Genomic DNA, 53,722 nt, shown 5'->3' with positions numbered 1-53,722 from the left:
TTGTTTAAATGGGCAAGTAAGGCATTTTCTAACAACACAATAGAATCAACATCAGGCGAAACCTGAGTTAATAAAGTAAAGTAATCTTTGCCTGCAGCTACCTTTTCGCTAGTAAGCTCTGCTAAATATTCAATGTCTGCAATCGACTGAGGAATATGCGCACTTAAACGCTCTCTAAAGTCGACCTCTTTCCAAATAGATAAGGTATCTGCAGCTGAGAGCTTAGCACCCTGTTCAAGCGCATGTTCTATCAAAGTAAAAAAACGTTTACTAAAAAACAGACTGATTAATGAAAGCGGCGTTTCAATATTATTTTGTGCCGATACACTTGCGTATTTTTCAAGTCGCTGACACAACATTAAAACAATATTTTCTATACTGTAATCATTGGCAAAATAATGCTCTTTAAGTGCAGCAATATAGACTTGTGCATCTTCATCATATTCACAGATATGCTGAAAATAACATTCTTCAAACGGCTCTAGGGGGGTTAACCAGGTTAAATAATAAATTGGGGGCAAAACCGTAGTACAAACACCATCATCTTCTTCAGTAGAGCGACAGGCAGGCCAAGCTTCTAAAGCATCTAAAATGAAGGCACCGTTTTGTTCAACCAGCCCTTTGACCAATAACGGGTATTCCTTTGGCCAAATTAGTACATTTTCCATTAAAACAACACAACTCCAGTGTAGCTCGGGTGAGTGGTCAGTTATAACTGTTTTTAGCTGACACCACGCTTAATCAAAGAAGTCGATATTCTAACACAGCTTGGTAGTCAAGCTAGCGTAAACTCATGCAATATAGACCAAAATACAAAAGCAGCTAACGACATGCGCCATCAGCTGCTTTTACGGTTGGAGCTTTTAATTGCAAAGGAACTAGCTTTGCTGCAGTTCAGCTGTGACTTGGTCTAATCCCACATCAGAAATTCGTTGAATGATCTCTTTTTGCTTAGCACTGAGTAACGAAATTCCCTCAGCAACAATATCGTATACTTTCCATTGCTGATCATTCCCCAAACGCAGTTTAAAGTGCAGATCTATGGTGGGTTTATTAGTTTCAATAATTTGCGTTTTAACAGTGGCAAATTTAGAGTCGCTTGCAGTGGCGTCTTGCTCAAATATTACATCTTGCCCTGTATACTTCATTAGTGCACTCGCATAAGTACCCGTTAAGTAATGCTCCACCGCACCAATAAACGCAACGCCCTGCTCGCGGTTGATACCTTTAATATGTTTACCTAATAATTTAAACGACACAAACTTAATATCAATATGTGGCATCAAACGCTGCTCAACAATTAAAGACATCGCTTCTTTGCTGGCATTACCTTGCGCATTTACCTGCCCAATATCGTTAAATAATGATTCGGCTACAGTTTGCAATAATTGTTTAGGTGACGGCTGAGTTTGTGCATACAAAGCACTACTGAAAAAAACAGCAACAACCACTAAAAGCTTTATAAGTTTCATAATAAATGGATAGTTTAAATAATTAAGTTTAGCGTAATTTACGCAAATAACAGGCAACAAAAAAGGCATAAATAAGCACCTTATTAATGCCCAATTAGCACCAATATAATTAGTTAAATAAATTCAATCAGTTAAAGTGTTCAGTTAACAAGCCATCTACAAGCGGATTTTTGTCCTCATTGAAAACAGTAATTCACCGCCCTTATCATTTAATTACTAATTTAATTTCCCCCGTAGTTGGCCATTATGAAAACCTCATATAATATGATTTCTATTATTGTTTTTTGTTTATTTTTACTGACAACTCATGCAGCCTATGCATCCCCAAACCATGGCTACGCTGTAGACTTATTAAAAGGCGAAGGCAATGTAACTGGAGTAAAGCTTGCGTATCAGTATTATCCAGAGGGTGCGCAAAACTTTGTGGGTGATGCCCGCTTTTACCTTGAAAGCAGCATTAACCTGTGGCATTACCGCCATGATCAACAGTCACAATCAAACCTGGTGTTAGCTGTTTCGCCAGTAGTGCAGTTCCCAGCATTTAGCCTATACAATACGCCATTTTATGTAGAGGCTGGTATTGGCTTTTCCTTACTTGATGAACGCTATTTTGCCGATAAAAACCTAAGTACTCACTACCAGTTTGAAGACAGAATAGGTCTAGTGGCGGATTTTGGTGAAACCAATGTAGCGCTGCGAATTATTCACTATTCAAACGCCGGATTTAAATCGCCGAACCCAGGGATTAACTTTTTAACCTTGTCGGTGGCACAACGTTTCTAATTGCTTATTTACAGCCCTAGAGAGCATTGCAGCTTTTATTTAATGTGGTCATAATAACCGCTTAATAAAATATAAGAGCATCGTAATGCAAATTTGGCAAATCGTACTCGTTATCTCGATTGTACTGGCTATTGTTATCGGCAATTTAGCACTGCTGCGCTTAAGTGCAAAAAGCGAGTTTAAACACTCAGAATCAAGTTCATCTAGGCAAAAAAGAGAAACAAAAAAGCCCTGAATAATCAGGGCTTTTTTCGTTTAAATCATTACTTAGCCAACTAACCAGTGCGCCATTAAGGCAATAACTGGCAAGGTTACTAAAGTTCTGAGAATAAAAATAACAAATAACTCAAAAATATTAACCGGTATTTTACTACCTAATAAAAGTGCGCCCACTTCAGACATATAAATAAGTTGCGTTACACTCATTGCCGCAATAATAAAACGTGTTACATCGCTTTCAATTGAGCCTGCGGCTAAAATAGACGGAATAAACATATCTGCAAATCCCACCATAATCGTTTGCGCCGCCATTTCGGCTTCAGGTATTTGTAGTAATTCTAAAAATGGAATAAACGGCATACCTAAATATTGAAATATTGGCGTGTACTCAGCAATAATTAAAGCAAATGTACCCACAGCCATTACCACAGGTAATACTGCAAACACCATATCAAATGCGTTGTGTAAGCCCTCTTCAATTGTGCCTTTTAAGCCTGGTGCTTTTTCTGCTTTAGTTAATGCAACATCAAGTGAATGCTTAAATAATGTTTTGCCTTCAGGAACTAGCTCGGCGTTGCCATCAGGTTGTTCACCATCAATAAGCACGTCCTTTTTAAAACGCAGTGGTGGTAAACGCGGAACAATTATTGCAGCCACTACACCCGCTAAACACACGGTTAGGTAAAAAGGTGCAAATAAATATTCAAGCTTTACTTGGCCAATAACAACCAAACAAAAGGTAATTGATACAGCAGAGAAAGTGGTACCAATAATCGCAGCTTCACGTTGAGTGTAGTATTTATCTTCATACTGGCGTGCAGTCATCAAAATACCGACACTGCCATCACCTAACCACGAAGCAACACAGTTAACTGCACTGCGCCCTGGTACGCCAAACAATGGACGCATTACTTTAGTAAGTAAGGTACCCACCAGTTCAAGTAAGCCAAAATTAAGTAATAACGGCAGTAATAAGCCCGCTAAAATAAACACCGAAAACAACACCGGTAATAAATCTTTCAATACCAGCAAGCCGGTATTTTCTGAGGTAATAGCATGCGGCCCAACTTGAAAATAAGTTAAAAGCACAAACGCCATACCAAACAACCGTGTTACTAACCAAATCCAACTCACATTAAATAAATGATTTAACAAGCGAAATTTGGTTAAGCTTTTCGGTTTAAACACACTAAATACCAACGACATTACGCCAGTAATACAAATAATTGTCGCTATTAACCCAAGCGCTATCTCACTAAATAAAGCTTGAATTGCTTTTGCCATTACCGCAATAGGAATCGTCATTATTTCGCCAGACGGTACTGGCGTCATAAACAAAAACACACCGATTAATGAAGGAATTAAAAAAACCAACCACACTTTCAAATCATAACTTTTTTGGACTGGTGCTGGGCCTGATGAATCTAACGGAGACATATTTTCAACCTGTAAAAACCACAAAAAGAGCAAACAGCTCTTTTTGTGGGAAGTATTTATAATTATTAAATTTTAATACCGCGCTTAATTAGCGCCGCTTCTAATGCTTGCTGTAACCCATTCATTGTACCTGGTTCAAGCGTTTCGCCTTTGTCATCCATCCACGTTAGACTGGTGCCACCTTGTTTGGTTTTGCTAACCAAAATTTGGTATTGACCTTCATCAATTGGAAGCTCTGTTGGTTCATCACCCCAAATTGAATCCCATACACTGCTTTCTACTTTCGTGTAATCTGCTGTAATTAAACCTGTCTCTTGGTTTACTTCAACAATTGTGAACGACAAACGCTCTAAAAATCCAGAAAAGCGATCGAATACGGTGTCATACGTTTGCTCAGTAACAAGTGCTGCATTGCCTTTGTTATCAAATCCAAGTTCTAATGAAATTATTCCTTGGCGCTTACGCATATCAACTTCAAGTTGACGATAGCGATAATCAAATTCACTCACCACTTGATTAAGGGCGCGCACTTCTAGCTGTTGTTTTAATAAATCAGTCAGAGGTTTATCACCTTTGAAATCAATAAGCTCAGCCGTTAATGATGCTGTGCGTTGATGCTCTTTTTCTTCAATAGTAAATTTAAAACGTTCTAAATCAACACTTTCATCATCGCCCCATAACCAGCTTTCTTCTGGCTTAACAATGGCGTACCAATCTGTTTCCAGTGTTCCTTGCATTTTGTTTTGTTGTGTCGCGCTAATGTTGTTATCAGCAAGCACTGCTTGAATCGAATCCCAAATGAATACATCTAAATCATCAATGCCATCATTTTTATCAAAATAAATACGTGCTTGTTTATCTGCTTCCTCAACCCAACTGCCTTTAGCAATGGTTAACACTTGCGCCGGCGGACGATAGTTTGTTGCCTCCGGATTATTATCATATTGACCCACATCCATCTTATAAACAGGATCTTGAGCGGGTTGTGATAACGAAGCAGGTGTTTTAACCGGCTCATGAGCGCGGTAATTACGCTCATTATGGGCATCACTCGTAAATACACTACACCCTGACAAACTTACCAATACACTTACTGCTAGTGCTTTTGGGATCCAATACTGCACAGATAATTCTCCTTAGCATACCCTTAATTGTTTTAACAAATATATGAGTGGGTAATACCGATTTGGTTCAGTGTAAAATCAATATTAACTTTACATTTATAATTTGCTTATCTAACTGCATTAAGCCAACAAGATGACCAACAGACTAGGCTACAAATAGACACATTTTTGCTATGGTACTTTCACAAGCTTGTAAAAACAAGAAACACTGCACTATTAACCGCCTAAAATTAACCGTCGCTGTAGTTTAACGCGGGTTTTGTGTTAAACTTTGCCGCCGTGCAACGCTACGTGTTTATTTTTTGTTGCCAAGTCGGTTGTTATCATCCAAGTAACTTAGGTACTTTAAAACCCATGACTGCATTTTCAAATCATCAAATTGTTTTAACCGCAATTGGCGAAGATAGATCGGGCATCGTTAGTGAGCTTACGCAACTCGTCAGTGATTGCCACTGTAATATAATAGATAGTCGCATTGCTATTTTAGGCAACGAACTTACTTTTATTATGCTACTGAGCGGTGATATGTCGGCCATTAGCCGTATTGAGCATACACTCCCTACCAAAGGTATGGAGCTTGGCCTGCTTACTATGATGAAACGCACTTCAAGCCATAATCAAAGCGAGTTTTGTGCAGGCTACACCCTAGAATACACTGGCATAGACACCCCTGGCACATTAAGTAAAGTAACGCGTTTTTTTGCAGATAATAATATTAATATTTGCTCATTAAAGTCAGACACCTACGAAGAGGAAACTGAACTTAAAATGCGCTGTGAACTTGAATTTAATATTCCCGTTGACGTTGATATTGACCAATTTAAAATTAGTTTTGAAAACCTTTCGCACGTTTTAAACGTAGATTACATCTTTCGACGTATTCGCTAAGGAGTTTAGCATGAACAAAATTACCCCATTACAAAGTGGCGACACAGCACCGGCTTTTAGCTTACAAAACCAAAATGACGAAACCGTCGTGCTCAGCGAGTTATTAAAAGAAAAACAAGTACTGGTATACTTTTATCCTAAGGCGTCAACGCCTGGCTGTACAGTACAAGCCGAAAACCTGCGTGACCAACAAGCCGAGCTTGCTAAATTTAACACCCATGTTGTTGGCATAAGCCCAGATCCGATTAAGCGTCTTAAAAACTTTGAAACAAAAAAAGAGCTTAACTTTGACCTACTCTCAGATGAAGATCATGCCATTGCTGACGCATTTGGGGTGTGGGGCTATAAAAAGTTTATGGGCAAAGAGTACGACGGTATCCACCGCCTCACTTTCTTAGTAGGCCAAGACGGTAAAATTAAACACTTGTTTGATAAATTCAAAACCAAAGATCACCACCAAGTGGTATTAGATTATTTAGCAGCTGAATAAAAGCTAAAGGCTAAAGGCTAAAGGCTAAAGGCTAAAGGCTAAACAAGATAAAAATAAAAGCGTTGCTCAAGAGCAACGCTTTTTTATATTTGCTTATTTATAATTTAGCTAATAACGGTGATTGTGGAATACCTATTCGAGGAAGTAGAGCCGGTGTTACCGCAAAGGCTGCTGGTAAACGTCCTTTCAATTCAGCCATTTTTATTTGATTATTTTGCTGATCGTAAATGTAGTATTTTAAAACATCACCATAAGCACTTCCCTCTAAATTACCTTGTTGCAGTGTATCTAATGCATTGTCGTAATCTGCTGCATAAATATAAGCTAATGCTGTTTTTTAGCCCTCGTAATAGTCCTTCATTTTTTAGCCAGCCCCCTTCTTTATTATTAGGTGGCGTGCTTGGCCCTGTTTACGTGGTTATTTTAACAATTGCAACGCCAAACATCGGCATAGCCATGACAATGATCGGCATACTCGCAGGGCAAATTTTCAAAAGCTTAATTATTGACCATTACGGTTTGTTTGGCACCACTGAACGCAAAATCGATGTTAAACGCATTATTGCTTTGGCGTTTATTATTATCTCTCTGGTTTTTATGGCACAAGGATAAACTCACTATGACTATTATTATGATTTTTCTAGCTGTAATTGGTGGCGCAACATTAAGCATTCAAGCAGCCTTAAACGGACGACTAGGCGGTAACGTCGGTGTTTTTAAAAGTGCTTTTTTAACCTTTTCTGTTGGTGCACTAGTTACCGCACTGCTCATATTTTATTTTGAACCAAATCATGCTGTAACCTTAATGGATGTACCAAAATGGCAGCTACTTGGTGCCATGTGTGGCGTACCATACATTGTTATTATGGTGCTTACGGTGCAAAAAATAGGTACAGCGGTGGCAACCGTCGCGGTTATTTTTGGTCAACTAACCATGAGTGTATTAATTGATAATTTTGGCTGGCTTGGTAATGAGGCTATTGCATTGTCACCCAGTCGACTAGCGGCGTTAGTGTGTTTAGCCATTGCATTATTTTTTATTTATTCAAGCGGTAAAGTTGAAAACAAAAAATCGTAGTATAAACCTAAAAAACGTTGCTCAAAGGCAACGTTTTTTATTGCTTTAGCACTTTAAACTTTGGCATCGCGGCCGATAACAACATTAATAAACATACTATTATGGATAATAAACCGTGATACAGCTAAATAAACACTCAGCCTTTGACGTTAAAATTACAGCCGAAAAAACAAATATTGCACAACAAACAAAAGACACAACAAAAAATCAGGACAACACTGATTATCAATTATCAGACAAAGAACGCAATAAACTCTCAGGAAAAGAGGCTGAGCAAAACGCTGAAAAAGCAACAAATTCAGAAATGCCTGAATATATCGCAAAAATGATAGAGCAACTTAAAGAGCTCAAACAGCAGCTTGAAGAACAAAAAGAACAACTCACTCAATTACAAGCTCAATTCGATCCGGAAGACGAGGTCATACAAGCACAAATTGAAGCACAGGCAAATATTGTTTCATCAACCCAATCTCAAGTAGTCGCGCTGGTACAAATGATTAGCCAAGCCATGAAAGACGCAGGTATTACTGACGCAGGTGCACTTGTTAGTGCCATTGTTTGAATTTTCAGAGCCAAGTATTCAGCGTTATACTAATCTACCTTACAAAGGCGGCTTTATTTTTATCATCGGCTTATTATTTCAATGATAAATAGCCTACCCTAGCGGTTAAAAAACTACGCTGTGCTTGCGTTCTCACTTTTCACCCAACAGTGCTTGCTGATAAATTTTATTAAACTGTTCAGCAGGTAAGTCAGCCGCAAAGTGGTATATAAGCGCTTTGTATTCATCGCTTTGAATTAATTTTGAGAGTGTATTATTAAAGTCCTGCATAAATTTTATATTTTCTTCACTGCGCTCACACATTAAATGCCCAACAGTAAACGATGTTTTTAATTTCAAATCAAAGATATTATTTTAAAAGTTGGTAAAGGCGGCTTACCACCTACAACAAAAGAAGATCTAGATTCACTTGTACTAATTTACATGGAACGTGCTTTGGTTGATATTTTTTCAGGTAGGACAGATACTACCCCATTGATTATTCATAAAATTATTAGATTATTTGATTTTATAGGCAGAGAAAAAGAGAGCGGTAATGATCTTATTGCAGATTCATTAATTGACTCTGTTGAATTTGGTTTTAGAGAAGAGGTTCTTGAGTCTTTTTCTCATATAAAGAATATAAAAGAGCATCATGTATTTACTTTAATGAATAGAAGCTAGGTATAACAAGTTGTTAAAACTTTATATGTTTTTCAAAAAACGGAGTTTTAAAATGAGAAAAGAGTTCGAATTCACGGTTAAGGGTCATAAAATTAAAATTTTTAACTCATGGTTTGGTGGTGCAAAACTATATGTTGATGGCGATTTTCGTGATCAAGACTCTACCTTTATTGCTAATGGCAAAACGGCACTTCTTTCAGCAAAACTTGCTGACCTTGGTGTTTTAGAGGTTTTCCCCATATCTGCTTTAATATTTGTAGAAATGGATGCATTTTTAATTACGGACGATGAAAGGTTGCAAGTATACAGCTCACATAAGCGTTTAAACTTAACACAGCAGCGATTAGCAAAATAAACACATAGGTAAAATATGAAACTATTAATGGCTCCTTTATTACTCATTATTGCTGGGTGCAGTAGTGTTGCGCAAAAAGATAGAAAATACTCTCCGTGCTCTGAAGCATGGTTTAATCATGTTGAACAGCAAATAAATACCGGTGACGGTTATGGACATGGGCCAGACATTGGCTCTTTAGAATGGCGCTCTGTGATCATGTTTAAACTCGGTATTAGAGATAAGCCAAACGTACCAGAATTAAATACACAGCTGTGGTGCCAGTTTATTGATGAAAATTATATTTAAAGCCTGCTTGGCTTTATGAGTTTAAATTTGTTGAGTTAGGTTGGGGTTTACTCACCCAACCTACGTAATATAACTTAACGCCAAGCAGTTTAACGCTTACAGCTAAGCACTTATAACTGCGCTTTCTGTTTAACTAATACCCAAATACTTATGTACTTGAATTGATAAGCGCCAGTTTTTGGCGATACAAGTATCAATGGCTAATTTAGTTGCCGACGTTTTTTGGCTGATTGGCTGTAAATATACCAGTTTTGGGTTAACACCCGTGGCGACAAATAACTCTTCCAGTTCTTCTACGTGTTTTTGCATAGCAACCGGATGTTTAATTTCATCGGCGCGTTGCATAGCACTGCTCAATACTTTGTAACCACCACGCATATTAATTTTTGGTGATACCGTAACCCACGTTTGGGCAGGGGCGAGAATTTCAAAGGTGCCACTGGTTTCTATTTGCGTGCTAAAGCCATGATCATGCAATAAATTACATACTGGATTTAAATCGTACATGCAAGGTTCACCACCGGTGATCACAACATGCTTGGCGGTATAGCCACGGGACTTAAATAACTCCAGGACCTGCGCGGCATTGGCCTCAGCCCAATGATCCGAGTCGGCTTTTTTTTCAACCGTGTCATCTAGTGATACTTTATATACATTATCAACATCCCAAGTTTGTTTAGTGTCACACCACGAACATCCCACAGGACAACCTTGCAGGCGTAAAAATATAGACGGCGTACCGGTAAAGCTCGCTTCACCTTGAATGGTTTCAAACACTTCATTAATTTTGTACAAAAGAAATCTCACTTACAACCTGATGGCAAAATTGTTACTATTAAAAATCGCAAAGCACGGTGCAAAAATTGTCATTTATGCCTTGGCCGTGTAGTATATCGCGCCCTGATATAAACCTCTATCAAAACTAAAGAGCAAACCACGTATGACGCAAAAAGTAGTTGTTATTTATTCCGGCGGTATGGACTCATTTACTGTATTAAATAAAGCCTTGCAGCAAGGCCATGATGTTTATGCCCTCTCGTTTGATTATGGTCAGCGTCATGTTAAAGAACTTAAAGTTGCCGCCAACGTATGTGAAAAGCTAAATGTCCCGCACAAAATTGTTGATATATCAGCAATTAATCAGCTTATTGGTGGTTCGTCGTTAACAGACGATATTGATGTGCCAGAAGGCCATTACGAAGAAGAAAGCATGAAAAGCACCATTGTGCCTAATCGCAACATGATTTTACTTTCTTTAGCGGTAGGTTATGCGGTGTCGCTTAAAGCAAGCAAAGTGTATTACGGTGCGCATTCGGGCGATCATGCTATTTACCCAGATTGCCGCCCTGAGTTTGTTAAAAAGATGGATGATGTGTGTCGTATTGCTAATTACGATGCGGTAGAAATTTTTAGCCCGTATTTAAATAATACTAAAATCGATATTTTAACCGATGGTATTAAAATGGGATTAGACTACAGCCAAACATGGACCTGTTATAACGGTCGTGATAAGGCCTGTGGCAAATGTGGCGCTTGCCAAGAACGTTTAGAAGCCTTTGAGCTGAACAACGTAACCGACCCGCTTGAATACGAGTAAAGTTTAAAATAAGCACACTATAAGGCTACCAAGGGTAGCCTTTTTTAGTATGAAAAAACATTAAAGCCAGCGTTTTACCCGCGATTTGTAATCCTCAAATTGCTCACCAAATAACTGATGTAACGCCCGCTCTTCGGGAATGATTTGAAACAGCGTTAAATAACCAACGTAGCCCACAATACCTAAAAAAGCCCAAATAGAGCTTAGCCACACGCCCCACCCCGCCAGTATAAAAGCAAAGCCTAAATACATAGGGTTACGTGAGAGTTTATATACCCCTGAGGTAACTAAGCTTGTTGCTTGCTCAGGTTTATTTGGTAGTACCGTGGTTTTGGCTAAACGAAAACTGACGACCCCAGCAATACAAAAGAAACAACCTATAGCGACTAATCCTAATGCTAGGTAAGTTATGAAGGCGGTAAAGTCTATTACTGTGTAATGCGCAATCAGTGCCATAACAGCAGCGAAAAATACCACAACGACAACCGGTGGAATTTTATTATTTAACATACCTATTCCTTGTATCGATTAAAAAAAACTGCATGGTTACTATATGGTGGCGGCACAAATAATAACAATGACTTTATAAATACAAATAAAGTTACAATTAATTAGCTTTATCGGCGCTTAATTATGGTTATAATTTAAACTTAAAATAAAATTAAAGGAAGTAATTATGTCTGGCACAACAATGATAGTTCTCATTGTACTTATTTCTGTAGGTTCGGGGGTTATTTACGATATGTATAAAAAGCACCTTGAGTTTAAACATAAAGTTCAAGACAACAATCAAGATGCTCATAAGCAACTAGCAGAAGTAACCGCGCAAGTGACTGAACTCAAACAGCGAGTACAAACACTTGAAGCCATTGTTACCGACTCAAGCTATAGCGTAAAACAAGAAATAAACAAACTATAGCCGTCCCTTAGTTATAAATAATTAGGGTATAAATGTGCATTTTCTGGCTGCTCTATACCATGGGCAGCTAAAAACCCGCCAATGGCTTGTCCACACCCTTGGGGTGCCCTGCCGCTGTCTATTTCAAAGTTTAACTGATTCGCCTCTTGCTTACCCATAGAACATAAACTAACTGAACTTGGTGAACGCATGGCAATGCTTAGCTCCCCTACCTGCTCTGCGTGTACATGTTTACTAAAGCGCGCAAAGCCTTGGTATTTAAAATGCTCACTCACATACTCGTTACTTACAGCAACCAGTGCGGCAATAAAGCTATGTAAAAAGCTGTTGGTTGTTGCATCAGGTGCTAAAAATGACAAAGTTTTATTATTAAATTCGCTTAGCTGACAACTATCGCAATGAAGTTTAACCGTATACACCTGCTCGCCGGTGATTATGGCTTGGCAGTTAATTAGCGCAATTTTATTATCCGCAAACACCAGGCGCTCTATCAGGTCGTTCAATGGAATATTTTTAAACGATGTGCTTTTAACAAGCTCAGGGTTTTGCGCCATAACAGGTAAATCATGATGATTATTAAACGGCGTGCTGGTTGCGCCTTGATGCTGCAGCTGAAAAAGCTCTCTTACTTCATGCTCGCGTGCCACTTTCAATGCTAAAAATGCTGTTTGAATAAGCTCTGAGGTTGGCAAATTTTGCTCTACTGGCCAGCGACGACCAAACAGTAACTTTTTTGCTTTGTTCTCAGCACGGTAATTATCTGGACTAAGTACCGCCACTTGCAGATAAATATCACTGTTTTTTTCTGCAGCTAACACACTAAAGTGAGTAGAAAAACTAATGTCGTTAAGCACTTCATTAACACTGGCCAGCGTATGTTTGTAACGTAAAAAATGCTGGGGAACAATCCAATTATTATTGGCCAATTGCACTAACGGTGCATACGAAATCGGTTGCTCGTAACTGTGTTGCCACTTTTGCCCATCGCCTAATAATGGCTCAATTTTTATATTTTTATCTGACATATATAAACCAAATAAATCTGCCTGATGGCAGGATATTAACTATGAAGCACTTTACGTGGTTAATCACAAAAATCGATCACACTGACAGGAGTATTTAGCATTCAAATACGCGTTGATACTCTGTTATAACTTTTTGATAGTAAAGTCTATCTTTATTGAGCATTCGAGTATAATGGTCAAGCAATTGTTGCTGATATAGATGATGTTGTGGATTGTGTTTATCCCACATTTGACCACCGGTTTGAGTGAGTGTTTGGCTGGCATTTACACTAACGTGTAATACTTCGTAAAAACGTTTGTTTTCAACAATAATTTGCTCGTTTTCGAGCTTTAAATTACAGGCTTTTAAACCTTCGCGCACTTTGTAAAGATGCTGAATGGGGCAAATAATAAAACTGAGTTGGTGCAAGCTTTGCGGGTTGTTGGCAATAATTTGTTCAATAAGCTTTAAACATAAATCGCCCCCCACACCAGCAATAACCACCACTTGCTTTGCAGCTGTTGGCAATTTAATTTGCGCAACATCTTCGCAGCGCACTTGCCATGAAGGCAAAGACTTTCCTTGCTCAAATTGTTGTAGCGACTGCTCAAGCGCTTCCATTAACTCTGGAATAATATCAACAAAGTTTATTTGTTTGGCTATGCCGCGCTCAAGTAATGCCATACCTAAAAAGCCATGATCGCAACAACAATCCCAAACAATATCGTAAGACTGTGTAATTAACGAATTGATGGCGTTTAAACGTTTACTCAGTTTCATTTAACTCACTATGTTTTTGTTTTGTACACCAATGCTTTTAAGCTTTTATCGCTATCAATTTCAATAAAGCGATCAGTCGGTTCTAGGCGTTTAACAAACTCAATAGCACCTTGAGTATGCTCTTCAATAAGTGCTTTAAAATCGTTTTCTGTAAGCTCTGGGCTATTAGCGCATAGCAATAACTGTGTAGTATCGTTTAAAAGCTCAGGAAGTCTGCGCAGCACTTTTTGATAGTCTTTGGTTAAAATAAAACTGCCTTTTTGAAAACTGGGCGGATCAACAATAATCAAATCAAACGGTGCGGCTTTTTTTAGCTTACCAAACGACTTTAAAATATCATGCGGTAAAAAACTGACGCCCCTATCAACATTGTTTAATTGATGGTTTTGCTTACCGACTTTTAACACGCCTTTGCTCATATCCATGTTCATCACATGATCGGCACCGCCGTGCATAGCCGCTACCGAAAAACCACAAGTATAAGAAAACAGGTTAAGTACTTTGGCATGTTTACTATTGTCCATGACAAACTCACGGCCTTTTCGCATATCTGGAAAAATACCGGTGTTTTGCTTACTCATTAAATCAACCAAAAAACGCACACCATTTTCGGCTACGGTATGGCGCGCGGGCAATTGCCCGTGAACAAGGGTGTTATGGCTTTGCAGCCCCGCTCGCTGCTGATACACCAATGCAGTAATTAGCTCTGGATGATGTTGTTGTGCCCACTGCCATAACGTATCGGTGAGCGTAGTGAGTGTTACCTCATCAATTTCACTGTATGACACCAAAAACAAACTCGGTGGATAAAAGTCTAAGTTAATATGGCTTAGCGCTTCTACGCTGTGGCCGCGACCATGAAATACGCGGCATAATTCGTTATCTGCAAAAGGCGTGTCTGCTAATGCATTAATAAGAGGAGTAAAATCGATTGTCATTTAATTAATCAACTGTTGTTGTAGTTCATGTATTTCGTCGCGTACAGAGGCGGCTTTTTCAAATTCTAAATCACTGGCATACGCATGCATTTTGGTTTCAAGCTGCTTAATTTGCGTGGCAATCTCTTTAGCACTGAGGATTTTTTTAGAGTCTTTACGAATAAGCTGTAAGTTATCTTGCGGTGAAGCATCTTCACCTACATCCATTACATCGAGTATCTTTTTAACCAAGGCACTGGGCTCAATACCGTGCTTAACATTATAAGCATGCTGTATATCGCGGCGTCGCTGGGTTTCATCAATGGCTTTGGCCATCGACTTAGTGATTCTATCACCGTATAAAATAGCGCGACCATTAAGGTGGCGCGCAGCACGGCCTATTGTTTGAATAAGTGAGCGAGCTGAGCGTAAAAAGCCTTCTTTATCGGCATCTAAAATAGCCACTAGTGCAACTTCTGGCATATCTAAACCTTCACGTAGTAAGTTAATGCCTACTAACACGTCAAACACACCGGCACGTAAATCACGAATAATTTCGACCCGCTCTACGGTGTCTATGTCAGAGTGTAAGTAGCGTACTTTTACATTATGTTCGCTTAAATAATCAGTTAAATCCTCAGCCATGCGTTTGGTCAGTGTTGTTACTAACACGCGCTCGCCTTTTTCAACACTTTTATAAATTTCTGAGAGTAAGTCATCAACCTGATCGCCAACCGGACGCACTTCTATTAATGGATCAAGTAAGCCGGTTGGACGAATAACTTGTTCAGCAACCTCGCCATTGCTGCGCTCTAATTCAAAATCACCCGGTGTGGCCGACACATAAATAGTTTGCGGTGCAATGGCTTCAAATTCTTCAAAACGCAGTGGACGGTTATCCATGGCCGAGGGCATTCTAAAACCGTATTCAACGAGGTTTTCTTTACGGCTTCTGTCGCCTTTATACATAGCGCCAATTTGCGAGACAGTTACGTGCGATTCATCAATAATCATTAATGCATCGTCGGGTAAATAATCGAGTAATGTTGGCGGTGGATCGCCAGGTGTGCGCCCCGATAAGTAACGGCTGTAGTTTTCAATGCCTGAGCAATAACCAAGTTCGGTCATCATTTCTATGTCGTATTGGGTACGCTGCGCAATACGTTGCTCTTCAACTAATTTATTAGCGCTGAGTAATTGTGCCCTGCGCTCTTTAAGCTCAACTTTTATTTTTTCGATGGCTTCGAGTATTTTTTCTCGTGGCGTTACATAGTGAGTTTTAGGGTAAATAGTAGCGCGCACTATGTGTTTTTCTACCGCACCGGTTAATGGATCAAAAATACTCAAGCGTTCAACTTCATCATCAAACATTTCTACACGTACTGCAAAGGTATCTGATTCAGCTGGAAATATATCCACCACTTCGCCGCGAACACGATATGTACCTCGACTAAAATCAATATCGTTACGGGTATATTGCAGCTCTGCAAGGCGGCGCAGCATATCGCGCTGGTCGACTTTTTCGCCCACTTTTAAAAGCAGCATCATTTTCATGTATGAATCAGGATCGCCCAAACCATAAATCGCCGATACCGACGCAACGATTATGGTATCGCGACGCTCTAATAGCGCTTTAGTGGCGCTGAGCCGCATTTGCTCAATGTGTTCATTGATGGATGCATCTTTTTCAATAAAGGTGTCGCTGGCTACCACGTAGGCTTCTGGTTGGTAGTAATCGTAGTAAGATACAAAGTACTCAACCGCATTATGCGGGAAAAATTCTTTCATCTCGCCGTATAATTGCGCCGCTAAGGTTTTATTGTGCGCCATAATAATAGTGGGGCGATTTAAATCACTAATGATGTTAGCCATCGTGAAGGTTTTTCCCGTCCCTGTTGCGCCCAATAAGGTTTGATGAGCAAGCCCTGCTTCTAAACCTTCGCACAACTGAGCGATAGCGGTAGGCTGATCCCCAGCGGGTTTAAATTTTGATTTTAACTGAAAATGATCGCTCAATGACTACACTCCTGTAATGCTTGACTGCTTAACGCTTCAATTTCTTTCATAAACCACTTATAGGCTACAAGGGCTGTGAATAAATTACCAATGGCCGCGCCAATAAACAAGCCGATTAAACCTGCCAGTTCATTCCCGATATACGCAAAGGGAACATAAAAAATAAATAACCGAATGACGCTCAAAACTAAGGCGTTCATGGGTTTGTGTAAAGCGTTAAACGAGGAGTTGGATAAAATGATCACTCCTTGCAAGCCATAACTTAATGGGATGGTATAAATAAACAGTTTTATGACATCAACAACGGCTTGCTCCTTACCAAATATTTCACTTATGACGCCTGAGAACATAATTAATAAAATATAAATAACAAACTGCCATAACATCACAAATTTTAAGGTTCCTAGGTAGGCATCCTTTACGCGAGAAAAATGACTGGCTCCAAAATTTTGACTAATAAAAGGTGGCAAAGTCATCGATAATGCTAATACCACCAAACTCGCTATTGATTCTATTCGACTCCCTACTCCAAAAGCAGCCACAGCCTCTGGACCATGATGTGCAACCAATGCCGTCATTACTGCCATAGCAACCGGTGTTAGCATGTTAGCACCTGCTGCGGGTAAGCCTATTTTTAATATTTTACGAATAGCTCCAATAACCGTTTGCGACCCTGCTTTTAAACTCAACAAGCGCTTTTTAGCAATTAATAAGTATAAAATAATTGCCACAGCAACTGCCCATGCTATAACACTGGCGATGGCGGCTCCTTTAATGCCAAACGCAGGAATGGGGCCAAAACCAAAAATAAGTACAGGATCGAGTACCGCATTGATAAGCCCCGCTCCACCCATAATAATACTCGGTGTTTTAGTATCGCCACTGGCACGCAGTACAGAATTACCAATCATCGGGGTAATTAAAAATACACTGCCTAAAAACCAAATACTGATATATTCATGAATGAGCGGTAATACTTGCTCCCCAGCTCCGAGTAAAGTAAAAATAGGATCAATTAATAAATAGCCACACGTAGATAAAACCAACACTAATACCACCGCAATCAACAACGATATACTGGCATCAAAACGCGCTTCTTCAATATTGTTACTGCCTAATGCTTTTGCTATTACCGCTGAGGTACCTATGCCTAAACCAATCGCTAAACTAATAACGGTAAAAGTAACGGGAAATGTAAAGCTCACTGCAGCAAGCGGCTCAGTACCCAATAAGCTAATGAAAAAAGTATCAACTATGTTGAACATCATTAGGGTGATCATCCCAAAGATCATCGGAATGGTCATTTTCTTTAGTGTAGGCAAGATTGGGGCGGTGAGTAAATCAGGGCGAGTATGTGATTGAGAATGTGCGCGCATAAAATAAATAAGCCTCTTTTACTGAACGGCATATTTTAAAGCATCCGAGCTGTTCAAGCCATGCTTTATTAAATCTAAACAACTAAATCAGCCTTTAATCTACAAACTATTACTTTTACGCTGTTGTAAATAAATTTTGCACAAACACATTAAAAATCAAATTAAATACATTTATGTAACTTTTGCAACATTTATTTTTAGGTTTTGTTGATTTATCACACAGTCAGAGGCTTTGTTTTATCGTCACGAAAAATTTTATTTATCGATTAAGTGAGTAACTTAGCTGAATCGTAAGCTATTGTTTTTAAATGTATAAAAAAAAGCTTTTAAATACTTGAAATCGTTGTAGCGCCCTACAATGCTGGGGGTGCTGATGTTCTTAAAGTTTCATAAACAGAGTTATCCACAGAAACCGTGGATAACTCAATCAACCCCACGTTTATAAAGGGCTACAACCGGGTGCTAAATTGTCTGATAATTTGGTTTTTTCCGTTACCAATATGCAAACAGCATTGTATGCCCCTGTTATGTGTATGAAGTGTAGCCGCCGACCAAAAATGATAATTAGCACGGGTTTAAATGATAATTCATTTTTTATCACTTATGCCGCGCGGGCTAAGGTGATAAACGATGGTCAATAAAAAAGCAGCTTTCGCTGCTTTTTTATTCGGTGGTGGTCTTTGCTAACTTGAGAAGTGCTGAGATAGGTTGTGATAGGTCTTCACCAGTCTCATATTGCCTATCTATAAGCTCCTCAGCGCCTCTAATCAGCTCAATGAACTCACCGCTAGGGTTATTAGTAAAGTGCTTTAAATGAGACGTACGACTCGCTAGCTTGCGATTACGTACTAAATCTACAATATCCTTTGGCACACCTTCTTGACTTAATAAACCGCATAACTCTGATAACGATTCATCAGTTATCTTTTGCAAATGCCTTTCGGGTATTTTTACCATCGCCTCTAACATATAGAAGCGATAAGAGAAAACGCCTAAAGCGACAATGCCGCAAAGCAACAACAATACAATAAGAACATCCATACTACATTACCTTTTAACTTGCCTCGGGATAGTAAAACCAACGCTAAGAACAGCAGATTAGCATTAATCCCTATGCTGTATAAATCCCATAGTAGCCAGCTATCTTCACCATATTCGTTAGGGCTACTATCAAAATTTAGTGCAACGATGTTACGATCAATAAACATTAAGGTGTTTAAAAGTGCGTTTACTGACATGGTAATAAACACCAATTTAACTTGTTCGCTAAACAAAACACCAAATAACCAATGAAAACCTATCACTGCAAACGCTTGGAAAAGTGAGAAGATTGCCCATGCTAAGTACCAATAATAAATCTGGTCATCTATATGCAACAAACTCAATACGTTGCTGTGCAAGTAATCACCCAAAGCTAAACCAGCTGACATAACTCCAGCCGAGATCGCAATCGAAAAGCTTTTAGGTTTGAGATAAATAGCCAATATGAATGCGAATATGAAACCGATTAACTCAAGCTTATTGAGTGAGTAGCTTAAAATCACATCAATTATTGGCAGCTCCATTATCGAGGTTTTTTATCTTTAATTGGGTGTCCGCCACCGCCGTTCATTAGCTTCATTTCTGATTCTAATGCTGCTGCAAAATCAACTTTCTGTTCCGGTGTTGGTTTTACCTGCGGTTTGTTTTGCTGCTGCAATGCGTTTGTATTAGATAGGTTGATTGAATTATCTATTTTCATATTTAAACTCCTTTATTATTAAATATGGGCGCAAAATCTACACTATCGTTTCTGATGCGACAACAAATTAACGTTTTTACACTTCAATTTCAGTAAAAGGTAGTAGAGGTGCAGCGCCTACTATGCGCCCATTCTCTACGTATACCGCGCCTGTTTGAACACTATCACCTAGTACAACGCTTTGGCTGCTGTCGCTGTATTCGACTAGCGTTGTGCCGTTTGTGTTAACTGTGACGATGTTCGCTATTGTGCGTTGAGTTTTATCGAGTACTGAGCCGAGTCGGTTTAGTGTGTTAGACATTGCTGATCACCTGTATGGTTTGGCTAACTGTAATAGCGCCTTGGTCGCTGATACTGGCGTTAATTGTCATGCTGTCGCAGGTCGCTTTAAATACTGAATCTGTGTAAGTAATGCCAACTAACATACCTGGGCGAATAGGTGGTAAGTCGTCTAAAAGCTTGGTTCTGATTGTAGTGTTTTGCTTGTTACCGCTGTTAGCCAGCTCACACGTTCCGCGTTGGCGTGCTGCTTGGTTGTGTGTGATTAGCGTGTCTACAACATCATTAGCAAACTGATCGCCAAGCGTACCCGCTCGTTTGATTTTACACGCTACGCCTTGCTGTTCACCTCGCACAAATACCGCGTTATGTTCCTGGCTTATTGTTTGGCTAGTGCTGTGCTCAAGTATGATTGAATCGTTAAGGATCACATCACAGATTGCATTGGCTGTGTCCCATGGCATAACGGGCCACGCTGGGACCACTGAGACAGTTTTAGTTGCGTCGTTAATATCGAGTATTGCGCCGACTGATTTAGCAACGCTTAACAGTGCCGCTGCTGGGGTTAAATTGGTGTATGTAAACGCGCCAGTAGGGATTGGGTAATCAATCATTTTATTATCGAGTGACCACCCCGTATTAACGAGTATGTCAGACATGATCCCCGCTAAGGTTTTTGCGGTTGGGTTGGCGTAGTTTGTAGCGCGGGCGTAAGGGTTAGATAGTAACGCAAAACGACTGCGACAACTTGCGCTATAGCTAGCATTTGCAAAGCGGTTGCTAGTGCTTGGCTGCTCACAAATCACATAAAAGTCATAGCCATTTAGCGAGATTTTAAGCTCGTGGCCCAGGGCGCGTTCAAAGTCGATACGTGAGCAAAATTTAATATTGCATGTAGCGCTAAATTGGCCGCGAGATATTGAGTAATTAACGCTGTTGATCAGTATTTTTAAATCATCTGAAACACGCACACAATTAATGGTTGGCTGCATGATGTATGTATTCCTTAGCTGGGGTTCTATGGGGATTTTGCGATCAATGGTTGGTACGTCATCATCACCGCGCACTAAGCCGCCGGGCAGGCCCCAATAGCAAACTTTGTCGGGGTTGTTAAAACGCATGACTAGACGCCCGTTGTGTGTCGTTGCTGGCGCTGTAAACTCTAAATTGACATAGCCCTTGAATGGGTGATTACGCCAGTAACAAATGTACTCTTTGTCAGTTTCACCGTAGTGTATTACCAGCTCACGCGACTCTAATAATGGCTTTATATGCCAATGCAGCTCGCGAGCTGTTTTGAGTAATTCAGAGCTGTTCCAGTGCTGTTTAAACTCGGTATGTTCAACATCTAACTGAGTTAACCAGTTAAAATCCTTTTCGTTGTATTCAATCGCCGTGATGATTTTATACGGCATTTGAATAACGTTTGATACATAGCCGCTGTTACCCCATTTCACACTGCTCTGTACTGTAACTAATGCGGTGGTTTGCCAGTCAAAACCAAATGCCACAGGGACTAATTCAGCGTTGCTAAAAGCCGTTTCAAACTCGGTTTTAACAGACTGTGTTTGCCATGCTAAATTTTTAACTTGCGTGATTAATGGTGGGTTTAACCAGCTTAAACTTGATTCGATGCCAATGTTAGCTTGTAAGATTGGTAGCGTTGGATCAACTGGCCCAGTGTCATCACCAAAACGCATAGTCAATGGTGATGTATTTATTGCATGCGGTTTGGTAAATCGCATCACCAACGCGGCATCATTACCCATGACATCCATGTCATTATTTTGATAGCTTAATTGAAGAGGCGATTTATTAACTTTGTATGGGTTAATAAAACGTAATTCAATCATGCTACTGGCGGCTCGTATGGTTGCGGGTTATTTATGTCAAAGCTAAAAATATTAATTAACATTGCTTGCACATTATCTGTAATTGCTGCGTTAAACTGACCATCATCATCAAACATCACTACTGCCAAATTAGGATCTACTGAATAAGTCAACGGCAAAGTTCTAGTATTTAATCCATCATTTATTTTAAAATGCGCCACCTTATCTCCATTCATTCTATTTATTATCAGCATTCTTTCAGCATCTTTCGTGTCAACAACGAGCGCAGAGAATAATAACGGAGCCTTATTTATTTTTGGCATCGGTAGTATCATGGCCATTCTTCCATATTTATCCAGATTGATGTCCCACCGCTATTGGCTCTTGGTACACTGTAATACTGCGATCCATCTATCAATTTTATGAATGGCATACTTTCACTTCTATATCCATACTCTTGAGATGCAAACAACCCTGGTATTTGCCCTCTGACAAAAGGAAGTATTTCGCTGTTACCTGTTGTTCCAGCAGAGGCTAAAGAATAAGAGCCAGTTGATAATAAAAAGGGACTAAGCACTCTAATTTCAGGGGAGGAATCCTGAATGCTTGATTGATTAAGTGCATGATTACCGAAAGAGGTTAATAAATATGAATTAGCTTTTGAAACAGATGAATCTAGCGCATAAATATAGCCAGCAGAATTAGTGTAGTCATCTGATATTAAGTAATTAAGCTGCGTATTCCAACTTGTGGACGTGTTATTTATTTTTCCCGAAAGAGTTATAAATCTTGCAGAATCAAAACCATAAAAAGAGCTAAAATCACCGGCAAAAAACATAGAATGATTGGTGGCTCCAAAGTAATTCAAATTTTTCCGATTTTCACTATGAGCTATATAAAAAAACGCTGTAGCGCTTGCTATTATTACCCAGTTGTTTGGGTAATAAATACCAGAACCGCCAGTACTGGTATAAAAGTATGCACCAAGTCTTGATTGTTCAGATTTAGATATATAGTCCAAAGCACTTTGTAATCTTATTGAATTCGTTGCGTTATTATTTGATGCTGAAGCAATAAGCACTCCGCCGGAACCACCTGTTGAAACATTGTTTTTTAGCGCAAGAAACGGAGATTCTTCTGGTAGGTTTTCATCTTCAATAGACCAACCGACAGCAGTTTTAGTACCGTAGCCTTCAGCTAAGCACTTCTTAAGAACATTAATAAATTCACTAGGTCTCCCATCGACTATTTGCGGTGCGCCCACATCATCCCAACGATATACTGTAACTGGCTGTGCCATAATTTTTAATCCTTATTTCCACGAAAACTGAGGGTTGAATTGTCACGCACTATTTCAGAGTGCCCGGGTGATACTGAGCGCGTAACCATGGTTGGTTTACTTGCCGCTAGGGTTTCAAACAAGAACGCTTCACCGGGGTTTAAGCCTGCGCCAAACGCATCGGCCCGTAATATAAAATATGGTGCGCCTGCAAAGCTGTTAATCGGCGCACAGTCGTTTAGCGTGTCGCCGCTGTAAATGTTGCCTACCGACTCACCGATTACGTTGTAAGCGGTGGTTGATGTAAACACGATGGCCCAGCGCTGTGCTATTGCGCCTATATTTGTAAGCTCTATTGGGTATTGCGTGGTATTGATTGCGCTTGATGCTGCTGCGCCAAAATCACCAAAGTTGTTTTGCCAAGCTGCGAGTGTGCGCTCGTCTTTTGTTTGCGCTTGAAAGTCACCAAGCACTTGCACACTGCTCACCGTTGCGCCTGCCGGATAAGCACGGTTTAGTGGTGTTAGTAAGCTTAATGTGTTGCTGTCGATTGCGTCAATGAGCGCTAATTCTGATTGTATGGCCGTGATAATAAACGGCGGTGAAAATGCGCTTATTCCCGCGTTTATTGTGATGTCACCTGTTGCAGCATCGTAGCTGTAGTTGTCATCAGTTACAGACCAGCAACTTGCACCAGTGCTGTCTACAATGTCGATAAAATCAGCATCAGCTAAAACGGTAATCGTTTGGCCGCTTGATAACGTTGCAGCAGCTGTGCGTTCACGGTTCTGTACGCTGATTGGGTTAAACGTATGGAAAATTGCTACCGTGCCACCGCCCGGTAATTTTGATGTATCAAAACCGCCCTCTGGTGCGGGTACAGTCACTTGAGAAACTTCGTTGTAATCGTAACGAATTGAATCAGGGCGAACATCAACCGTAAACGTTATATCAACGTAACCAGTTGCACTCACTTCACCAGTCGCATTCGTGCCACTTATAGCGCCGCTCAAATCACTTGATGCACTGAATGTTGTGCCATCCGTTGTTGTATAAGTGATATAAAGCGAGTCTCTAGCAAACGAGCTGTTTGGTAATTGCCACTGTTTAGAACGGGTTTTTCTATCACCTTTGATGATTGTAGCACCAAGGTTATCTTCAACAGAGCCGTTGAAGTCAGCGCCATCTATATCTGTAATTACACCAGTTTCATAGTCAATAGTTGCAAATACGTAGCCATTTGCAATAAAACGACCTTGCGCATCGGCTCTGTAAATAGACGATTCACCTACTTTTTTAAGACGACAATAACCGGGTAGAACACTCTCACCCGCTGCTAACGTTATTGTTGGGCTGCTAGTGAAAGAATGAAACCTAAAGTCGTCTTTACTAAAATAATTCAGGGTAAAATATTGGTCTTTTGTTACTGCTGAAGATCTAGGAAGCGTAACTGAAATAGTATTCCCAGTAATAGTTAGATCTGACTGCTTTAAATCAATAGTGACAACTTTATATACCTGACGTTCATACCCAGCACCCCAAGGTGGAAAATAAATTTCGGTTGTTAACTTATAGCTTTGATAGCTAGCATTAAATACTGGGGACTCAATCAATAAATCAGGTACTTCAATGTTTATTTCTGTTATATCACCGTAACTAAGTACCCGAGTGCTTCTAAATCCAACTTCACTATCAGGACTTAAATTTAATGCTTGAGTAATCGTTTGAATACTCGGTGTTAAAGAGCGACTTGCAGACTCGACTCGAAGCTCTTGGCCCTGTGCATCTACTGGTGCAGTTAATAAGCTAGTACCGTGATACTTTGTGCTAGCCAATGACAAATAAGGCAGCATTTCCGCAACTGTGTCGGTGTCTTTTAGGTCTTTAGCTTCAACTAGTAAAACATTGACTAACGGGTCGTCTGGTTGGTCGCTTAAGAATATGTGAGCGTCTTGCAAGCGGCTTGAATCGTCTGTGCTAAGCGCAGGATATAATTTAACGAGATCAAATGATGATCGGGCATGGTCAATGTCACTGATTGAGCTAAACACAGCGTTTAATTTACCGCTGATAATTGCATTGCTTGTGCGGTGGCCGCCAGCGTGTGGCTCGTTGCCAATGCGCTGAGGTTCAAATATTTTTAAATCGGTTCTTTTCATTATTTGGCCTTTAAACGGTTTTTAAACGTAGGTTTACGTTTTGGTAATGGGTTGGTGCCGAGTCTGAAAAATGCGTATGCGGCACGGCTTCTACGGCTTTTTGGCTGTGGTCCCACACAACATTAAACACAGTGCCGCGTATAGTTATTTCAAACGCGGTGAGGGTTGTTTGTGCATGCTCATATAAAGGTGTAAACACGCTGGCAGCTTCAAAGTCACTGTATAAATTAATTGGGCGGCCTTGTGGTATCAGTGTTTTTTCAATGTGCTGCGCGCCGTTTAATGCGCGTTCGGTTTGCTCGGCTACTGGCAAATAATCAAACTCATTGAGCCAAACAAAGTTATCCAGGCTTTGTGCATTTATTACGATCATTGGGTGTTACTCAACTGTTCAAGTTTTTGTAAAAATTGCTCTTCAAACTGAGCTAACAAATTGGCCGATTGGCCGCCAGGCAACGCAAGTTCTAACCGGACTGTTTTGCCATTGCTCGGCTGTTGGTTTTTAAGCACGGTTATCAATTCACGTACAGCAGTTGTAAGGCTGTTTAAATCACCGTTAGAGGCTTTATTGCTGGGCGTATAATTGTTTGTAGGCGGCGTATAGCTTGGCGTTGATGTAGGCGTATATGTCTGCACTTGTTCAACGGCTTTTTGAGTGGTGCTTTGCGCTTTTATCGCTTGCTGCTGTGCGCTAATGGCTGCGTTTAATGTGCTCTTTTGCTCACGCGTTAGGTATGTAAGCTGCTTATTGATTTTGTTGTATAACTCAGTCAGCGCTTTGCTACTGCTGGCGTTATCAATTTGGCCGCTAAACTTATTAAATTGGGTATTTTGGGTGTCAGCATAAGCGCGGCGTTCGCGCTCTTCGTTGATCTCTTTACTATCTAAATCGTAAGGGCTGCGCCCGTTCTCTTCCTGATAATCGACTACGTCACTTACGCTGGCACGTTGCGATTGATTGTAACGACTTACACTGCTTGATGCGCGATTTGCTGAGGCGGCAACACGTTCTAATTCTTCTTTTTGCTCACGTAGGCTTTTTGATGCTGATTCGTTCGCTTTAACTTGATCATTAGTGGCTTGCGTACCAGCTCTAGTTGAGGCCGTGGCCGCATCTTGTGCGCCTTTAAAATCGCCTAGTAGATTATTTACAACACTTAACACATCGCCTAAGCGTTGCTTTTCATAGTTGTATTGCTGCGCTGTTAAATTGCCTGCTTGATAGCGATCATTTAAGCGCTCAAGTTCATCTGTTAAACGGCTATGTTCGCGTTGTAATTCACCTAAGCTTGCAAGCTCTAGCTGCTGAACGCGTGTTAAATCACTTGTTTGGTTAGTTAAGCGCTGCTGTTGAATGGTCAGCGCGGCTTGCGCTTGGGCTTTTTGCTCAGCGGTAGCCGTACTGCTCGCCATTACTTGCAGATTGGTTTTTATTGCGTCACGGGTCTGCTCTAACTCACGGGTAAAGCGGTTTACTGCATCGCTGTTTGTGTCAGTAACAGGCTTTAAGGCATTTGCTTTTTCAATGAGTTTATCGAGTTCTTTAGTTAAACCCAGTGCAGCAGCGGCGGCTTGAATACTAGAGGGTACGGTTTGATCGGTTGCGTCTGCGGCGGCAATGGCAGCCTCAGCCCATTTTAAATATGCCTGGCGTTGCACTGCTAATGGTTGCTCTGACTCCTGCATTAGCTCATAGGCTGCACGTAATTTATTAGCGGTCTCATCTAATGCTTTTGATGATGTTAAGCCTAGTTCGGCATAGGCTTTTTCTACATCACCAGCAAATATTTTTTGACGCTCGAGTAATGCGCCGTGTTCTTCAAACTTTACTTTTAGCGCATCTAAAATTGCTAACTGTCCCTGGTACTGTTCACCAGCGCCGGCAATTGCAACACGGGCAGATTCTATGCTTTGGATAAAGCCATCAACGCCGACTTTTACACCATCTAAGCTTGTGGCCTGCTGCTCTAATGATTGAATCGTTTTAAGGGCTTCGGGGAGTGAGAGCGTAAGCAGTTCTTGGCGCTGGCGCTCGGCCTCTGTTGCAGCTGCTGTGGATTCGGCTAATTTACGTTGTTGGTATTCTAGGTTTATATAGCGCTGGGTGGCTTCGTCCCAAACAAGTTTACCGTTTTCAATCAATGCGTCTAACTCGGCTGAATTACGAATGATCAAACCCGTTGAGTCAGCCAGCATTTGTAATTCATCGGCTAATGCTTTGGCTTGTATTGCACTTGCTTGTTGCGACTTTCTAAGTGATTCCTCTGCCACGAGCAAATCTTTATACAGTAAACCAACGTCGATTAACTCGGTAATTAACCAGGTGTATAAACCTGCCTTACCTACGGCTTTAAGCGCAGTACTCCATTTAGTTGCTGCAATGCCTGCGGCGTTAGTTGCCACGGTGGTTGAGCCAATAGCAGCTGTGTAGGTTCTTAGTGATGCAATGGCCGTGGTTGCACCGCTGATCACACTACTAAAATAGTTACCCACTTTAAGCGCCAGCCATACTTTAGCTACAGTGGCTATTTCTTCGCGGTATTCATAAAGCGTGGTGGCTGCGCCTTTAATGGCATTACCTGTGCTTACGATTGTGTCGCTAATTTTTTGCGCCCACTCTTGCAAGCGGCCATCCTTCGCCATTGCTGCAAATTCAGTATTAAGCGCGGTAATGTTGGCTTTTAACCAATCCATAGCGCCGCTTTGCGCTATAAGGTTATAAAACTGCTCCATGTTGTCTTTAGCGTTTGACACTTGCCCACTAAAGAGCGCCATTTGCGCCGCAGCAGAGCCAGCACTTGCGCGGCCCATTTCATCTATTAAGCCTTTAATTACATCACGGCCTAACTTACCTGCGCTTGATAGCTTTTGCAGTTCAACGGTGTTTTTACCCGTGACTTTTTCAAGTAGATCCCAAACAGGTATACCGCGCTCAACCATTTGTAGGATTTCTTCGCCTTGGAGCTTTTGTTTTGCCCACGCTTGGCCGAGCGCAAGGCTGATACCTTCAACCTCTTGAAACCCGCCGCCGAGCTTTAATGCTTGGTCGGTAATGGCCTGCATGGTGCCATCCATTGGATCAAGGCCAAACGCTTTTAATTTTACAAACGCCTGGCTTACTTCACCCATTTGTAACGGGGTGTTTTTAGTAAATTCTTTTACCCATGCAGTGGCTTTTTCGCCGCCTGCAATACCGCCCATAAGCGCTTGCATTTGCACGCCGAGCTTTTCAAATTTATCACCGGTGCTAAATACTTGGCTTACGGCTTGAGCTACCCGATCAAACCCCACATAAGCGGCAGCCAGTGCGGTAACTTTGCCAATTACGCCGTCAAGGCTTTGTGCTTGAGCGCGTTGGACTGTAGTGCCTTGGCGCAGCTCATTACTAAACTTATCGACAGAGCGGCCAGATTTATCAAACTGGGCAGCTAAGTCACGCTTGGCGGCACGTAGGTTATTAGTATCAACATCAGAGCGCTTAAGGGCTGTTTGTAGTGCTGCGTGCTTACTTGTTTGCTGGGTAAGCTCGGTGCGCATTTGGGTTAGGTCTTTCTCGGCGGCTTCTAATGAGCGCGCGAGTTGCACAAATGGCTTATCAGTGTTTTTGGCTTCGGTTTGTAATTGGTCGAGGGCTTGAGCTGCCGCCGCTGTGGCTATTTCTTGTTGTTCTAATTTTTGTTTTGACTGCTCAAATGCACGTATTAGATCAGCTTGATTAGCTAATCCGTCTAATTCGTTGGCAAGTTTTCCTGCGGTTTGGCTGGTTTTTTTTGCGCTGTTATCGGTTTGGTCTAGTGATTCACTGAGTTTATCAGCAGCAGGATTAGCGGCATCGGCGCTTTGCTCAATATTTTTAAGCTCTGTTACCAGCTGCTCAATATTTTGCTTGCCTGTGGCCTCAGCAACTATGCGTAGGGCTAATTCTAAGGTTTTATCTGCCATGGTGTTAACTCAGTTTAAACAAGGTTTAAATGGGGATAAAGGGGCAAACAATGCCCCTTTATAAATACGCTAAATAAGGCTTATTCAGCGTCTAGCTCGTCAATGTAGTACGGCTCATTTTTGTTTGCTACCAGCTTAGCTGTGCCCTCAAGCGCAGCGGTTACAAACTCACTGCTTGCTAAGTCAAGCTCAGAGGTTGGCATCATTGAAGTGTCGTAAATTTCAAAGTTAACTTGCTTACCATTGGCTAGGTTTGTGCCCTCGCCAAAAATACGTAAGCGCGTTTGGCTTACTGTTGCACCGTTAATGCGTTTACCAGTGCGGGCGTTGTACGAACCGCTTACAGTAATACTGCCACCAGCGTCTAATGCACCGCCTTTAATGGCGCGAATCATGCCTAGGGCAAAGTTAAACTCGTAATCAACACCCGCAACTAACGTTACTGTGGCTTGCTTTACTACTACGTCGTTTGTAAAGTTTTGCCCTGGTACTGAAACCCACGATTGGTTAGTAGGCATGGTTACGGCTTCGTCGGTTAATGTTCCGGCTGCGTCGTTAATTGCAGCTACATCGCCCATAAGCGCAAGCGCGATCATTTCGGCTGGCTGGTCGTCAAACTCCCATGTAATAACCGTAGGCTTGCTTATTTTTACGTCATCAAGTGATTGGCCCTTAGTGGCTTTTTTATTTGATGTACGTACAACCGAATCAGCTTCGGCCTTAATACCAAGCTTAGTGGTGTTAATTGGGCCAAATATTTGGCCTGTGCTTACGCCTTGTTCGTTTAAGCGATCAACAAAAATGTTGCCCGCAAGTAAAATACCGTCGCTCATATTAAAGCGCTCCTTTAAGTCTCATTTGACAAGTAAAAGCCAGCGGGTAATACGCGTGGCCTTTGGTGAATTGGGGTTTAGCTGGGGTGTTTACTCTAAGCCATGGCCCAGTACCGTTAAGTACCTTGCCCGCCATAGCACGAATAATGTTTGTTATGTGCTCACCTGCGTTTGTGTCTTGCTTACGTACTACCAACACAACAATCCATGTTTGGGTTAGCTGCATTAAGTAACCGGCGTTTTTACTCTCCGGTAAGTTATCGCCGTAGTACATAAGGTGAATGCTGGGGGTTGTTTGGCGGTCTTCCTTGATGTCTGCTAGTTCATCACTCAAGTAAACGCGCTTAATGCCTGGCACTTGTTCAAGCGCCTGTTTAAGTGGGTGCTGAGCTGCAAAGTAGTCAGTGGTAATTTCAAACATCAGATAAATCCCTTTGTTTTTTCACGCGCAAATACTGAGCCAGCACTTTGTATTGTGGCGGTGTCTTGCACTTTGGCGTCTTGGCCTAGTGCGTCAACGCCTATACTTAGCTCACCTTTTGCTACTGACATTAAAAATTTAATTGCGTCCTTGTAACGGGTTTCTACATGCTCAGGTACATCGTTAGTGCCAAGCTTGTAGCGAGCAATATCACAACAAAACTGCTCAAGTAGGTTCGGAACGGTGACAAGCGGCAGCTCATAACGCCCAGCTAAATAGCCGTTAATTACGTCGCTTGCATCGTTTATAGCCTGCTCAATAACTGCGGTATTAATTACATCAACGGGGCCATCTTCGCGCTCACTTAAATAAATAAGCTCGCGCTCACCAAAACGCTGTTGCATCGCGGTTATTGTTGCGTAAGCCATTTACTCGCCCTCGCCTGCATTGGCAGTATCGGCGTCCTGTAGCCATTGCCATGCGGCATCACGATCTTGTGCTGATACTTTAACGCTTATCACTTCGCCCTCGGTTTCGCCTGGTGCTTCAAAAGTGACTTGTTCACACTTAGGCTTTTCGGTCATTTGCGCACCGATAATAAGCGCGATTATAGGTTGTAGCTCTTGTGGGGCTTGGGTGTAATCAACAAGCTGGTAAAGTTCGGTTTTTTGGTCTAAATCTGCACCCAAGTTATTTGCGTCCAGCTGTGATTGCGCCGTAGTACTCGCATCGAGCGGTATAGCTTGCACCGATAAGCGTGGATCATTTTCAATAGCGTCAAGCTGCTCTTGGTCAAGACCATCAGCGGGGATTTCATTTTTACCTTGGTTGAAACTGAGGCCAGCTCGGCGGTAGCCTGTTGGCTGCATGCAACTGACAATAACAGCAGAGATAAGGCTGAGTTTAAGCGTTTTAGCCATTTCATTATTACTCCTGGTTTCAAAGTATGGGGCTATAACGCCCCTTACTTATTAGGGTTTAACTATTGATGGGATTAAAGGTAATCAGCGACTAATAGCTCTAAACGGCCTTTCAGTTCGTTTGAGCTGTTTGAGTCAAGCTCACGCTCTAACATACGTGTAGCTAGCTTTTCCATGCTGGCAGGAACAACTAACATGGTTGATTTAATACCGAGCTTACGGCCACCGTCAGCTGTAAAGCTGCGCATTTTTTCAATGCTGTCCCATAGGTTATCTGGCGTTAACGCACGTTTATTAGCAAAGGCAAGCTGCCAAAAACCAAACCCTGCGGCATCACGACAATCAACGCCATAACGGTATTGTTTAGACGTAAATACCACCTCGTCATCAACTTTGGTCATAGCAAGTAATTGTGGTTTTTTACGTTCTTGAAAAATAATCGGCTTAAGGGCTTTTGAGGTGTCTAGCACAAACCACGGCTCACCCTCATAAGCAACATCTTCGGCCATATTCGCTGTTGATACTGCTGCGCCAGTGCCATCAGCATTTGGTGCGACTGGGTGGTCAGTATCAAAAAAGTTTTGTCCGTCGTAGCACAAGGTTGTAAAACCCGCTGCGAGTAATTCAAAACACATTTCATCCGGGTGAATTGCCGCCGCGCTGCCCATTTCTTTAAAAATTGGGGAATACACGCCTAAGTTATCGTCTTCAATGTCGTTGCGGTCTACGCCTACTGTTGACTCGTAATCGTCATTGGTAATGGTATAAGCGTGCGCTTTCATGCTTTGAACATTACGATCACCCACCCATTTAGCCAGGCTTGGGAACTTGCCCAGCCAGCCATAGGTATTACTGGCCGAGGTTGATTTAATTACACTGGCAATTTTTGTAAATTGCGGTGCTGCTTCTGATTTACCTTGTTCAAACTCAGATTTAAACGCGGTAAATAAAGCGGTTAAAAGTGCTGGGGTCACTAAAGCCATTAGTTTTGCTCCTGTTTAGCTTTGGCATAAGCAGCATGAGATAGACCAAGTTGGTCTGCGGCATACTTATCTTCTGCGGTGAGTGCTGCTAAGCCGTCTTTGTCGCTTTCTGGCTTAGGTGTATTGGTGGTTTGCTGAGCGGTAAGGCTTGCAATCGGTGAACGGGCATCTAACACAGCTTTTAACGCTGCAACGCCCTGCTGATTACCTAACGATGTTAAGTATTCAACTTCTGACGCAATAATGCGGCCGTCTTGCTTGGCTTTATTTACTTCTTGCTCAACCGATTGCGTGGCGCTGCTGCTTTTAAGCGCGACCATTTCAGTGTGCAATGCGTTATAGGTTTCTACAGGCACGTACTTAGCTAAATTAACTTCATTAGGGCTATTCGCTTTAAGTGCTGCAACGGCGTCATTAGCGTTACTGAGCTGGGTTGTGAGCGTATCGGCTTCGTCGGCCTTGGCCTTCAAAGCGGCGAGTGCTGTTGTTGCTTTGGTGTAATCTGCATCGGTGACGTTATCACCATCCACAGTGACACCTAGCAAGCTCAGCAATTTTTGAGCTGCGTTCATGGGTGTATCTCCATTGTTTACATGGGTTTTAGAAGTCTTTAAAACGGCGACTTTGTCCATACCATCAACCGCAGGGTCGTTGGTAAGGGCAAAGTGGCGTAATTTGGTTGGGCGGCCTGTTTGTTTGTCGTAATGAAAAACAGGGCTTATAAAGCGATATTCGTCGTTTTTTAGGTGTGCGCGTGCGTTGGGTGTCCAACGAACGTTAAGAGCATAAAGCCCCTCGCCTGGTACATACTCTAAATCGCTTGGATTAAACCAACCGCTAGCTGGGGCTGGCTTGCCGTTTTCTTCGGCGTGTAGTGTTTGATGCTCGTAGTCAAAGTGGTAGTCGTTGGTGCGGGTGCTGGCTGTACTTTTAAGTAGCTCAAATGCAGCTTGGTCTAGTAACCAGGCATTAGCAGGTACGTCGAACGGGCGGCCATCGTGTGATTTAAAATAGCCGTCTGGCATTACCATTACGCGCTCACTGATACCTTGCTCGTTTATTTCGCTTGCAAAGCGGCACGCAGCAAAGCCTAGGTCGGCAGGTTTGTTTGCTGATAAAACAGCTAGCGCCGATGTAAGTGAGGCGGTTTCAAGTAAGCTTTGTTTGGTAAATGGTTTTTTCATGGCTGAGCACAGTTTAAATAATCTGTGCTCAGTATGAATTTAGATTTGTATTGGTTGGCCGTGCGGTGTTTCGGGAATTTATAAGGGGTATTTACAGTTTAAAATGAGGATTTTGGTTTGTCACAGTAAAACACGAGTCAATATTAGCAATGCAACCCTGTTTAAACGCTGTTTAAAATCGCCTGTAAGCGATTATTATAATTTAAACGCCACATTGTGTGACTTTGGCAATCACAAGCGCTTAGATTTGATTCTACGCGCTTGGGCTTTATTTTTAAATCAAAAACTCGCTTATTGCTGTAATACTATCCCCTGATGGTAACTTTTAGCCTCTTGTTCAGGTACTCGTTTGCCGTTTACATAAGCATGAGCAAATAAATTGGTTTTATCTTCATGCACAGAAACAAAGGCTGCGTCCTCATTTAGAGTGTTTACCAATTCATACAATTCATTTGGATAATCAGGTTTTTTCACTAAGATCGTTTTTAATCTAGAGGCACTCTTACGATCATCACTAATCAAAATATACGAATGCTCACTTAACTTGTTCTCTAAATTTTCAATATTTTTTATAACCCCACCACTCTTTAAAACTACGTCATAATACATAGCTAAAACTACCTCACAATACAAAGGGTCTGGTTCGGGTTTGTTAGAGTTATCTTGATACTTATAATCAACTAAGTAATGACCTGTAGGGTAATCATCAATATTAACTTTGCTCAAAAAAAACTGGGGAGTAATATTGTTATTCATTTGGAAATTTATATTCGCCCCTCCCATTAAACTAATTGATAGCAATGCGACATTAGCTCCTTTTTTTAGCCATTTTTTTAACTGATTACGACTTAATTTTTTTTTCATGGTTTATTCCTTTAAAGCTCGATTGCAAGATAATTTATTGAACATGATAGTATTTTGTTATATCAAAAGTATCAAATTAAAAACTCACTTAATATTTCGATCACTTCGGTTTCATCATCAGCGGATAGACCTAAAAATGGCCTTGCGGGTATAGCAGCCAAGCGAGGGATCATATCGCTGGTGCCGCCAAATTGATGGATTGCGCCGTATTCTATGTTTGTACCAAATTCTAACGATTCGTCACCTACGTTATAAGCGAATGTGTCGCGTAGTATGTCGTTAAGCCTGAGTATTTTATCTTTATTCTTTTTTTTGCTCTTAGCGTAGTCTGGGCTAAGTGCCTGCCACGGGTCGCCGTCGGGGCTGCGTTGCTCGTCAAAGTGATCACGGTGGGTCAACATTAAATGCTCGCCCACATTGCCAAGTGCTGGGGCTAAGTTGTCTAAGTTCTTTACCAGCTGGGTGAGCACATCGCTTACAGCGGTTGCGCCTTCGGTGCTTATATCAATACGCGCACCAGCCATTACACTAGCCCTTCGTTAAATGCTTGCATGTGCGTTTGCTGGTCCAGCCCTGCAATGAGTGCGGGCAGTAGATCAGCAATTTGGTTAGCCTCTTGCCCTTTTGCTTGTTGCTCAAGCTTTGCAAATTCACGGCACGTTTGTAATGTGTACGGGGTTTGCTGTAGCAGCTGCTGTGCTTGCTCTATTAATTTCATCGTCTTTTATCCTGTGATTTAGCGGCATCTTTTACTAGTTGGTCTATCCAGCTTACAAGCTCTGGTTGCCATTTTTTAAGCTCTTTACGAGCCAGCGCCCAGGCGGTGAACGCCTCTGCAAATTGCTCATATTTATTAAGCGCGCCGTAATAAGTTACGGGCAGCGCATTTTTTAATAGCGCTGGCGCACCTGCATAGTAATGCACTTGGTGGCCGAGTTCGTGCAGCCATGTAGACACTAAACTATGCGCCTGGTGTTTATCTAGTGAATCTGCGTTATGCGAAATAGTATGATCACGTTTTATTGTTTCACCGTGCCAATTATACGGGTATTCACCTTTGTTGTTTGCTGAGCGTTGCACCGTGAGTGCTGCACTGTCTTTTAGCGCTTGCATATCAACTTTAGCTAAGTTTTGGGCGCTTTTCACTTTTACAACAATGTGCTCATACCCTACAGAAGTAAAGCCCCCGCAACCTTTTGCGCCGCGAATACTGTATTGCATGCGTGCATAAAATTCATCTACGCCTAAGTACTCCCCCACCTCACTACGTATAGCGGCATTTGCTTTAGAACCTGCACTCATTTGGGTCTGATTTACAAATACGGTTTTAGTTTTTTTGGCTGTTAGAAAGTCGTTTAAGCCTTCAAGTACTTCACTGTCTAATTGTGCCAATAGCGGATCAAGCTTTAGCGCGGTGACGTTTTTAGCGCTGCTATAAGCCGATGGTACAATGCGGGTAGCTTGGTAATCTTCTATGCGTTTAGCAAGCGGCGGCTTATCTGCTACTTGCTTTTTAACCTGGCTGGTAAGCTGGGCGGTATTTTTGGGGGTGTAGTCAAAGCCCGGATCAATACCCAGTGGTAGCTCAAACTCTTCACCCGTTTTTTTGTTAGTCCAGTTATAACTACCATTATCTGGCGCTGAGCCTACGGTTAAGCCACGGCGTTTAAGCTCACGTTCGCTTAGGCTAAACTTTTTACATTTGCAGCCCCAGCCATTTTGCGGGCTGTGGGTATCCCACCATGGATCATCAACGGGTAAAACCAAGTTATTCCATTTTAAGTGTAGTACGCGCGGGGTTTCGCTATCACCGTGCTTGTATAGCGCATAAGGGCGACTTGCTTTTAGTGCTTGTATTTGCCCCTCGCGGCCTGCGTTATAGGCTTGGCGTATATTGGTTTCGTATATTAATTGGCTACGCCATGCAGGCTGCCCGTTATGCTCCCAACCGTAACGGGCTTTGATATTATCAAACTCTTTTTGAAACCAATTTAAACTTTTACCCTCGCTGATCGCTTTATCGACTGAGGTGTAAAAGTCGTTAAGCATGTCGGCTTTGGTCACACCTGCCACCATAAACGCGCGGTTGTGGGCGCTTTGCCATACATCATCCCAGCTATTGCTGGGAGTGTTTAGCTTTTGCCGAAAAAAGTTTATGCCATCGTCAAACGGTAATGAGCCATATCTAACAGCCATTTAACGGCCCTCATCCACTTCTAGTGCGCCTAACAACTCACTTGCTGCCATGGCCTTTGCCATTATCTCAGTAAGGCCCTCTGTGCTTATTTGTGGCTCTAATTCAAGTATGCCGTCGCGTATTTCTTCTAAGCTGCTGGCATTTTTAACAAGCTCGGTTACAGCATCGCTCATACTGTTTAAGTGAGTTTGTGCTTGTGCTGCTAGCTGCTCGGCCACTAAGTCGGCGTTGTCTTTTTGCGGTGTGTTTTTAAGTGCAGCAAAGCCTTTTAAAGCGGTTTGTGGCTCAGTTGTGGTAAGGCTGAGGATTGCTTCGCCCTTTTCAGGCAGTGGTATTTGGGTTTTTTCACTCACCCATTTTGCAGGGATTGGGTAGTTAACCTCTGTAAGTATTTTAAGGGCTGGAGCTAATACTGCTATGTCGTCGGCTTCGCTGGTGTCAAATTTAAAGCGCGGTATACGGCGTGCGCCTGAGTAGCTTTTAGAGTTTAGCGCGTGCATTGGGTAAATAATATCGCGCGTTATGGTATTAGCTACTTGCTTTAAATCACTTTCGGTTATGTCGTTTAGTACGTCCATGTGAACATTACCAAGCGCGTTTGTGCTGGTTTTACCGTCGGCTTGGCTGGTTAGCGTTGCGCCTAATACCGCTTTACTTTGAGTGGTTTCACACCACTTGATCATGGCTTCAAATGGGTCGGATTGGCCGTTAGCGGCATTTTGAAATTCAATCTCCATGCCCTTCGGGATAATACCGCCTGCGTTATGGCCGATGCTAAGCACGGCACGTAACAAGGTGGCTTTTTCATCATCACTTGCGCCATTTGGGTATTTGCCCAAGCGCAGTGGTAAGCCGTAAATCTCTAGGAACTCAGCAAGGTCACGGATTGAATAATTTTTAAATAAGTACGGCCATGCCACCGTTGAGGTTAACCCAGTGCGGTGAATATACCCTGATTTACTGCGGTGAATATGCGCGCACCAGCCAAACGGGTTTAGTGCTTGGCCTGTGTAGCTGTTATCACGCAGCATTAACTGGTTGCGGTTATCTGGGTGGGTTTGGAATAAGTTTTGATCGCGAAATTCATAACCGGTAATAATATGCTCGCCGCTATCAAACGCCCAGTCAAGCTCGTTACACGAAAACGATTTTAGTATTGCGTCGCTACAATCAAAGATTAGATCCTCTAACCAAGTGGCATCTTCTAATATTTCTTGTATTGCAGCTGCGTCTTTTTCTTCTTGCTCTGTTGCGTTACGGGGTGGCTCTACTGACCAATCGTATTTAAGCCAGCCTCGGCGGCGTTTGGTAAGCTCACTAAACAAGTGGCCGTCTTTATCTTCCATGTCTTTGGCTAAGTCGGCCATGGCCGCTAAGTTACCTGCGTCGGCATCTTTAAGTAATTGTGCTAACTTTGCAGGGGTAAGCGCCTCGCTTGGGTGCTCAGCAAATTGGCGCATTAGCATGCCCACACGGCTATCTTGCTCGGTTTGGGTTTGCTTAAAGTCGGTTGATTTAATCGGGTTGCCGTGAATATCTACTATTTGGGTCATGGGTTTACTCTAACTTTAATGATGGGCTTAATGCTTAGTACGTATATATCAAGCGTTAATGTGTGTTGGTGGGCCTTGGCTAAACTGGCGGCGGTTATGTCTAATTGCTGTACTTGGGCGGTGAATATCTCTTGATAAAACACCCTAAAGCGCCGCGCTACCATGCGGCTTTACGATCACTTGCAAAATCGTCGCTGTGGTCTGGCCGCATGCTATTTACGCTTTGCTGAGCTTTGCTGGGCAGTGGGGTAAACTCAATGGCACTGCCGTCCATTTCAGCGGCGCGGATTAGCATAGCGATTGATACCGCGCTATCGCCATGGCGTTTATTGCCATCGCTACCGGTGTTTTTACCTTTATCTACCTGCGCAATACCGTTTTTAAGTTTGATTTGGCCTAGGTCGTCGAGTACGTCCTGGTCTTTTGGTAGCGTTATATTGTCGGTTTCAAAATAGTCTTTTAGTTTTGGCATCCACTCGCGATACCAGGCTTGTGATAAATGCACGCTATCAACTAACTCTGTGCCGTATTTAAGGCTGGCAGCTTCGGCTAAGTAACCACCGTTACCTGTGGCGTCAAAGGCAAGGCCACGTAATTTTGGTAAACGGTCACAAATATAAAGCATAATCTGCTTTTGCTGCTCGTAAGTTACGTTGCGCAGCTCAACCATAAACGGCACATTTAGGCTGGTGTCTTGGTTTATTTCACCAATACTGAATACGGATAAATCGCCTTTACGGGCAAAATCTTCACCAAAGGCGTGGGTTAGATCAGGATTTAACCTACTTATAAGCTCGTCAATATTTTGCTTACACCAAGTCGCTACGTCTTTTACGCGCTGCTCTTCGGTCCAGCTTTCAAAGTCGGTTGGGGCTTCATAACGTAGTACTTTGCAGTCATCACTTAAGGCACGTTCGCGCAGGCGGCGGCTTAGGTATTGGCCTGCGCCTTGGCTTGGTACGCAGTAAAGCTCCTCGTTAGCGGCATCCTGTGTGGGGTAAAAATCAACTTGATTAGCAAGCCATGCGTCTTCTTTGGCTTGCGTCCACTCTTGCCCACTCACTAAACAAATACGTTTATAAAGCCCATGTCTAAGCGCTTTATCAATAGGAATATGATGCACGGAATACTTTTTAAGACCGCGCCGAGCTTGGGTTATTAGGGTGTTAAATAGGTTATCTACCCCGTTATGGGTCGAAATAATACGTACTCGCCCGCCCCACATGGTAAGCGCCATTGCAGCTTTTAGTACTTCGTCTAGCTTGTCGTGGAATGCGGCTTCGTCTATTACTACGTTACCTTGGCGACCACGTAAGTTGCGCGGGTTTGAGCTTAGCGCTACTATTTTTTTACCGGTACTTGGGAATTTAATTTCAAAGGTGTTGATTGATCGCTTGGTGCCGTCTGGGTCTTTTTCTTCAAATATGCCCTCTTCGACTTCCCCCATAACCATGTTGAGCTTTTGCGCCCAAAATGCACAAGCATCTATAAACTCCTTAGCCATTTCTTTGTCTGAGCCAAGATAATAGGTGTTTTGTGCGTTTGCGGGTGCAGCTGCGCTTAGTACGTCGTCTAGCGCTTCGGCAAAGGTTAACCCAGTACGGCGAGACTTTTCGGCAATTTTTACTATTGCCTCGTCTTCCATCCATGCTTTTTGATAGCCAAAAAGTATGTCTGTGCCCATGGCAACCGCTAAAGAACCGGCCACCTTACTTAGTGGTAGTTCGTTAGTTTGGGTAATACTTTGCGCGGTGCTAGTCATGCTTTAGCCCTAATATGTCGCGTTTGAAAAAGGCCAGCATGTCGTCTGCGGTTTGCGGTAAGTTTTCGTTTTTAACCTTTTGGTCTAGGTCTTTAGCGAGCTTTTGCGCATAAGCTTTTTCTATTTCTTGCTGGCGTTTGTGAGCGGCCATGGCGGTTTGCTCAAGGCGCTGAGCTGCGAGCATGGCGTCTTTTATGGTGTCGATGTCTACCGCTGCATCTTCGTCGGGGTTCATCATTTGTTGCTGCATAGCGCGGAATAGCTGAGAACGGCCCATTTCTAAAATTAGCTTGGTGGTATCGCCTGTGGGCTTTTCGCCAAGCTCGGCGGTAAGTGCTTTGGTTGATTCGCGTAAATCGCGTAGCTTTTGGCCTATGGCTTCGGTTTTTTGGGCGTGGCGACTAAGGCCACTGCGGCTAATGGTTGCGCCCTCGTCTAAGCCTGACTCAATGATCAAGGTATTTACGGCATCAAGTATTTCGCCCTGGCTAAAGCGCTTATCGCGTAGCATTGAGTCGAGCTGCTTTTTAATATCCTCGGGCAGTAAATCAACTTTGCTGGGTTGGCCTCTGCGGATTGATTCGCTCATGGTTAACCTCGTGGCCCTGGGCGTTTAATGCCTGGCACTACGCTTATGCCCTCAGCTACGTCTATGCCTGATTGCGTAATACGGGCAACCCATGTGTTTTCTGTGAGTTTATCGAGTGTTATATAGCCATTTTGCTCTAACCAATTAAGTAAGGTTTTAAGCTGATCACGACTACAACCCAACGCATAGCGCTGTAGTACATCAGCTAGCATGCTGGTGTTAGCGCCAAAATCGGCGGATTCTTTTAGCGTTATTAATATGCTAATTCGTTGGTGTTCGGCTTGAACTTGTAACATTGCCATGGTGGTTTTTCCTGAATTAAATTTTGGTTAGCCTGCTCAGCTGTCGTTGCTGCGCGCGCCTCTGAGTTCGTTTTCCATTAGTAGATCGGTTAAGCGTTTTAGGTCGGTGAGCTGTGGGTTTAGCCCGTCTATTTTGCCGCTCACTTCTATTAGGCGTTTATCAAGTTCGTGTAGGTCGTCGGCGTTGGGTAGGTCTTCTATTGTTTTTTCTACCGCACTTAAACGGCTTTCTAACACCTCATGCACTTTTTTAGTAACAAAGGTACTGCGCAACCATGCCAGTGCGCCTGCGCCAACTATGGCTACACAAACGGTTATAAATGCTTTTTGCCATTCCAATATAAAATCCATGCTAGCGCCTATAGTGCTGTTGTTGTATTTCAATGAGTGATTGGCATTCAACACAGGTACTACAGTTTTTAACCGCGTCACGGCGTTGTTTTGGTATGTCTATGCCACACTCTTGGCAGTGCATAAACGTCGCACCTGGTTTATTTGCTTTTTCGCGCTGAATTGATAGCGCGGCATCGAGTAGGTGTTGTTCTATTTTTTGCGCGTCGTCTAATTTACTCACTGCGGTTTCCTTACTTTTTCAATGACGTTTTTAATGCCTTGCTTAACGCTTGGCGCGGCTTTTTCAACGGTGCGGCCAATAACATAGCCACCTATACCTAGCTGTAATAGTTCCCATGCTTGCGCTGATAAGCGAAAAGCCAGCACACCAAATGAATCAAGGCAGATCAACACTAAGAACGTCAGCATGGTGATAGGCCGCCAATTACGTTGTAAGGCGCTTTCACCTTTGGCCTCGGCGGTAATTATTTGCGATTGCGCCTCTAGCACTTTGCCTTGTAGCTCGACAATTTTGCCCTCAAGCTCTAGTACTTGGCTTTGGGCTGTGTTCTCGATACGTTTGAGTTCATTGGTAACGGTTTGGCGTTCTTCGTCACTGGTAAAGAGGTTGTCAATCAACTTGGTGACAGGCTCGACAACGTTAAACCAATTTTTAATTGCCATTAGATTCTCCAAAACGTTTTTTGAGGGCTTCGCGGGCGTTTTTATAGCTTTGTTGGCCGTCTACGCGCAGCTGTATGTCGATGGCTCTTACTGATTGCCAGCCCTTGTTGAAATAACTTTGCATTGTGCCGCAGTGGCTATGCAGGGGAATTTTGCGCGGGTCGAATGGCATATTGTGCATGCGCGCATCAACCTCTTGTTTCATACGGTCATCGCGGCCTTTGCGATATGACCACTCCCAATTGCTGCCCATTTAATGCACCTCTAACAGCTGTTTAACAGCGTATTCAGAGGCGTGAGCTAGGCGGTTATACCAGCCCTCTAGGTTTGGTTTTTGGCTTGGATCATTCGCGCAAATACGGGCGTACTTGCGACCACGATTGACGCTGAGCAATACGGTTAGGCTAAGTGGTGGGCGCTCTACGATAGCGGTTAAGGTTTTTGGCCCCATGCGACCATCGGGCTTTGAGTTAACTAATCGCTGGGTTAATTGGGTCATGGCGGGTGCGCCGTGCTGTACTGCACCATCGAGCAGCATAAAATCAACACCTTCGTGGACTTGCTCGCAGTACATAGCACGCCAATAGTCACGGTGATAAAGCCGTACAGCATGGGCAAGGGTTAGGTTTTTAATGTCAAGGTTTGGGTATGCGCGCTGGCTTATGCCGTACTTTGTAAGGCCGCCACGGTCTGAGGCTATATCGTTTAACCCGCCGTCACTGCGTAAACCTCCCTCTAAATACAAGATAGGTAATATGCACTGGGCAAATTTAAGCGAGTACGGGGCAAGCGCGTTTTGCACTTCGGGTACTTGTTTAAAATAATTTAAGTTGAGTGGGTTGAATACGAACATACCGAAAAGCCTTGTTGTTTTTCGGTATTGTGGGGGGTTGTGCTTAGGTGTTGGCCGTGCGGTGTTTCGGGAAAGTTTATCTAAAAAGTAGACAGCAGCAGTAAAGTTTTTTATGGTACTGCAACTTTGCTTTTTTCGCTAGTCACACATTTAAAAGGACTTAATTTATGAAATACCTTGGCCTTGTTTTAACTGCGCTATTACCACTTTCAAGCCATGCTGCAATTTACAAATGTATCATTGACGATGTGCCCACGTTTAGCCAAACACCGTGCAGCCCCGATGCTGAGACGCTTAATATTAAAGACGACAAATCAGCTAAGTCGAATGGGGTAAGTGATGAATTATTAAAGCAATGTTCTGACCTAGCGCTAAAAACTGGCGGGTGGCGTGACCCTCATTCTTTTGTTGTTTTATCTCATGAACACCAATGGCGTAGTGACGCTAGCGGCGCAAGGCAAGTATTAGCAATGCGTGTTAATGCTAAAAATGGGTATGGGGGTTATGGGGATTCAAAACCGTTTAACTGCTTTTTAAACCATAATGGTACGGGTTTAAGTTCTGTTCAACACTGGGTTAATTAACCAATAAAAAAGCCGCATGATGCGGCTTTTTTTAGCAATTTTCTTTTTTAAACCTTGCCCAATCAAACTCTTTAACTTCTTCAATTTGGGCGTTTAGTGCGTTGAGTCGCTTTAAAGCGCGGTTTAAGTTTTGCTGTGGCACTTGATTTAACTTGGCTGATATTGGCTTACTTACTCCTCTACATAAACAGTCATAAATAGCCGCTTTTATGGGTTCACTTTTCAAGCGTGTTATCTCTATGAGTACAGCAACACGCTCTGGTGATTCTTTACCGTTAATTAATGCGTACATTTTACATCACTTATCTGATTTGGTTTTAACTAGTATTCTTTGCAGCAAGGTAGCTTTAATGCATCTCTACGCATTTTTACAACATCTTTTGGCGGATAACCCCAAATATTTGAACCATCGGTTCTAAAACCTTTTAAGCCTATTAGCCTGATATCAATTTGTTCTCCAGTTTTAATATACCTATAAAATTCCTCAACCAAGTTCCTTAGCGTTCCACCATGATTAAAGCCCTTCCACAGTCCTTTATATGCTACATAAATACGGCGTCGTGTATATTCATCAACAAACCAAACCTTGCCTTTAGCATCTTTTTCCATGGTTGCTATTGTGCCTTTATGATCAAATAACTTACGCCCATAGCTTGCGATGATTTTTATTAACTGGTTAATGTGATCAACTCGCTCACATTGAATTGGTGCTGCTAGCTCATAGTAAGTGTCATTTCCACACTTAGGGCAAACGTAAGTATAAGCAAAAGAAAATTCAGGATCTTTTTTCTGCTTCATTTCGCTCTCTGTTCCAGTCCATTTACATGCTGATTCTGAACATTCAATTCTATTTTTCATCTGTGTACTCCTTTAACTTTTGTTGTAGTTCGGTAATGCCTCTTAACAGCTCGTTTGGCTTGTGTATTAGCATGAACTCTAGGTCTTTGGCGCTGGTACTTGCAAGCGCTGCGGGCGTTTTAGCTATCAGTGGTGCACCTACTTCATCTATGAACTTGCGTTCGTCTTGCATTACATGCAGCTGTACTTGTATATCTGTGTTAGCTGATTGCAACGTCCCCAGTAGTACGTAGTTATCAGGGTGATTACCGCTTAGCATATCGGTTATTAACTCTTCCACGCAGTCAGCAGCTGTTGCAGCCATTTTGATTGCTTCACTCATTAGAACAAACTCCTTTGGCGGCGCTGGGTTTCTACTGCGCGTTGGTGTTGGATGATTTCAGCTATACGGCGCTCTGTTAGGCCAAATTTAATAGCCAGGGCTTCAACGTTATTACCACGATACTCCTGCCATATTTGTATATCGCGCAGGGCTGCTTTTAGCCGTTGGTCTGTGGGTATGTAAACATCGCGCCCACCGAAGTAATGGCCGATTGCTAGGGTGATTGACTCACCCACTGATTGGGCCTCGTTCACCTTGGCTTTGTTTAATTCTGCTTCAATGAGCAGTGCCAGCGATTGCAGGTTACTCGGCCAGCGTTTACGTACTTCGGCGGCATCCTCGGTAGATAGATTGCTTAGGCAGTCTTGCAGCTGCTCTACGCTTTCACCAAACAGCTCTGATTGTTGCTCTTGATTAGGCATGTTTAAGCTCCAAGTTTTTGTTATACAAAGCCACGTTAAAGCCAAACTTATATTGGTCATTCCAAGAATATGCGTTTGTGTTTTTTTGATTTATAAGGCCATCTGCATAACCACTTTGATAATCTGCGTTGGTATCAGAAATTGATTTAATTGGGTAAATAACTGGCACAAACTCATTGGCTTTCACAAAAATTTTGTTTCCGCAAATACGCACTTTTTTGCCCGCCCATACTTTAAATTGAAATGGTTGGCAGTCGATGATCACATCATCTTTTATAATCCATTCTAAAAAGTCTTGGCCTTCGTCTAAAAATTTAATTGTTTTCATAAACCACCTCGGTTATATCTCATTGTTAAAAATGAAAGTTCATTATTGAAATCGTTGAGTTCATCACGGGTTGAATGTTCAGCATCAAAAACTTTCATCGGATCTTTTTTCATTAATTTGAGTGCGGCTTTTTCTTGGTTTGCTAACTCTTCAAATTCACTGATTCTTTTTTCATATTCGCCTGATCGCAATAGTTCAGTAGCCTTACTTCTTACTTCTGAAATTGTTGAAGTAGCATTTATAAAGTCCTCTGATAGCTGGGCTGCTTTTTGAGCTTTAAGCGTTAAACGCTTTTGCTCTTTTTCTAATGCTTGCATTACAAGCTTTTGGCCTAATCTCATTTGTCCTCCTTATTTACTTTTGCGCCGTAGCGGCTCATTTGTTCTAAATAGGCTTGGTGGTTTTGTTGCTCGCTCATTTCTAAGCCCTGGCGTTTTACTTCCATACTGCGGCTACGTTCTGCGGCGGTAGGCTGTACGATTTGCTCTAGTGAGGTGGTGAGCACTTGTTTTAAGTAGTTATGGTTTGCAAGCGGCTTGATGCTGGGTTGGCCTACTCGCTTTGCCATGATTGAGTTAGTGGTTTGTTCCATAGCGTGGCCCAGTGCGGCGATATTCTCGGTTAGGGCGAGTACTTCACGGGCTAGTTTTACTGCCCGTGTGGCGCTTAAGTCCTGCTTTGCTGGGCGAAACAGGGCTAAGTAACCTACTAATGCCTGGGCTGTGCGTTTGTTGATACTGGCGACGATGCTTAATAGCTCTTTTCCTGCGTCGTCTTGCACTAGTTGATCTAGGCTTAGGTGGCTTTTACACACGGGGCAACGGGTTAATTTCATTGGTGCTGATCTCAAATATGTCGCATACGGCTTGGTATGATTTATGGGGTACGGTGCTAAGTGGTATTGGCCGTGCATAAGTTTGCGTTGTTATTTCGTCAAAAAACGCTTCATACGCTTGCATTTTGTTTGTTTTTAAATGGGCTACCATTTCGCGTTTGTGCCATTTTTTAAGCGGCTCTAGCACTTTTATTGCCTGTGTGAGCGTTAAAAAATGAGCGTGGTAACTGACGTTTGCCCCCACTTTTGCGCGGTTGAGCATACGGTTTACGTAGGCATCTAACGCGGTTTCTGAGCCATCACGGACAAAACTTTGTTTGTGCATGGTGATCCAAATAGCGCGGATTTTGTTTATTTCACCATGTTGCTTTGGTGATGATTTAGGGCTTAAACGGCGTTTACCCTTGGCTTTAAACCCTGCTTTTTTAAAGTGTTCTAACACTTGATTTAGCTCGGGCAGGCTCATTTGGCTGCATGACGTTTTACCCGCTGAGCCGAGTAATGCGGCGCGGTAGGTGTCGTCGTCTAGCCCTAGCTGCCCTTTTGCTATGTGAATTAGCTGTATTAGCTTTGCTTTAGTCATTTTTAAACTCTTCTAACTGCTCGCGTAGTGCTAAGTAACCTTGGCCGATGTCGGCGGCTTCTTCGGCTGTAAATACGCTGGTGTCTACTGCTAGCTTGTGTGAGCACTCTAAGAATTTAACTAGGGCAGCAAGCTGCTTTAGCTCTAATTCTGGTTTTACGATATAGGCCATGTGACCTCCTTTTGTTGTTTGCTGTTTATCGAAGTGCTTTTAGCTTTAGTTAAAACACTTTGATAAAAAGCCGCATCCGTGCGCGCTTTTGGGTTACTTAACTGGGTTGTGATATGCCTTTTTGCACTGGTGGGTTGATGCCAACCAGCTGGCTTTGCACTACAAATGTGATGTTTTGAAACACAAAGTTGATATTTACTGGCTCTTTGCTTTTAGCTACGAGGGTTACAATGCTTTGTAAGTCGCTATGTTCGTTTACTTGAATTGTTGGTTTAACTTCCATGGTTAGTGCTCCTTACAGCTTGGCTATATCAAGTGATATTGCGCGTTCTTGCTCGCCTATGGTTTCGTAAAAACGAATAAAGCGGGTTGAGTCTATGACTTGAATTGCATCGGCTATGATGTCCATGGCACGCTGCCATTTACCGCTTTCGTCGGTGATTTTAAGGCGACGCAAGCCAAGCACTTTTTGCACGCTCACTTTGCCTTTTTTATCAGTGGCAAAGGTTTGCTCAATAATAAGCTTCAAGTTTTCGTTAGCGTTTTCGCTCCACTCGTTTAGGCACTCGTCTATTAACTCTTTTGCTACTAGTAGCTCTGGGCCAAGCTCAATGCTTTCTTGCACTTGTAGCGTTACTTTTTGCTTGTGATCAAAACTGCGTAGTGTGACGTTGCCCTTTTTACCGCCCATTTCTACTGCGTACTCTTGGGCTAGTAAGCCCATGAATGCGTCAAACTCGCTCATTTGCTGCTTTTTAAATTCAGCAAGTTGATAGCTTTGTGCCTTGGCTAGTTCAATCGCTTTTTGTACAAATTCATGACGAATAATGTCGGCTGGGCGAATGCCTTTAAGTGGTACTTGTTGGCCCTTGTGATTGATTAAAAACTCTTGTGGCATGGTGGTTTATCCTTCTATAAACATAATGATTTGGCCGTGCAATTTTGCTGGGCGAACTTGGCGCGTTTGCCCGTTTTTGGTTTCGGTTATTACTGGTAAATGTGCTGGGGCTTTGCCTGCCACTTCGATGATGTGGCGGCTAAAACCTTTGTGTGAACTGATAACTTGCAGCCCTTGTTTTTGTAGCTCTATTAGTGTGTTACGTAGTTCCATGGTTATTTACTCCCGCATATTTTTGAGTGGGGGCAACCGTTACGGCATGCTCTATAAAGCGCTACACGCACATGATTGGTTGCTGCAAATTTTCTGTTTTGATGTTCTAAGCATTGGTTTACTGCTATATCGCCAAGAATTGGGCAATCAACTGTAAAAGCCATAAACACGCCCTCTACGCGTTGCTGTATTACGTGCGTAGAGGCTTTATACTTGTCGTTTACCACTTGGCTAACCGTTGCTTTACTGACGCCGAGTTTTTCAGCTACAGCACGCATCCCTTGCTTTGCTGTTTCTTCCTTTAAAACGTCTAACCAATTATTGGTAGTCATGTGCCTCTCCTAGCTTTACAGGGGCCATTTGCACGGGTCTACGTGTTACTGGCTTGAATTTGACTAATTTATTTGTATTGGCATCAAAAACGCCTTTGGTTTTAGGGATTGGCCGCTTGGGCCCTGTGTTTTTAAGCATTTTGTAAATAGTTGTTTCTCCTGCACGCTCAATTAATGAGCCTGAACGCGGGGCGTTTTTAACTACAAATATGTACCCTGCTTTTTTAAGTATTGAGATATATGAACGAGCTGATGACAGCGAGACGTCAGCGGTGCTTGCTACTTGGCCTGCGTCGAATTCATTTAAGATCCGCATTGATTGCCACATACGTTGCCTCCCTGAGTTTTTGTTTTTGTCACCACTGTTTACAGGCTGTTCGAACGGGTTGTAACTGGCATTTAAAACGCTGTAGTTAATGTCCTCATGATCAACATGCTCAGCAATTGCCTTTGCTGCGACTAAGCGCTTTGCAAAGGCTTTTAGGCTGTCTAATGTGGTGTGTTGTACTGCATCGCGCACTTGCTGCAATGAAAATCGTTTTAGGATTTTCATTGCTTGCCATGCGTCTTGTAATTGTTGGCGGCTCACTGGTTTGCTCCTACGCTTTTTTAAGGAAAAATTCTTTTGAGCCCCACTGCTGTAGGTCGATGCTTGTTAGGCCGTTTGCCAGTGCAAATGCCTCTACTTTTGAAAGCCCTGTGATGATGCGACGTACTTCGCCATCTGTATCACTAAGTAGCTGCTTTAATAAGTCGTCTTGAATTGTGAGCGTTGGCTCTATGACTGCATTAACGATGATTTGTAAGTCTTCAAACTGGGTTGGCATGAACTCTAACCACTCGCTAATACGGCTATAAAACTGCTTATGGCGTTGCAATTTACGGCGCACTGCTTCCATGCCAATTAACACTACTGGGCAGCTGGTTAAGTCGTGTATATCGCGTACACTTTCTAGGGCTTCTTTGTCGTTTAATAAGTAGTCTGCCTCGTCTATAAACAAGGTGCGTGGGTTTATAGACGTTGCCATGCTTTCAATGATGTAATTGAGCATGCCCTCTTTAGTGTGGATATCTGGGCCGCTTAGTTCTTTGACTATCTGGCGTAATAGCTGGGCTAATGTCATACCTGATGTAGCACGGATGTAGATGCCGTTACAGCGGTTTACCAGCCATGCCGTAGCGGTGGTTTTACCTAGTCCTGGCTCACCGTAAATTAAACCAATCCCAGGCACGCCATACGCGCGCTGAGTAAGCGATTCAACCATTAATTGTGTGGCTACTACATTACTTACGATTGCGATTTTAGTTTTCATGACTTATTCCTTTACTGTTTGTGTAATTGAGTTGGTGCAGCGGGTGCTGCGTTCATTTCTGTTAAAAGGTCATCTAGTCGTGCTGATAAGGCACGGTTTTGCTGCTCCCACGTATTAAGCCAGCCTGCATCTACATCACTTAACTGATTAGTTAAGCGCTGTTTTTTGTGGTACATGGCTTTATCACGGGTGTTATTGAATAACGGTGTTGGGTTTACATTGGCTGCGGCGGCTTCGTTTTCTAGCTGCTTACGGCGCTTTTCAAACTCGCTTAATTGCTCGTCGCTGTAGGTTGTGACAGGCTTGCTATCAAGTGCTTTTATAGCTGACTGAGTAATGACATTAGTGTGCTCAACTGATTGCTTAGGCAGTGTTGCCAGTGCTTTGTTTTGAGTGGTGTAATGGCTGAGTACTTCGTTTGCTATATCTGATACGTTTACTGATTTAGCGGTCTTTTTAAGCTCTTTTAGCTTGCGTGATGTTTCCGCTGCTTGGCTACGTTTTGCATGCTGTGCTACGTCTTGACGGGTCATACCAGCTGATTCAATTTCGTGGTCTGTTGCGATACAAATAAACTCGTTATTCATGCGATTAAATACGTAAATACGGCCTACGTTTTTAGGGTCCCATTTGCACAGCACTTCATCGCCTACTATTGCGCCAAGCTCAGGGGCAATATAGAACCCGCCACTTAACTTAATCCCCTCTTTACCAACTTTTCGTAGACCACGATTTGATGGTACTGGCTGTAGCATTACATCGAGTAAGCGCTCGTCTTTGATCACTTTGATTTGGTCGCGACTTGCTGCGAATAAATCGAACGGGGTTTTGTTACCTATGTTGCTGTGCGGCTTGTGGTGGTAGCGGTTGTCGATCCAGTTATCTACAAACGCTTGCAGCTGCTGCGCGGTCATGTTGATTTCAATGGCTGATTTATCTTTACCTTGCTTTGCTAATAGGCGCTGTGCAAAAGTTTTGCGCGCTTCGATTGCTTGGCGTTCTGATACGTTGTGACCGATATAACCTGTTAATAGCTCTGCTATATCGTGCGAGAACGTTTTGAAAAAACGCTCGATATATGGCTTTTCTTCACCGCTAAACGGGTTTGTTGTTTCGTGCTTTATGTCGAGTGCATCGAACACGCTGGTAATTTGAATTGAGGTGTAATCATTCCCGTTATCTGTGCGAGCAATTTCGGGAATACCCCAATCAAGTATTGCTTTGCGGATAACTAAACAAATACCGGTGCTGTCGCTGGTTGGATGAATAACAACTTTTGCACGGCGCGTACAAACGTCGATAATGCCGATCAACGAATGACGGCCATCAACGAGCATTACGTCAGTCGGGGTTGAATCGAATTCCCACAACTGGTTAATACGCGTAATGTTTTCGTCCATTTTACCCATCGCAGACATAAACTTGTTTTTCCAAGCATCTGGGTTTGCCATTTTGGTATAGAGCGCGCTGTTTTCGCGCTTCCAACGTGTTAGCCATTCACGGATTGTGGTTTCTGCTGGGATAGCTTTACCCTGGCTGTAAAAGCGAGCTATTAGCCCCTCTTTTACTTGCGTGGCTTTTACGTGTGGGTATTGGTAAATCATAGCGATGCAAAAATCGCTAAGCTCTGGATCAGAGTCGATGATTGATTTACCTGAGCGCTTAATTTTTACAGCAAGTCCTGCTATGCCTTTCTGTTGCACTGTTTTTTGCCAGCGGATCAATGTGATGCGAGAAACAGAAGGTATTAAGCTTTTGTAGTCTGCTGGAATATCTAACATGCCTTGGTTATAGCGTTCACTGAACAAGTCAAAACCAGCAACTTTTGCAAGGTTATTCGCACTTACAAAGTTTTCAGCTGCTTTTAAAATGTGATTTTTCGCACTTGCTTTAGGTGGGATGTTATCAAGCCCTGCTAACTGCTTTAGGTGCGCGTGCTTTTGCTGCGTTGCTTGCTCTTGATTAAAGCGATCACTTTGTTCATTTACAGCAAGATAGGCTTTTCCGGCTTCGGCTGCTGGGCTGGCTGTTTCTTTAAGTATTGCTTCTTTCACCTGCACACAAATGTGTGCAGGAAGATCAGCAAGTGCATACTTGCGTACTTTCCCACCTCGACCTTTTATTTCAGTAAAGGGCCAATTCTCATTTTTTGCTTTAATTTGAATGCTGCGCTTATTAACGAGCATATAAGCTGCAATTTGATGTGCTGTGTATAGTTCCATTACACACTCCTTTTGTTACTGCGACGTCCAGCTTTACGATTTGGCTTACCATCTTTACCATAGCGCTCAGGCCATATTTCAAAGGCGCTCACGCCAATAACTTCGGCAATGATTTTTTCAACTAATGGGTAAGGTCTATGCAGTGCAGTCTGCACAGCATTAGACGCATAGCCGCGACTAAATGAAAGTTGCCGACATGACCACCCTTCACTTTCTAGTGCTGCTTTTATTTCTGTTACCGTCCAGCCTGGACAATTTGCACGATCCATTTTACGCACCCTTTTATGTGTATTTTGTATTCATGCACACAAATATACGCATACAAAATTGTGCATACAAGCTTTATTTGCACACAATCGTGTGCACAAGATGTAGCGCATTGATTTTATTTGATATTTATTTTTATAAAGATATGTTCTGGCAGGATCGCGCTTCGCGCTTTCAAGTGCGAAAGGATCGCGGTTTGAAAAACTACACTTTTGTTGTTTTTATTTTGTATGCACTGAAATGTGTGTTTAAATAATTATTATGTACACCTTTTAGCAGATTATTAATAACGAGTATGGCTGCATTCAATCAGTATTTAAAAGCGCTTAGAGAACGCAAGTTCTTAGACATTGGCACTGTTGCTGAGCGCACCGGAGTGCATCGTAATACTCAATCTAAATATGAGGACAGCCGCGATCCTCCTCTTGATTATTTAGTTGAGTTTGCGGCCCTGGTTGATGTGCCGTTTATTGATATTTTATTAAAGCGATTAGATGACTCCAAAGCATCTCAGCGAGCTGTAAACCTAGCTATAAGCTCTTTAGAACCTGAAAAGTCAGGGGTTTATGAAGTTAAAGAGATTTATAAAACGTCGAATGAATTAATGCATGTCAAACTTAATGAGGTATCACACAAGCTGATCCCGACTGGTGCTACGGTTTTTATAAATACAAGTTCAAAAGCAATTGATGCTAATAGCATGTACGCGTTTCTTAACCCTATGAATGGTGAACATTTCGCTGCAAAGCTTGTACTTACAGCAACAAAGCTTAAATTGGTATTTGACAACACTGAGCGTAAAGACCTGGTCTTTAGCGTTGAAGGTGGCGAGACTGAATCACGTTATATTTTAAAAACATTAGGGCTTTTAGGTAAAATTGTAAAAGCTGAGCTTATTTTTTAATTTATCAATGTAAGCCGTGTTTATCGCGGTTTCGCACTTAAAATTATCATTTTTTCGCACTTTTTAAGATCGCACTTAATTTCACTTAAACTGAGCTTAAACCCTTATTTCTCCCGCGTTTTCCCATCTATTCTTATCTATTCCCTGTTTATCATTTAGATCTGTTAGTTACATGAAGGCGATATTTTCTTAGACTAATATCAGTGAGTAACACACTCAAACAGGTAGCTAACTCATTGATTGTTTTATTTTTGTACAAAGCATTGCTGCTGCAGTCAAAATTTATATTATGTTTTAGCGCTAGTTTTAGTTTACATAACTAATACGCATTTAGTTCAACCGTTTTAACGTTCCAAAATAAAAAGGAGCCATTTTTTTTAAATAAGTTAATTATCGCTTTATAAAAATACAGGAAATAGAACGCGTTTTTGCTATTAAAAGCCGTTTTCTTAAATTTTACTCATCACTTTATTGCCTCAAATTACAAACTTCATGCAAATATTGCCCTGTTTTTATAAAACAATATCACTGCGCTTTACTTAAATAGTGTTACAAAACGCGCAGATTGCACATAAAAACAACGAATAGACCTCTTTTTTGAATTTATGATCTTTTATATGTTGACACTTTGCTATGCGGTCATTAATATTTCGCCCCGTTGAAAGGCAAGACGCTTCCCCCTTAGCTCAGTTGGTTAGAGCGACGGACTGTTAATCCGCAGGTCCCCCGTTCGAGTCGGGGAGGGGGAGCCAAGTTTATGTTTATGATGTAGTTCCCCCTTAGCTCAGTT

At 42.3% G+C, this 53,722-nt stretch carries 72 protein-coding genes and 1 tRNA gene (1 of these 73 cut by a window edge); 15 read left to right on the top strand and 58 right to left on the bottom strand.

All coding sequences use genetic code 11. From position 1 onward, the window contains the following. Both CWC14_RS06155 and CWC14_RS06150 read right to left on the bottom strand, forming a co-directional pair. Positions 1–668, bottom strand: partial view of an ankyrin repeat domain-containing protein gene (locus CWC14_RS06155; protein ID WP_138561886.1) — the beginning only. The gene continues 670 nt to the left of window position 1, outside the view; 668 of the gene's 1,338 nt are visible here — the first part of the coding sequence; its start codon is at positions 666–668; the stop codon falls past the left edge of the window. Positions 669–878: 210 nt separating this feature from the next. Further along, positions 879–1,472, bottom strand: coding sequence for an MlaC/ttg2D family ABC transporter substrate-binding protein (locus CWC14_RS06150; protein ID WP_138561884.1), 594 nt, complete (start codon positions 1,470–1,472; stop codon positions 879–881). A gap of 246 nt (positions 1,473–1,718) precedes the next feature. Between CWC14_RS06150 and CWC14_RS06145 the strand changes: the two genes are divergently transcribed. Both CWC14_RS06145 and CWC14_RS06140 read left to right on the top strand, forming a co-directional pair. Next, the gene (locus tag CWC14_RS06145) at positions 1,719–2,255 is read left to right on the top strand and encodes an acyloxyacyl hydrolase (protein WP_138561882.1); all 537 of its coding nucleotides are present in this window, start codon (positions 1,719–1,721) and stop codon (positions 2,253–2,255) included. Between the two features lie 85 nt (positions 2,256–2,340). Further along, a complete protein-coding gene (locus CWC14_RS06140) occupies positions 2,341–2,490 on the top strand; it encodes a DUF2897 family protein (protein ID WP_008112987.1) in 150 nt (49 codons plus the stop codon). Between the two features lie 32 nt (positions 2,491–2,522). Here the strand turns inward: CWC14_RS06140 and CWC14_RS06135 are convergent, their stop codons facing one another. Continuing rightward, positions 2,523–3,911 carry a YjiH family protein gene (locus CWC14_RS06135; protein WP_138561880.1) on the bottom strand — a complete coding sequence of 463 codons (1,389 nt, stop codon included), beginning with the start codon at positions 3,909–3,911 and terminating at the stop codon, positions 2,523–2,525. Positions 3,912–3,976: 65 nt separating this feature from the next. Beyond that, positions 3,977–5,035, bottom strand: a complete 1,059-nt coding sequence (bamC, locus tag CWC14_RS06130; protein ID WP_138561878.1) for an NlpB/DapX family lipoprotein — start codon at positions 5,033–5,035, stop codon at positions 3,977–3,979. A gap of 354 nt (positions 5,036–5,389) precedes the next feature. Between bamC and CWC14_RS06120 the strand changes: the two genes are divergently transcribed. The 5 genes from CWC14_RS06120 (at position 5,390) to CWC14_RS06095 (ending at position 8,053) form a co-directional block, all read left to right on the top strand. Further along, on the top strand, positions 5,390–5,923 hold the full coding sequence (locus CWC14_RS06120) for a glycine cleavage system transcriptional repressor (protein ID WP_008464556.1): 534 nt from the start codon (positions 5,390–5,392) through the stop codon (positions 5,921–5,923). A 10-nt stretch (positions 5,924–5,933) separates the two neighbouring features. Continuing rightward, positions 5,934–6,413, top strand: coding sequence for a thioredoxin-dependent thiol peroxidase (gene bcp, locus CWC14_RS06115; protein ID WP_013465264.1), 480 nt, complete (start codon positions 5,934–5,936; stop codon positions 6,411–6,413). Positions 6,414–6,536: 123 nt separating this feature from the next. Beyond that, positions 6,537–7,025, top strand: coding sequence for a DMT family transporter (locus CWC14_RS19695; RefSeq protein WP_249928706.1), 489 nt, complete (start codon positions 6,537–6,539; stop codon positions 7,023–7,025). Between the two features lie 7 nt (positions 7,026–7,032). Next, positions 7,033–7,491 carry a DMT family transporter gene (locus CWC14_RS06100; RefSeq protein WP_138561876.1) on the top strand — a complete coding sequence of 153 codons (459 nt, stop codon included), beginning with the start codon at positions 7,033–7,035 and terminating at the stop codon, positions 7,489–7,491. A 115-nt stretch (positions 7,492–7,606) separates the two neighbouring features. Continuing rightward, positions 7,607–8,053 (top strand): hypothetical protein, encoded by a 447-nt coding sequence (locus tag CWC14_RS06095; protein ID WP_010388464.1) that lies wholly within the window; start codon positions 7,607–7,609, stop codon positions 8,051–8,053. Between the two features lie 132 nt (positions 8,054–8,185). Here CWC14_RS06095 and CWC14_RS06090 read toward each other — a convergent pair whose 3' ends face one another. Next, a complete protein-coding gene (locus CWC14_RS06090) occupies positions 8,186–8,392 on the bottom strand; it encodes a hypothetical protein (RefSeq protein ID WP_249928705.1) in 207 nt (68 codons plus the stop codon). Between the two features lie 84 nt (positions 8,393–8,476). Between CWC14_RS06090 and CWC14_RS06085 the strand changes: the two genes are divergently transcribed. Genes CWC14_RS06085 through CWC14_RS06075 form a run of 3 tightly spaced genes read left to right on the top strand, consistent with a single transcriptional unit; the run spans position 8,477 to position 9,359 of the window. Continuing rightward, the gene (locus tag CWC14_RS06085; protein ID WP_138561874.1) at positions 8,477–8,716 is read left to right on the top strand and encodes a hypothetical protein; all 240 of its coding nucleotides are present in this window, start codon (positions 8,477–8,479) and stop codon (positions 8,714–8,716) included. Positions 8,717–8,768: 52 nt separating this feature from the next. Then, entirely contained in the window at positions 8,769–9,071 is a 303-nt protein-coding gene (locus CWC14_RS06080) for a hypothetical protein (RefSeq protein WP_138561872.1), read from the top strand. A gap of 15 nt (positions 9,072–9,086) precedes the next feature. After that, the gene (locus CWC14_RS06075) at positions 9,087–9,359 is read left to right on the top strand and encodes a hypothetical protein (protein ID WP_138561870.1); all 273 of its coding nucleotides are present in this window, start codon (positions 9,087–9,089) and stop codon (positions 9,357–9,359) included. Between the two features lie 129 nt (positions 9,360–9,488). Here CWC14_RS06075 and queE read toward each other — a convergent pair whose 3' ends face one another. Further along, positions 9,489–10,154: a 7-carboxy-7-deazaguanine synthase QueE gene (gene queE, locus CWC14_RS06070; RefSeq protein WP_076923049.1), complete on the bottom strand. Its 666-nt coding sequence runs from the start codon at positions 10,152–10,154 to the stop codon at positions 9,489–9,491. A gap of 145 nt (positions 10,155–10,299) precedes the next feature. On the opposite strand from queE, the gene queC reads away from it, so the two are divergent. Further along, positions 10,300–10,956, top strand: a complete 657-nt coding sequence (queC, locus tag CWC14_RS06065) for a 7-cyano-7-deazaguanine synthase QueC (protein ID WP_008110177.1) — start codon at positions 10,300–10,302, stop codon at positions 10,954–10,956. A gap of 60 nt (positions 10,957–11,016) precedes the next feature. Here queC and CWC14_RS06060 read toward each other — a convergent pair whose 3' ends face one another. Further along, positions 11,017–11,466, bottom strand: a complete 450-nt coding sequence (locus tag CWC14_RS06060) for a methyltransferase family protein (RefSeq protein ID WP_013465273.1) — start codon at positions 11,464–11,466, stop codon at positions 11,017–11,019. A 166-nt stretch (positions 11,467–11,632) separates the two neighbouring features. On the opposite strand from CWC14_RS06060, the gene CWC14_RS06055 reads away from it, so the two are divergent. Further along, the gene (locus CWC14_RS06055; protein ID WP_013465274.1) at positions 11,633–11,875 is read left to right on the top strand and encodes a hypothetical protein; all 243 of its coding nucleotides are present in this window, start codon (positions 11,633–11,635) and stop codon (positions 11,873–11,875) included. A gap of 11 nt (positions 11,876–11,886) precedes the next feature. Here the strand turns inward: CWC14_RS06055 and CWC14_RS06050 are convergent, their stop codons facing one another. The 34 genes from CWC14_RS06050 to CWC14_RS05890 all read right to left on the bottom strand — a co-directional run bounded on the left by CWC14_RS06050 (position 11,887) and on the right by CWC14_RS05890 (position 42,679). Next, on the bottom strand, positions 11,887–12,900 hold the full coding sequence (locus CWC14_RS06050) for a hypothetical protein (protein WP_028835016.1): 1,014 nt from the start codon (positions 12,898–12,900) through the stop codon (positions 11,887–11,889). A 94-nt stretch (positions 12,901–12,994) separates the two neighbouring features. Next, positions 12,995–13,660: a tRNA (adenine(22)-N(1))-methyltransferase gene (locus CWC14_RS06045; RefSeq protein WP_138561868.1), complete on the bottom strand. Its 666-nt coding sequence runs from the start codon at positions 13,658–13,660 to the stop codon at positions 12,995–12,997. Between the two features lie 8 nt (positions 13,661–13,668). After that, entirely contained in the window at positions 13,669–14,598 is a 930-nt protein-coding gene (locus CWC14_RS06040; RefSeq protein ID WP_138561866.1) for a class I SAM-dependent methyltransferase, read from the bottom strand. Continuing rightward, positions 14,599–16,593 carry an excinuclease ABC subunit UvrB gene (gene uvrB, locus CWC14_RS06035; RefSeq protein WP_138561864.1) on the bottom strand — a complete coding sequence of 665 codons (1,995 nt, stop codon included), beginning with the start codon at positions 16,591–16,593 and terminating at the stop codon, positions 14,599–14,601. It lies immediately after the preceding gene. Further along, positions 16,590–17,969, bottom strand: coding sequence for an MATE family efflux transporter (locus CWC14_RS06030; protein WP_033104422.1), 1,380 nt, complete (start codon positions 17,967–17,969; stop codon positions 16,590–16,592). The genes uvrB and CWC14_RS06030 overlap by 4 nt, the downstream gene beginning before the upstream one ends. A 663-nt stretch (positions 17,970–18,632) precedes the next feature. Next, a complete protein-coding gene (locus CWC14_RS06025) occupies positions 18,633–18,902 on the bottom strand; it encodes a hypothetical protein (protein WP_249928704.1) in 270 nt (89 codons plus the stop codon). 59 nt (positions 18,903–18,961) lie between these two features. Continuing rightward, positions 18,962–19,399: a hypothetical protein gene (locus tag CWC14_RS06020; RefSeq protein ID WP_249928703.1), complete on the bottom strand. Its 438-nt coding sequence runs from the start codon at positions 19,397–19,399 to the stop codon at positions 18,962–18,964. A gap of 134 nt (positions 19,400–19,533) precedes the next feature. Then, positions 19,534–19,710, bottom strand: coding sequence for a hypothetical protein (locus CWC14_RS19140; protein ID WP_171036829.1), 177 nt, complete (start codon positions 19,708–19,710; stop codon positions 19,534–19,536). A gap of 76 nt (positions 19,711–19,786) precedes the next feature. Continuing rightward, complete coding sequence (locus CWC14_RS06015) at positions 19,787–20,011, bottom strand: hypothetical protein (RefSeq protein WP_138561860.1); 225 nt, start codon at positions 20,009–20,011, stop codon at positions 19,787–19,789. Beyond that, positions 20,004–21,842, bottom strand: a complete 1,839-nt coding sequence (locus tag CWC14_RS06010; RefSeq protein WP_138561858.1) for a hypothetical protein — start codon at positions 21,840–21,842, stop codon at positions 20,004–20,006. Before CWC14_RS06010 ends, CWC14_RS06015 begins: the two co-directional genes overlap by 8 nt. Next, a complete protein-coding gene (locus CWC14_RS06005) occupies positions 21,839–22,156 on the bottom strand; it encodes a hypothetical protein (RefSeq protein WP_138561856.1) in 318 nt (105 codons plus the stop codon). Before CWC14_RS06005 ends, CWC14_RS06010 begins: the two co-directional genes overlap by 4 nt. Then, on the bottom strand, positions 22,153–23,121 hold the full coding sequence (locus CWC14_RS06000) for a hypothetical protein (protein ID WP_138561854.1): 969 nt from the start codon (positions 23,119–23,121) through the stop codon (positions 22,153–22,155). Before CWC14_RS06000 ends, CWC14_RS06005 begins: the two co-directional genes overlap by 4 nt. Before the next feature lie 5 nt (positions 23,122–23,126). Next, positions 23,127–25,259, bottom strand: a complete 2,133-nt coding sequence (locus tag CWC14_RS05995) for a hypothetical protein (RefSeq protein ID WP_138561852.1) — start codon at positions 25,257–25,259, stop codon at positions 23,127–23,129. Positions 25,260–25,269: 10 nt separating this feature from the next. Continuing rightward, positions 25,270–25,632, bottom strand: a complete 363-nt coding sequence (locus CWC14_RS05990) for a hypothetical protein (RefSeq protein WP_138561850.1) — start codon at positions 25,630–25,632, stop codon at positions 25,270–25,272. After that, complete coding sequence (locus CWC14_RS05985; protein WP_138561848.1) at positions 25,629–29,201, bottom strand: tape measure protein; 3,573 nt, start codon at positions 29,199–29,201, stop codon at positions 25,629–25,631. Before CWC14_RS05985 ends, CWC14_RS05990 begins: the two co-directional genes overlap by 4 nt. Before the next feature lie 80 nt (positions 29,202–29,281). Beyond that, on the bottom strand, positions 29,282–30,034 hold the full coding sequence (locus tag CWC14_RS05980) for a phage tail tube protein (RefSeq protein WP_138561846.1): 753 nt from the start codon (positions 30,032–30,034) through the stop codon (positions 29,282–29,284). 1 nt (position 30,035) lies between these two features. Continuing rightward, entirely contained in the window at positions 30,036–30,455 is a 420-nt protein-coding gene (locus CWC14_RS05975; protein WP_138561844.1) for a phage tail terminator protein, read from the bottom strand. Further along, complete coding sequence (locus CWC14_RS05970; protein ID WP_138561842.1) at positions 30,455–30,883, bottom strand: gp436 family protein; 429 nt, start codon at positions 30,881–30,883, stop codon at positions 30,455–30,457. Before CWC14_RS05970 ends, CWC14_RS05975 begins: the two co-directional genes overlap by 1 nt. After that, positions 30,884–31,375 carry an HI1506-related protein gene (locus tag CWC14_RS05965; RefSeq protein WP_138561840.1) on the bottom strand — a complete coding sequence of 164 codons (492 nt, stop codon included), beginning with the start codon at positions 31,373–31,375 and terminating at the stop codon, positions 30,884–30,886. Positions 31,376–31,449: 74 nt separating this feature from the next. Beyond that, positions 31,450–32,358, bottom strand: coding sequence for a Mu-like prophage major head subunit gpT family protein (locus CWC14_RS05960; RefSeq protein WP_138561838.1), 909 nt, complete (start codon positions 32,356–32,358; stop codon positions 31,450–31,452). Continuing rightward, the gene (locus tag CWC14_RS05955; RefSeq protein WP_138561836.1) at positions 32,358–33,542 is read right to left on the bottom strand and encodes a phage protease; all 1,185 of its coding nucleotides are present in this window, start codon (positions 33,540–33,542) and stop codon (positions 32,358–32,360) included. The genes CWC14_RS05960 and CWC14_RS05955 overlap by 1 nt, the downstream gene beginning before the upstream one ends. A gap of 291 nt (positions 33,543–33,833) precedes the next feature. Further along, positions 33,834–34,406 carry a hypothetical protein gene (locus CWC14_RS05950; RefSeq protein WP_138561834.1) on the bottom strand — a complete coding sequence of 191 codons (573 nt, stop codon included), beginning with the start codon at positions 34,404–34,406 and terminating at the stop codon, positions 33,834–33,836. A gap of 71 nt (positions 34,407–34,477) precedes the next feature. Then, positions 34,478–34,930 carry a phage virion morphogenesis protein gene (locus CWC14_RS05945; protein ID WP_138561832.1) on the bottom strand — a complete coding sequence of 151 codons (453 nt, stop codon included), beginning with the start codon at positions 34,928–34,930 and terminating at the stop codon, positions 34,478–34,480. Further along, positions 34,930–35,124: a hypothetical protein gene (locus CWC14_RS05940; protein ID WP_138561830.1), complete on the bottom strand. Its 195-nt coding sequence runs from the start codon at positions 35,122–35,124 to the stop codon at positions 34,930–34,932. Before CWC14_RS05940 ends, CWC14_RS05945 begins: the two co-directional genes overlap by 1 nt. Further along, complete coding sequence (locus CWC14_RS05935; RefSeq protein WP_138561828.1) at positions 35,121–36,602, bottom strand: phage minor head protein; 1,482 nt, start codon at positions 36,600–36,602, stop codon at positions 35,121–35,123. Before CWC14_RS05935 ends, CWC14_RS05940 begins: the two co-directional genes overlap by 4 nt. Continuing rightward, on the bottom strand, positions 36,603–38,156 hold the full coding sequence (locus CWC14_RS05930) for a DUF935 domain-containing protein (RefSeq protein WP_138561826.1): 1,554 nt from the start codon (positions 38,154–38,156) through the stop codon (positions 36,603–36,605). 157 nt (positions 38,157–38,313) lie between these two features. Beyond that, positions 38,314–39,918: a terminase large subunit domain-containing protein gene (locus CWC14_RS05925; RefSeq protein ID WP_138561824.1), complete on the bottom strand. Its 1,605-nt coding sequence runs from the start codon at positions 39,916–39,918 to the stop codon at positions 38,314–38,316. Beyond that, positions 39,911–40,507, bottom strand: coding sequence for a DUF3486 family protein (locus CWC14_RS05920; RefSeq protein ID WP_002960376.1), 597 nt, complete (start codon positions 40,505–40,507; stop codon positions 39,911–39,913). The genes CWC14_RS05925 and CWC14_RS05920 overlap by 8 nt, the downstream gene beginning before the upstream one ends. A 2-nt stretch (positions 40,508–40,509) precedes the next feature. Further along, entirely contained in the window at positions 40,510–40,809 is a 300-nt protein-coding gene (locus CWC14_RS05915; protein ID WP_024606090.1) for a VpaChn25_0724 family phage protein, read from the bottom strand. Between the two features lie 36 nt (positions 40,810–40,845). Beyond that, a complete protein-coding gene (locus CWC14_RS05910) occupies positions 40,846–41,160 on the bottom strand; it encodes a DUF2730 family protein (RefSeq protein ID WP_138561822.1) in 315 nt (104 codons plus the stop codon). Position 41,161: 1 nt separating this feature from the next. Further along, positions 41,162–41,383 carry a TraR/DksA C4-type zinc finger protein gene (locus CWC14_RS05905; protein WP_138561820.1) on the bottom strand — a complete coding sequence of 74 codons (222 nt, stop codon included), beginning with the start codon at positions 41,381–41,383 and terminating at the stop codon, positions 41,162–41,164. Then, on the bottom strand, positions 41,380–41,826 hold the full coding sequence (locus CWC14_RS05900; protein WP_138561818.1) for a 3TM-type holin: 447 nt from the start codon (positions 41,824–41,826) through the stop codon (positions 41,380–41,382). The genes CWC14_RS05905 and CWC14_RS05900 overlap by 4 nt, the downstream gene beginning before the upstream one ends. After that, positions 41,816–42,079: a hypothetical protein gene (locus tag CWC14_RS05895; RefSeq protein ID WP_138561816.1), complete on the bottom strand. Its 264-nt coding sequence runs from the start codon at positions 42,077–42,079 to the stop codon at positions 41,816–41,818. Before CWC14_RS05895 ends, CWC14_RS05900 begins: the two co-directional genes overlap by 11 nt. Continuing rightward, positions 42,080–42,679 (bottom strand): glycoside hydrolase family 108 protein, encoded by a 600-nt coding sequence (locus CWC14_RS05890; protein WP_138561814.1) that lies wholly within the window; start codon positions 42,677–42,679, stop codon positions 42,080–42,082. 167 nt (positions 42,680–42,846) lie between these two features. Here CWC14_RS05890 and CWC14_RS05885 point away from each other — a divergent pair, with 167 nt between their 5' ends. Beyond that, complete coding sequence (locus CWC14_RS05885) at positions 42,847–43,263, top strand: DUF4124 domain-containing protein (RefSeq protein WP_138561812.1); 417 nt, start codon at positions 42,847–42,849, stop codon at positions 43,261–43,263. A gap of 31 nt (positions 43,264–43,294) precedes the next feature. Here the strand turns inward: CWC14_RS05885 and CWC14_RS05880 are convergent, their stop codons facing one another. The 17 genes from CWC14_RS05880 to CWC14_RS05800 form a co-directional block, all read right to left on the bottom strand. Further along, entirely contained in the window at positions 43,295–43,555 is a 261-nt protein-coding gene (locus CWC14_RS05880; protein ID WP_138561810.1) for a hypothetical protein, read from the bottom strand. A 29-nt stretch (positions 43,556–43,584) separates the two neighbouring features. Beyond that, on the bottom strand, positions 43,585–44,121 hold the full coding sequence (locus CWC14_RS05875; protein ID WP_138561808.1) for a YoqU family phage-derived protein: 537 nt from the start codon (positions 44,119–44,121) through the stop codon (positions 43,585–43,587). Further along, positions 44,111–44,443, bottom strand: a complete 333-nt coding sequence (locus tag CWC14_RS05870; RefSeq protein WP_138561806.1) for a hypothetical protein — start codon at positions 44,441–44,443, stop codon at positions 44,111–44,113. Before CWC14_RS05870 ends, CWC14_RS05875 begins: the two co-directional genes overlap by 11 nt. Further along, on the bottom strand, positions 44,443–44,865 hold the full coding sequence (locus CWC14_RS05865) for a Mor transcription activator family protein (RefSeq protein ID WP_138561804.1): 423 nt from the start codon (positions 44,863–44,865) through the stop codon (positions 44,443–44,445). Before CWC14_RS05865 ends, CWC14_RS05870 begins: the two co-directional genes overlap by 1 nt. Next, positions 44,858–45,193, bottom strand: coding sequence for a hypothetical protein (locus CWC14_RS05860; protein WP_138561802.1), 336 nt, complete (start codon positions 45,191–45,193; stop codon positions 44,858–44,860). The genes CWC14_RS05865 and CWC14_RS05860 overlap by 8 nt, the downstream gene beginning before the upstream one ends. Further along, complete coding sequence (locus CWC14_RS05855) at positions 45,190–45,534, bottom strand: hypothetical protein (protein ID WP_138561800.1); 345 nt, start codon at positions 45,532–45,534, stop codon at positions 45,190–45,192. Before CWC14_RS05855 ends, CWC14_RS05860 begins: the two co-directional genes overlap by 4 nt. After that, positions 45,531–46,028: an HI_1489 N-terminal domain-containing protein gene (locus CWC14_RS05850; protein WP_138561798.1), complete on the bottom strand. Its 498-nt coding sequence runs from the start codon at positions 46,026–46,028 to the stop codon at positions 45,531–45,533. Before CWC14_RS05850 ends, CWC14_RS05855 begins: the two co-directional genes overlap by 4 nt. After that, on the bottom strand, positions 46,000–46,611 hold the full coding sequence (locus tag CWC14_RS05845; RefSeq protein WP_138561796.1) for a gp16 family protein: 612 nt from the start codon (positions 46,609–46,611) through the stop codon (positions 46,000–46,002). The genes CWC14_RS05850 and CWC14_RS05845 overlap by 29 nt, the downstream gene beginning before the upstream one ends. Further along, positions 46,604–46,783 (bottom strand): hypothetical protein, encoded by a 180-nt coding sequence (locus CWC14_RS05840; protein WP_138542926.1) that lies wholly within the window; start codon positions 46,781–46,783, stop codon positions 46,604–46,606. The genes CWC14_RS05845 and CWC14_RS05840 overlap by 8 nt, the downstream gene beginning before the upstream one ends. 97 nt (positions 46,784–46,880) lie before the next feature. Then, a complete protein-coding gene (locus CWC14_RS05835) occupies positions 46,881–47,066 on the bottom strand; it encodes a hypothetical protein (RefSeq protein ID WP_138561794.1) in 186 nt (61 codons plus the stop codon). A gap of 12 nt (positions 47,067–47,078) precedes the next feature. Beyond that, the gene (locus CWC14_RS05830) at positions 47,079–47,681 is read right to left on the bottom strand and encodes a DUF3164 family protein (protein ID WP_138561792.1); all 603 of its coding nucleotides are present in this window, start codon (positions 47,679–47,681) and stop codon (positions 47,079–47,081) included. A 6-nt stretch (positions 47,682–47,687) separates the two neighbouring features. Beyond that, complete coding sequence (locus CWC14_RS05825; protein ID WP_138561790.1) at positions 47,688–47,894, bottom strand: hypothetical protein; 207 nt, start codon at positions 47,892–47,894, stop codon at positions 47,688–47,690. 2 nt (positions 47,895–47,896) lie between these two features. After that, positions 47,897–48,226 (bottom strand): LacI family DNA-binding transcriptional regulator, encoded by a 330-nt coding sequence (locus CWC14_RS05820; protein WP_138561788.1) that lies wholly within the window; start codon positions 48,224–48,226, stop codon positions 47,897–47,899. Further along, positions 48,213–48,815, bottom strand: a complete 603-nt coding sequence (locus CWC14_RS05815; protein ID WP_138561786.1) for a hypothetical protein — start codon at positions 48,813–48,815, stop codon at positions 48,213–48,215. Before CWC14_RS05815 ends, CWC14_RS05820 begins: the two co-directional genes overlap by 14 nt. A 10-nt stretch (positions 48,816–48,825) precedes the next feature. Next, positions 48,826–49,539 carry an AAA family ATPase gene (locus CWC14_RS05810; protein WP_138561784.1) on the bottom strand — a complete coding sequence of 238 codons (714 nt, stop codon included), beginning with the start codon at positions 49,537–49,539 and terminating at the stop codon, positions 48,826–48,828. Between the two features lie 11 nt (positions 49,540–49,550). Next, complete coding sequence (locus tag CWC14_RS05805) at positions 49,551–51,761, bottom strand: Mu transposase C-terminal domain-containing protein (protein WP_138561782.1); 2,211 nt, start codon at positions 51,759–51,761, stop codon at positions 49,551–49,553. Further along, positions 51,761–52,030: a helix-turn-helix domain-containing protein gene (locus CWC14_RS05800; RefSeq protein WP_138561780.1), complete on the bottom strand. Its 270-nt coding sequence runs from the start codon at positions 52,028–52,030 to the stop codon at positions 51,761–51,763. The genes CWC14_RS05805 and CWC14_RS05800 overlap by 1 nt, the downstream gene beginning before the upstream one ends. Positions 52,031–52,323: 293 nt before the next feature. On the opposite strand from CWC14_RS05800, the gene CWC14_RS05795 reads away from it, so the two are divergent. Next, the gene (locus CWC14_RS05795; protein ID WP_138561778.1) at positions 52,324–52,932 is read left to right on the top strand and encodes a helix-turn-helix domain-containing protein; all 609 of its coding nucleotides are present in this window, start codon (positions 52,324–52,326) and stop codon (positions 52,930–52,932) included. A 675-nt stretch (positions 52,933–53,607) separates the two neighbouring features. Further along, a tRNA-Asn gene (locus CWC14_RS05790) sits at positions 53,608–53,684 on the top strand. Positions 53,685–53,722: the final 38 nt, after the last annotated feature.

It is taken from the genome of Pseudoalteromonas sp. S3260, assembly GCF_005886925.1.
GTDB classification, from domain to species: Bacteria; Pseudomonadota; Gammaproteobacteria; order Enterobacterales; family Alteromonadaceae; genus Pseudoalteromonas; species Pseudoalteromonas tetraodonis.
The sequence above is the reverse complement of the archived record's forward strand: the minus strand, read 5'-3'. Positions and strand labels throughout refer to the sequence as shown.

Excerpts from the sequence above, each read along its gene's own strand:
- CWC14_RS06150 (WP_138561884.1), bottom strand. The coding sequence starts at position 1,472 with ATGAAACTTATAAAGCTTTTAGTGGTTGTTGCTGTTTTTTTCAGTAGT.
- CWC14_RS06145 (WP_138561882.1), top strand. The coding sequence starts at position 1,719 with ATGAAAACCTCATATAATATGATTTCTATTATTGTTTTTTGTTTATTT.
- CWC14_RS06140 (WP_008112987.1), top strand. The coding sequence starts at position 2,341 with ATGCAAATTTGGCAAATCGTACTCGTTATCTCGATTGTACTGGCTATT.
- CWC14_RS06135 (WP_138561880.1), bottom strand. The coding sequence starts at position 3,911 with ATGTCTCCGTTAGATTCATCAGGCCCAGCACCAGTCCAAAAAAGTTAT.
- CWC14_RS06120 (WP_008464556.1), top strand. The coding sequence starts at position 5,390 with ATGACTGCATTTTCAAATCATCAAATTGTTTTAACCGCAATTGGCGAA.
- bcp (WP_013465264.1), top strand. The coding sequence starts at position 5,934 with ATGAACAAAATTACCCCATTACAAAGTGGCGACACAGCACCGGCTTTT.
- CWC14_RS06100 (WP_138561876.1), top strand. The coding sequence starts at position 7,033 with ATGACTATTATTATGATTTTTCTAGCTGTAATTGGTGGCGCAACATTA.
- CWC14_RS06085 (WP_138561874.1), top strand. The coding sequence starts at position 8,477 with ATGGAACGTGCTTTGGTTGATATTTTTTCAGGTAGGACAGATACTACC.
- CWC14_RS06080 (WP_138561872.1), top strand. The coding sequence starts at position 8,769 with ATGAGAAAAGAGTTCGAATTCACGGTTAAGGGTCATAAAATTAAAATT.
- CWC14_RS06075 (WP_138561870.1), top strand. The coding sequence starts at position 9,087 with ATGAAACTATTAATGGCTCCTTTATTACTCATTATTGCTGGGTGCAGT.
- queC (WP_008110177.1), top strand. The coding sequence starts at position 10,300 with ATGACGCAAAAAGTAGTTGTTATTTATTCCGGCGGTATGGACTCATTT.
- CWC14_RS06060 (WP_013465273.1), bottom strand. The coding sequence starts at position 11,466 with ATGTTAAATAATAAAATTCCACCGGTTGTCGTTGTGGTATTTTTCGCT.
- CWC14_RS06055 (WP_013465274.1), top strand. The coding sequence starts at position 11,633 with ATGTCTGGCACAACAATGATAGTTCTCATTGTACTTATTTCTGTAGGT.
- CWC14_RS06050 (WP_028835016.1), bottom strand. The coding sequence starts at position 12,900 with ATGTCAGATAAAAATATAAAAATTGAGCCATTATTAGGCGATGGGCAA.
- CWC14_RS06045 (WP_138561868.1), bottom strand. The coding sequence starts at position 13,660 with ATGAAACTGAGTAAACGTTTAAACGCCATCAATTCGTTAATTACACAG.
- CWC14_RS06040 (WP_138561866.1), bottom strand. The coding sequence starts at position 14,598 with ATGACAATCGATTTTACTCCTCTTATTAATGCATTAGCAGACACGCCT.
- CWC14_RS06030 (WP_033104422.1), bottom strand. The coding sequence starts at position 17,969 with ATGCGCGCACATTCTCAATCACATACTCGCCCTGATTTACTCACCGCC.
- CWC14_RS06020 (WP_249928703.1), bottom strand. The coding sequence starts at position 19,399 with ATGTCAGCTGGTTTAGCTTTGGGTGATTACTTGCACAGCAACGTATTG.
- CWC14_RS19140 (WP_171036829.1), bottom strand. The coding sequence starts at position 19,710 with ATGAAAATAGATAATTCAATCAACCTATCTAATACAAACGCATTGCAG.
- CWC14_RS06015 (WP_138561860.1), bottom strand. The coding sequence starts at position 20,011 with ATGTCTAACACACTAAACCGACTCGGCTCAGTACTCGATAAAACTCAA.
- CWC14_RS06010 (WP_138561858.1), bottom strand. The coding sequence starts at position 21,842 with ATGATTGAATTACGTTTTATTAACCCATACAAAGTTAATAAATCGCCT.
- CWC14_RS06005 (WP_138561856.1), bottom strand. The coding sequence starts at position 22,156 with ATGATACTACCGATGCCAAAAATAAATAAGGCTCCGTTATTATTCTCT.
- CWC14_RS06000 (WP_138561854.1), bottom strand. The coding sequence starts at position 23,121 with ATGGCACAGCCAGTTACAGTATATCGTTGGGATGATGTGGGCGCACCG.
- CWC14_RS05995 (WP_138561852.1), bottom strand. The coding sequence starts at position 25,259 with ATGAAAAGAACCGATTTAAAAATATTTGAACCTCAGCGCATTGGCAAC.
- CWC14_RS05990 (WP_138561850.1), bottom strand. The coding sequence starts at position 25,632 with ATGATCGTAATAAATGCACAAAGCCTGGATAACTTTGTTTGGCTCAAT.
- CWC14_RS05985 (WP_138561848.1), bottom strand. The coding sequence starts at position 29,201 with ATGGCAGATAAAACCTTAGAATTAGCCCTACGCATAGTTGCTGAGGCC.
- CWC14_RS05980 (WP_138561846.1), bottom strand. The coding sequence starts at position 30,034 with ATGAGCGACGGTATTTTACTTGCGGGCAACATTTTTGTTGATCGCTTA.
- CWC14_RS05975 (WP_138561844.1), bottom strand. The coding sequence starts at position 30,455 with ATGTTTGAAATTACCACTGACTACTTTGCAGCTCAGCACCCACTTAAA.
- CWC14_RS05970 (WP_138561842.1), bottom strand. The coding sequence starts at position 30,883 with ATGGCTTACGCAACAATAACCGCGATGCAACAGCGTTTTGGTGAGCGC.
- CWC14_RS05965 (WP_138561840.1), bottom strand. The coding sequence starts at position 31,375 with ATGGCTAAAACGCTTAAACTCAGCCTTATCTCTGCTGTTATTGTCAGT.
- CWC14_RS05960 (WP_138561838.1), bottom strand. The coding sequence starts at position 32,358 with ATGGCTTTAGTGACCCCAGCACTTTTAACCGCTTTATTTACCGCGTTT.
- CWC14_RS05955 (WP_138561836.1), bottom strand. The coding sequence starts at position 33,542 with ATGAAAAAACCATTTACCAAACAAAGCTTACTTGAAACCGCCTCACTT.
- CWC14_RS05950 (WP_138561834.1), bottom strand. The coding sequence starts at position 34,406 with ATGAAAAAAAAATTAAGTCGTAATCAGTTAAAAAAATGGCTAAAAAAA.
- CWC14_RS05945 (WP_138561832.1), bottom strand. The coding sequence starts at position 34,930 with ATGGCTGGTGCGCGTATTGATATAAGCACCGAAGGCGCAACCGCTGTA.
- CWC14_RS05940 (WP_138561830.1), bottom strand. The coding sequence starts at position 35,124 with ATGAAATTAATAGAGCAAGCACAGCAGCTGCTACAGCAAACCCCGTAC.
- CWC14_RS05935 (WP_138561828.1), bottom strand. The coding sequence starts at position 36,602 with ATGGCTGTTAGATATGGCTCATTACCGTTTGACGATGGCATAAACTTT.
- CWC14_RS05930 (WP_138561826.1), bottom strand. The coding sequence starts at position 38,156 with ATGACCCAAATAGTAGATATTCACGGCAACCCGATTAAATCAACCGAC.
- CWC14_RS05925 (WP_138561824.1), bottom strand. The coding sequence starts at position 39,918 with ATGACTAGCACCGCGCAAAGTATTACCCAAACTAACGAACTACCACTA.
- CWC14_RS05920 (WP_002960376.1), bottom strand. The coding sequence starts at position 40,507 with ATGAGCGAATCAATCCGCAGAGGCCAACCCAGCAAAGTTGATTTACTG.
- CWC14_RS05915 (WP_024606090.1), bottom strand. The coding sequence starts at position 40,809 with ATGGCAATGTTACAAGTTCAAGCCGAACACCAACGAATTAGCATATTA.
- CWC14_RS05910 (WP_138561822.1), bottom strand. The coding sequence starts at position 41,160 with ATGGATTTTATATTGGAATGGCAAAAAGCATTTATAACCGTTTGTGTA.
- CWC14_RS05900 (WP_138561818.1), bottom strand. The coding sequence starts at position 41,826 with ATGGCAATTAAAAATTGGTTTAACGTTGTCGAGCCTGTCACCAAGTTG.
- CWC14_RS05895 (WP_138561816.1), bottom strand. The coding sequence starts at position 42,079 with ATGGGCAGCAATTGGGAGTGGTCATATCGCAAAGGCCGCGATGACCGT.
- CWC14_RS05890 (WP_138561814.1), bottom strand. The coding sequence starts at position 42,679 with ATGTTCGTATTCAACCCACTCAACTTAAATTATTTTAAACAAGTACCC.
- CWC14_RS05885 (WP_138561812.1), top strand. The coding sequence starts at position 42,847 with ATGAAATACCTTGGCCTTGTTTTAACTGCGCTATTACCACTTTCAAGC.
- CWC14_RS05880 (WP_138561810.1), bottom strand. The coding sequence starts at position 43,555 with ATGTACGCATTAATTAACGGTAAAGAATCACCAGAGCGTGTTGCTGTA.
- CWC14_RS05875 (WP_138561808.1), bottom strand. The coding sequence starts at position 44,121 with ATGAAAAATAGAATTGAATGTTCAGAATCAGCATGTAAATGGACTGGA.
- CWC14_RS05870 (WP_138561806.1), bottom strand. The coding sequence starts at position 44,443 with ATGAGTGAAGCAATCAAAATGGCTGCAACAGCTGCTGACTGCGTGGAA.
- CWC14_RS05865 (WP_138561804.1), bottom strand. The coding sequence starts at position 44,865 with ATGCCTAATCAAGAGCAACAATCAGAGCTGTTTGGTGAAAGCGTAGAG.
- CWC14_RS05860 (WP_138561802.1), bottom strand. The coding sequence starts at position 45,193 with ATGAAAACAATTAAATTTTTAGACGAAGGCCAAGACTTTTTAGAATGG.
- CWC14_RS05855 (WP_138561800.1), bottom strand. The coding sequence starts at position 45,534 with ATGAGATTAGGCCAAAAGCTTGTAATGCAAGCATTAGAAAAAGAGCAA.
- CWC14_RS05850 (WP_138561798.1), bottom strand. The coding sequence starts at position 46,028 with ATGAAATTAACCCGTTGCCCCGTGTGTAAAAGCCACCTAAGCCTAGAT.
- CWC14_RS05845 (WP_138561796.1), bottom strand. The coding sequence starts at position 46,611 with ATGACTAAAGCAAAGCTAATACAGCTAATTCACATAGCAAAAGGGCAG.
- CWC14_RS05840 (WP_138542926.1), bottom strand. The coding sequence starts at position 46,783 with ATGGCCTATATCGTAAAACCAGAATTAGAGCTAAAGCAGCTTGCTGCC.
- CWC14_RS05835 (WP_138561794.1), bottom strand. The coding sequence starts at position 47,066 with ATGGAAGTTAAACCAACAATTCAAGTAAACGAACATAGCGACTTACAA.
- CWC14_RS05830 (WP_138561792.1), bottom strand. The coding sequence starts at position 47,681 with ATGCCACAAGAGTTTTTAATCAATCACAAGGGCCAACAAGTACCACTT.
- CWC14_RS05825 (WP_138561790.1), bottom strand. The coding sequence starts at position 47,894 with ATGGAACTACGTAACACACTAATAGAGCTACAAAAACAAGGGCTGCAA.
- CWC14_RS05820 (WP_138561788.1), bottom strand. The coding sequence starts at position 48,226 with ATGACTACCAATAATTGGTTAGACGTTTTAAAGGAAGAAACAGCAAAG.
- CWC14_RS05810 (WP_138561784.1), bottom strand. The coding sequence starts at position 49,539 with ATGAAAACTAAAATCGCAATCGTAAGTAATGTAGTAGCCACACAATTA.
- CWC14_RS05805 (WP_138561782.1), bottom strand. The coding sequence starts at position 51,761 with ATGGAACTATACACAGCACATCAAATTGCAGCTTATATGCTCGTTAAT.
- CWC14_RS05800 (WP_138561780.1), bottom strand. The coding sequence starts at position 52,030 with ATGGATCGTGCAAATTGTCCAGGCTGGACGGTAACAGAAATAAAAGCA.
- CWC14_RS05795 (WP_138561778.1), top strand. The coding sequence starts at position 52,324 with ATGGCTGCATTCAATCAGTATTTAAAAGCGCTTAGAGAACGCAAGTTC.